We start from the raw sequence: 53,638 nt of genomic DNA on the forward strand, positions 1-53,638 counted from the left end.
CGGAATATATCATCGAAAACCGGAATATATCATCGAAAATTGGAATATATCATCGAAAACCGGAATATATCATCGAAAACCGGAATATATCATCGAAAACTGGAATATATCATCGAAAACCGGAATATATCATCGAAAACCGGAATATATCATCGAAAATCGAAACTTACCAATCGTAATGACTCATAAGACTAAAGGCAGGATAAAATATATTTGACAAATCAGTGACTTGTAACTTATATTATTACATGTAAGTAATTCAGTTACAATTGAGAATTCAATTAAGGGTTCAAAAACGATATAGGAGGAATTTGAAAATGAAAATAGGTATTATTGGTGCGAGCGGAAAAGCTGGAAGTATGATTTTAAAAGAAGCATTGACTAGGGGGCATGAAGTTACGGCTATTGTCAGGGATCAAGCCAAAGTCCAAATTCAAGGAGCATCCGTACAGGAAAAAGACCTATTCGATCTGAAAGCTGAAGATATTAAAGCATTTGATGTGGTAGTGAATGCCTTTGGTGCTGCACCAGGGAAAGAACATCTGCATGTCGATGCAGGAAAAATCTTAATTGATGCCATGAAAGGGGCTCCTCAAACTAAACTGATCGTTGTTGGCGGAGCTGGAAGCCTTTTCGTTGACGAGGCGAAAACGATACGTGTACTGGAAACACCTGAATTCCCGAAAGAATACTTTGCAACAGCATCTAATCAATCCAAGAACCTTGAGGATTTAAATAATGCCACTGGAATCCAATGGACGTTCATCAGTCCTTCAGCCTTCTTTGATCCGCAAGGAAATAGAACAGGTGAGTATAAACTGGGGAAAGACAACCTTCTTGTAAACTCAAAAGGTGAAAGTTATGTAAGCTATGCCGATTTTGCCCTTGCAGTACTTGATGAAATAGAAAACCCGCAACACATCAATCAACGCTTTACGGTTGTTGCCGAAGCTGAATAATTTATTTGTAAGGTGATCCATTATAGTGGACATCAGCTCCTGTCTTAAGGGTAAGGAGGGGCTGATGTCCAAGATTACCGAATCCATCGCCATCCCCTGATTATTGCCTCCATTCAAATTCAATTGATTATCCATCCCTAACAAACCTTTTTATGTTGAAAATATTGACTGATATCCATTTATTGCTGATAATATAGCGAAGAAAGTCCTATGAATGGCTTTTTTTTTATTTCAGTGATAACTGTTAGTATTTAGCAGAACATCTAGATTTCCCAACAGGGAACCAGAAAGAAAGAAAGAAAGAAAGAAGGACAATGTGAAAATGGATTATAAATGTTCTTACCACTCATGGGTGAATTTCGAAGCCCTTGATGAGGAAATGAAGTCATTACTTAACAAGATGCAAGATGATGAAAAAAATATTGAAGATGCGTTTTATAAGAACTTGGAATTTGGCACAGGCGGTATGCGCGGGGAAATTGGGGCAGGTACCAATCGAATGAATCTTTATACAGTCCGCAAAGCAACATTGGGATTAGCCCATTATCTGCAATCGATGGGTGATGAAGCAAAGCGCAGAGGTGTCGCGATTGCCTACGATTCACGTTTTAAATCACCTGAATTTGCCTTGGAAGCAGCCAAGACCTTGGCTACTGAAGGGATCAAGGCTTATCTATTCGATGAGTTAAGACCAACGCCGGAGTTATCCTTTGCCGTTCGAGAACTGAATGCCTATGCTGGGATCGTTATCACTGCAAGTCATAATCCCCCTGAGTATAATGGCTATAAAGTGTACGGACCAGATGGTGCCCAGCTTCCTCCGGCTACTGCTGATAAGGTGATTGAATTCGTGAATGCGATTGAAAATGAACTTGCCATTTCGGTAAAAGATGAAGTGGCATTGAAAGCACAGGGCCTCATTGAGATTGTCGGAGAGGAAATCGATGCCGCTTATAATGAAAAGTTGCTTACTGTGCCCGAAAACAGAAATCTAAGCGAAGAAGTTGATGTGACAGTAGTATTCACACCACTTCATGGCACAGCAAATAAGTCGGTTAGGCGGGCTTTAAAAGATCTGGGATACGATAAGGTACATGTTGTTAAAGAGCAGGAATTGCCTGATCCCAATTTTTCGACAGTCAAATCACCGAACCCTGAAGAACATGCAGCATTTAAAATGGCCATTGAATTAGGAAATGAGGTATCGGCGGACCTGTTGATCGCAACAGATCCGGATGCAGATCGGCTCGGTATCGCCGTTAAAAATAAGAATGGCGAATATGTAGTGCTTACAGGTAACCAAACTGGTGCACTAATATTGGATTATCTTTTAAAAGAAAAGAAATCGAAACGCACTTTACCTCCCAATGGAGTTGTCTTAAAAACGATAGTGACTTCTGAAATAGGCCGCAGGATCGCAAATGAATATGGCTTAGGGACCATTGATGTATTAACGGGTTTTAAATTCATCGCTGAAAAGATCAACGAATATGAGAAAAGCGGTAAGCACACATTCTTATTCGGGTATGAAGAAAGTTATGGCTATCTAATCAAGGATTTTGCCCGTGATAAAGATGCGATCCAAGCTGCCGTTCTTGCGGTGGAAGTGTGTGCCTACTATAAAAAGCAGGGCATGGACCTATATGAAGGTTTGCTAAATATATTTGAAAAGTACGGATATTACCTGGAGGGACTCCAGTCATTGACCTTAAAGGGGATCGAAGGCGCTGGGCAGATTCAAGGGATACTGAATCAATTCCGTGAGGATCCTCCAAAGCAAATAGCCGGAAAAGCTGTAACTGTGCAGGAGGATTATCAAAGCGGCATGAAGCTGACGGTGGGCACCGATAAGGAAGAAGTCATTGATTTACCTAAATCAAATGTAATTAAGTACTTCCTTGAGGATGGCACATGGGTATGCTTACGGCCATCTGGGACAGAACCTAAAATCAAATTCTATTTCGGAATCCAAGGTGAAACGATGGAAGAAGCCGAGCTGAAGTTGAACCTAGTCATGAATGCTTTCATGGAAAAAATTAATGGGATGATCAATAGTACTAAATAAGTCAGTCTTTGGACCTGACAGCCGTATAATCAAGAAAATAAGGCCTTTTCCTGATATTCGTTCGGGAAAGGGCCATGTTTACTTTATCAGACGTTCCGTTCCAAGCTGGAGACGGTGAATAGTGTCAATTAGATGAAATATTTACCCAATAAGTTTTAAATTATGAAGAAATTGGTATATAATAAATAGGATATAAAAAGTATTGAATATACAAACATTTTAACAAAAAACCAGACTATGTTACTATTAATATGGTGATTAAGAAAAAACTGTAAATTATATGGATTTAATTTTTAAAGTTGATATGGAGGAGTAACAAGAGTATGAAAAAAGTAAAAAAGGCTATAATTCCTGCAGCTGGATTGGGAACTAGATTTTTGCCTGCTACGAAGGCAATGCCAAAAGAAATGCTGCCAATAGTGGACAAACCAACTATTCAATATATTATAGAAGAAGCCGTGAAAGCGGGAATCGAAGATATTATCATTGTCACTGGAAAGAATAAACGTGCGATAGAAGATCATTTTGATAATGCATACGAACTAGAGAATAACTTGAGGGAAAAAGGGAAATTCGATTTATTGGAGAAGGTACAGTACCCATCGAATTTAGCTAATATCCACTACATTAGGCAAAAAGAACCGAGAGGCCTTGGACATGCTGTTTGGTGTGCACGTAACTTTATTGGTGATGAGCCATTTGCAGTCCTTTTAGGCGATGACATCGTTCAAAGCGATGTGCCATCATTACGTCAATTAATCAACGAATATGATGCGACAGGTTCGTCCATCATTGGAGTGCAGCCAGTAAATGAGAATGAAACACATAGATACGGCATCATTGACCCGCTTACTCAAGAAGGCAGAAGATACGAAGTGAACCGATTCGTTGAAAAACCAGAACAAGGAACGGCACCATCCAATTTAGCCATCATGGGAAGATACATACTAACACCGGAAATATTTGATTTCTTAGCTAAGCAGGAAACAGGAGCTGGCGGTGAAATCCAGTTAACGGATGCTATCCAAAAACTGAATGAAATCCAAAAAGTCTTCGCTTACGATTTTGAAGGAAAACGTTATGATGTAGGAGTTGTTGATGGCTTTGTGAAAACGACAATTGAATTTGCCCTTCAACGTCCTGATTTAAGAGACGACATTATAAAAGAAATGGAAAATATCCTCAAGATGCATAAAGCAGGAATCAGATAGACCATTTTAAATAGAGAAAACACCTATGTGATACTATCCCCTTTAGGTAGAGAGTGTACTAAGACCAGTAACAATTTTGGATTGTACACGACTGCCTGGAGGGGATTATTATGGCTAAAAGGGCTAAAGTGTGCGATCCAGGGACGCCCAATTCTTAAGACGCGTGAGGTTTGTTGGGAGAACTTATAACGTAAAGAAGTCAGTTTAAAAAGAAAGGGTAAATATTATATGATTTTGGTCGTTGGCGGTGCAGGATATATTGGAAGTCATCTTGTAAAAGAGTTAGTGAATACAGAAGAGGTTGTCATTCTGGATAATCTCTCAACCGGTTTTCCTTCGCTGGTCGATTCGAAGGCCATCTTGGTAGAAGGTAATTTAGGGGACGAAGCGGTCTTGAATGAAATATTCCTTAAATATCCCATTAAAGCTGTAATGCACTTTGCTGCTAATAGCTTGGTTGGTGAGTCTGTCCAAGACCCTTATAAATACTATGATAATAATGTTGGTGCAACTCTTACATTAGTGAATACCATGCTCAAGCATGATGTTAGGAATTTCATTTTTTCATCAACGGCAGCTACTTACGGTATACCAAATGTGGATATAATTGATGAAGATCAGCCAACTGATCCGATTAATCCATATGGCCGCTCGAAATTGATGGTGGAGCAAATCTTAAGCGACTTTGCAAATGCATATGGACTCCACTATGTCGTTTTACGCTACTTTAATGCGGCTGGAGCACATGTGTCGGCAGAAATCGGTGAAAGTCATGATCCGGAAACACATCTGATTCCTATTATTTTACAGCATTTATTAGGTCAACGAGAGAAGATTTCCGTATTTGGTACAGACTATGACACGAAAGATGGCACCTGCATTCGTGATTATATTCATGTAACGGATTTAGCCAAAGCTCATATAATTGCGCTTCAAGCCCTATTGTCCGGGAAGAAGGATACGGCCATCTACAATCTTGGGAATGGAAAAGGATTTTCGGTTAAAGATGTAATCGACACTTGTGAAAAGGTCACAGGGGTGAAGCCGACCATAGAGTATGCAGACCGTCGCCCTGGAGATCCAGCCCGTCTGGTTGCTTCAGCTAATAAGATATATGAAGAACTTGGATGGAAAGCATCAATAGATTTGGAAGAGATTATTGAAAGTGCATGGAAATGGCATAAATCACAGATAGTTTAACAATTAAAAGTCGTTTCAGTCTGTAGACAAACTCGAAGAAAAGCGAGTTTGCCTGCAGTTTTTTTAGTTAAAAAACGTTCCATTTGATCTCGGCCGCCGACTGTATGCCAAGCCTCATCAAAGCACGCGTCTGTGGGATCTCGGCTAGCCAGTTATTCGACCTAACTCAAATTTTATTCGTCCGTTAACGAATTTTTGCGACAATCTGAAACGACTTAATTAGAGGTCTTTCTTTGTTATTCTAAGCTTGAAGAGCTTTCTGTATTGACTTTTTCATCGCTTTTACAAAGTTCTGACGGGTTTCATCAGTTAATTCCAGCAAGGAAAGATAGGGATTTAAATCTTCCAGTTCAACCAATAAAAGTTCACCTTGCTCATTCCGGCATGCATCAACTCGTTGAATCCCCCAATCAAGATTATTCCATTCAATAAATTGCTGAGCAAAGGCTAAATCTTTTTCTGTAGGTGTGTATTCCTTTAATTCCCATCTTTTCTCTTTGTCTGGTGCATAAAGAGCATACTGAAATTCCTTATCGATAAAATAAAATGAAACCTCATACTCAAAGTTGATAAAAGGTTGTACCAATAGGTTCTTTGATTCTGAATCGATTTTATCCCCCAATTCATCTTTCGTGACAAATTCCAAACCGATGGAATCTGCACCATCTTTCGGCTTCACTATGTACAATGCTACATTAGGAAGTTTATTTAAAGAATCAAGGGTATCGATAGTTGGAATGACAGGAAATTGGGCATTCGTCAGTTCAATTAAGTATTCTTTCCCGTTCATATCAGCCTTTCCAATAAATGAATTGTAAGTTTTCAAACCAGTAGCCGCTCTATTGCGGAATGCTTGATACTTATCTTTAAAATTTGCTACTGGACCAGCATTTCGAAATACAATTAGGTCAAAGTCCTTTTCAAATGTTTCAGTGTCTTCAGGGTGACAAATGACCAATTGAAAATCTTCCCTAAGTTCCGAAGTAAGGAACAAATCCTCCTCATAATAATTTCTTCCTTTTGCTTCATAGTATAAATCTGTTACGAATAATAGTGTCTGCATTAGACCTTCACCTGCTTTGCCTTTATTTTCATTGATTTAACAGGATAAAAACAAAAAATCCCGTCTCATTAAGAGACGAGATTCAGAACTCGCGGTACCACTCTTGTTTAATGGAATGCTTAGAAAGCACATTGCTGCCCTTTACAAACATAATTGTATGTTGTCCCTTATAACGGAGGAAACCGGTAAAGCTTACTAAAGGTTCGGCTTTACTTCTCAGAGATGATCTTCGGTTATTATCTGGACACTGGCTTTCAGCAAAGCACCAGCTCTCTTTGGAACAGAAACTATAACGTACTCTTTCTCTTCATGGAATGTTAAATAGATTAATTTGAGTTATTGTATAATAGTCAGAAAATAAAATCAATGGTTTTTACCAGCAAGGAAAACGGTTATTTCTCTTAATATAGGATGATTGTTACTTCCATACTTTAAATTCATGGATTTAAATTGAAAACGTAAAAACCCTGTGCTAAGACGTGTATTGTCTTAGCACAGGGTTCTTTAATCAATCATTCCCCCATGCTCATTCCTTTTAATACGACCGCAGTCAAAAACACGGTCACGCAAATGATTGAGGTGGATACAACAATCGCAATTGGTAAAGTCATTGGAAATCCCTCCTTTAGATGATGGTCACGCTGCTAAGATCAACCTTCGCACCATTTAAAAAGTTGTAAGTAAGTTTATCCATCGAAGCTCCAGTAAAGTCGATTTTCTTTAAATCGGACATCCGGAATTGAACATTGATGAGTGTGGCATCACGAAATGACGCCTTTTTCAATGAAGAACCCTCGAAAATGGTTTGGTTGAATGTTTCCCCATCAAATGTAAGACCAGATAAATTACAGCCTTTAAAATGGGTCTTATTATAAATGCTGTTCTTGAAAGTTACACCTTTTAAATTCGCGCTTTTAAATAAGGTGCTCGTTAAATTGACGTTTTCAAAGATGCATTTATTTAAGTTACTGCTTTTAAAAGTACTGTTCGTCAGGTCGGAATGGCTGAAATCAGAGCGGCTTAAATCGCAGGAATTGAATTTCCCGTCATGCACGGAAACCGAACGAAAGTCGGAATCCAATAAGCGATGTCTGGAATAGTCCATGTTTACCGCTTGCTCAAGCTCACTATAGTGAAGATTGAGTGAGTCCATGAGTTCTGATACTTCTCCAATTGAATCCACAGTCAGCTTATATGCTTCCTGCTCACTAGAGCCATTCTTTTTATGGTCATTGTATTTTTCGAGTAAGTTTTGCAGCAGTTCTTCTTCCAATTCATTTGCTGTTTTTGCATTTTTGTACGGTGCAAAAATGCCATGAACATGTGCCTGCAGTTTTTCAATCACATTTCATCTTCCTTTCTTACAAGAGGCGTTCAAGTATTTGCTTGGCAAGTTCCCAATCATTTTTATTTTGCGTATATGTGTCTTCCCCGATGGGGGTGATTTTGTAATATTTCCTTCTTCCGCCTTGTGAAGCATCTCCCCAATAAGAGATGATGCATCCGTCCTTTTCTAGACGTTTTAAACTGGAATACATGGTCGCTTCCTTTAATTCATATTGCTCATTTGAACTCATATATATCAGTTTGCTGATTTCATAACCGTATTTATCGCCACTTTGCAGGAGTTTTAGAATCATCGTATCTACATGTCCGCGAAGCAGGTCAGAGGATAGCTGTCGTTGAACCAAATCCTCACCTCCTGTGGTATATCTTATAATGTATTACTATGACAGTCAAGGTAATTTATTAAAATGGTTGCAGGTGTAAGGTCTGTGTTTAAAAAGGTATGGCCTTTAGATTTGGAGGGTTGTTCTTTATGGAAAGAAATACAGGGAAACCTAATGTCGGACACGGCAGGAGCAAACTTATGATGATTTAAGGAAGAAAACCAATAGTGGGAACAGTTTTTTAGAGATATGGCATACCTGACCGTTATCGTGGAAGGAAACATCGCATTCTGAATGAACTTTACATATCCGCTTGGAAGGGATTTCATATGCTTTATAGAAGAAGTATGTAAGAGGCCGGGGAGGTATGGATGTTGAATAATTGGTGGAATAAAGTAATTTATAAGGTTTGGTCTCCAATATATGACAAAACCTTCAGTGCCCTCTTTTTAAAAGCCAGGAAAAGTATATTTGAAGAGATATCATTTCATGACAATGCAAAGGTTCTGTTTGTGGGCGTAGGAACGGGTGCCGATTTAGAGTTGATCAAGCACCTTGACCTTGAGATAACGGCGATAGACCTTTCGGCTGATATGCTAAAAAAGGCGATGGTTAAAAATGGGGATAGATCGATCACTTTCCTGGAGATGGATGCACAGCATATGGAATTCGATAATGAATCGTTTGACTATATAGTTGGAAGTTTGGTCCTTTCCGTCGTACCTGATGCAAATGAATGTCTTCAGGAAATGATCAGGGTTTTAAAAGGCGAGGGTAAAATAATCATATTCGATAAGTTTATCTCTAAAGATGAACGGCTTTCATTACCCAAAAAGCTTCTGAGACCCATCATTAGATTTTTAGGTACAGATATTGGCTTGAGGTTTGAAGACTTGTTCAGTAGACATGAAAAAAATATGAAAATGGAAGAAGATCGATCGATCATGCTAAATGGAATGTATAGAAAGATAATTATCAGTAAACGGATAGAACGAGTAAAGACCTAAAAGGTGTGAAAATCATTCTGAAAAATGGAAGGGCTCAACGAAGTTTATTTTCTTCATCATGGTTTATAACCTTATATTTTTATAATGTTAATGAACTTACAGTACTCATATAGATTTGGTAATCTGAATGATTATTAATCATCGTTCATATACTCATCAATCATACCTTTTGTTTGTTTTGCCTTAGGTTGGCTTATTTTAAATAGATGTATAGAACGGAAAATTCCAATTAAGTCTTCCTTGGTTTTTCTAATCATCGTTATTACATCCTTTATGAGTATGCAAATGATTGGCCATGATTATATCTTTTCAATGCTTACTGCCATCAGTATTATTTTTAACCCTATTATTATTTTCTTGGAGATACGGAAGCTCTGTTATAGAGAGGTAGTTGTGGATTCTCTTAATCGGGTGGGATATTTTTTTCATCTAAGGGGGATTTATTTGTTTGTCAGTCTTGCCATTTTGATTGTTATAGTTATGGCTGCCAAAGTGATGGTAAAGAACAATAATATTGAGGAAGCTGGTGGAGGCATGTTTCAGAAGTGGATTGGGAGTCAATTGAAAAATCCGAAAGGACCTCTCTCCAAATGGGTGGGCAGGTATATGGAGAGAGGGAACCATACTATAAATGATTGGACAATTGGCTTATTGAATAGTAATGGAAACGAAAAAATTCTGGAAGTCGGAATGGGAAATGGCTCCACATTAACTAGATTGGCTCAAGTGAATATTCTTGGCAGAAATTATGGTGTCGATATTTCCAAAAAGATGGTCAAAGAAGCAATGAGGAGGAATAGGAAGTATCTGTACGATGGGGTGGTGGATATACAGGTAGCCAATATTGAAAGCTTACCTTTTAGAAATGACTTTTTTGATAAAGTATTCACCGTCCATACCATTTATTTTTGGGATGATATTGATCAAGGCATATGTGAAGCATACCGAGTGTTAAAACCGCATGGAATGTTATTTTTATCAATTATGGATAAAACTAATATGGAAATGATGGAGCAAACGAAGGACTTTAAACTGTATTCAATCCAGGAGATAGAAAGTAGCTTGGTACAATGCGGATTCAAGGACATCAGGATACATAATAGAGATGAGTTTTATTGTTTGGTAGCTAAAAAATAGGAACCTGTCCGTAATGTTGATAATGGGTTGTTTCTATCAAGGAGCGTAAGTATGGGAGCACCGTTGTCTATCATTTCTCGCCTTTCTAATGGATATTGAGCTGATCAACGGTTATTAAGTAATGTTGTATTATCAATCAGAAGGCAGTTTGAGTGCGACTTTGTTAGCTTTACGTCATATGTAACGATGCAGCTGTTACATGGCCGCCGGGCGAAATCGGTATAATTAAATTGTGGGATATAATGGGAAGAGGTGATGGTTTTGTCGGAGACGATTACAACCTATGAAGATCTATTGAACATGCTTGATTCGTTATTGCGTGAGCCAACTGCATTCTGGAATGGTTTTTATGAAGACCGGGAAAAGGGGGTTCCCTTTTTCGGAAATCTCCCTGATGAGAATTTGGTTCAATACTTTGATAGTGAGCTGCTTGGGTCTGGAAAGGTTCTTGAGCTTGGGTGCGGTCCTGGAAGAAATGCTATTTACCTAGCTCAAAAGGGCTGTTCTGTTGATGCGGTTGATCTTTCAAAGGAAGCCCTGGAATGGGGAAAAGAACGAGCGGCAGAAAAGAAAGTCCAAGTGAACTTCATTCAAAGGAATATATTTGAATTGGAAATTGAGGAAGGGCAATATGACTTCGTATATGATTCAGGTTGTTTTCATCATATCGCACCACATCGAAGGATCAATTATTTGGAGATGGTGAAAAAGGCGTTAAGGCCTAAGGGATTGTATTCGATTACTTGTTTTGTAGAAGGCGGCATATTAGGTGGTGCCGACATCTCGGATTGGGAGGTATATAGGCAAAGAAGTCTTAAAGGCGGATTAGGTTTTACTGAAGAAAAACTTAGAATGATTTTCAAGGAATTTGAAGTGGTGGAAATACGTAAAATGAGGAAAAAGGAAGAATCTGATGAAACCTTTGGGGTGCAAGGTTTATGGACGGCTTTATTTATGAAAAAGTAATGATCATTAGATGGGCGAAATGGTGATCGGATGGTTTAAAGGTTATGGATAGTGCGGCTCAATGCCACTAAACGGAGGAACTGGGAGCAGGTCCTTTTTTCACGTGAAAAGAAAATGGTTTGGATGAAGGTTAAATTGTTAACAAAAAATAAAAATGGCAAACTATAACAATAAAATGACCAGAATAATAGATGGATGTTTTTAAGAATCCTTTTTTAAAAAATCGGCAGTTGTATGGTTTCAAAAATAGCTGGGAAGGTAAATGGAAAGAGGGGACCATTGGGGGGATCTTCGATGCTTCCTTTGTTGATTGAATCGTTAACTTTCAATACCCTTACAATGCTGATTTCAGTCTTCCAGTAGCGATGATTTATCGATTGCTGAGACCAATTGGGATGATAAAAAAATAAATAGGTGGGGAATTTATGCACAGAAATAAAGAACTATATTCATTTTTATTAGGTGTTGCAGCACAATTGACTGAGGATTGGTACGCAACATTGAATAAAAATGATAAGGCGGGGGTTTATAGCTCACCTGATCCCGAAGTAATTAAAAAGCTTAAGCAACAAAATAATGAATTCCATTTACGTTTCTTTCAGGTCTTTGATACAGAGGAAAGGGAATACTTTGAGCATCTTGGTGAGTGGATTGAAGATATCGGTCAGGATGAGCAGCATTTAAACACACCCATCTATTTTATATTGAGGGAGTTCTTTCGAACGCAAGAGCAATACTTGGGTTATATTGATCAATTCGTGGCATTGCATGGAGATCAACATACACAGGAGGAAATAAACTCCTGGTACCGGATAGTGGTCAAGGTGCTCAGTGAAGTGATGGAGCGGTTTACGGAAGCGAATCATAGATATGCCAATAAAATTATGAAAGCCCAGCAGGCAACGATCGATGAATTGAGCTCGCCTATCATTTCCCTTAAAGATAACACGGCGTTGCTTCCCCTGATCGGTGATATTGACACGGCGAGAGGCATGTCCTTGCTTGAAAACACATTACAAAAATGCGCTGAAAAAAATGTCACCAGGCTTTTCATTGACCTATCGGGAGTCCATGCAATAGATAGTGTATCCGCCCACCAACTGTCACAATTGATTGAATCCTTAACTTTGATCGGAATCCGGACAACCCTTTCAGGACTTCGGCCGGAAATAGCCAAGACTGCTGTTAAGCTTCAACTGCCTTTTGATAAAGTGATGATAAAATCCACTCTTGCCCAAGCCATCAATACCATTAAATAATACATACGTATTCATGGCAGGGGAATGTTCGTTTTAGTGAAAAAAGTATAAAATCCATTCAAGAAGACCGCCATAAAGCGGCCTTCTTGAATGGGTAAACATAAAAATGAAACCGCTACAGAAAAGGGAGGTGGAACTATGGAAAGGCATATGACATTTGATGATGATGCGGGTATGGGCTATATCTATTTAGCCGAACCATTGAAGCACACCATTACAAAAACGGACGAGCTCCCGCTTAACGAGGATATCATTCTGGATTTCGGCAAAGGCATTCCAATCATAGGAATTGAATTGGAAGGTAAAACAGCCTTGAAAATTAAAGGTCTGGCTGATGAGATGCCTACATTCACAATAGGAATTACAGCTGATGGTGAAAGCTATTATTCCTTAAGATTGAATGATGTACTTGTAAAACGGTCAGTTACTCATCCTGATGCCAAGAAAATAGTGTTTCTCTTTTCAGATCCTGACTGCAGGGAATTTATAGGAATCGATATATATGACACGAAGTCCTATGATGAATCATTCTTAATCGGCTGATTTTAGTTCATCTTCATACAGCCAGAACCGGAAACGAGAAGGGGATCCATTATTCAATATTTGCAAAGACGGCTAGATCTTCTTTATTGCCAACTACTAAAAGCATATCTTTTTCATGGATATCCTGATCGGGTGATGGTGCTATGATAATTTCCCCATTACTCACGATGGCAATGACGCTGATATTATATTTTGCGCGTAAATCCAGCTCCCTGAGGCTTTTTCCCTTCATGCTCATGGGGACTATGATTTCCTCGATATTGTATTCTTTAGAGAGTTCAATATAGTTCAGCATGTTAGGGGACAGAAGCTGGTTCGCGACCCGTTCCCCCATATCCCTCTCAGGATAGATGACCCAGTCGGCACCAACTTTTTTGAGCACCTGACCGTGATTTTTATTAAGGGCCTTGGCAATCACCTTTTTGACCCCAAGCTCTTTTAAAAGCAAGGTAGTTAAAATGCTTGATTGCATATCAATTCCGATGGCTACGATGACACAATCGAAGTTGCGGATTCCAATGGATTTCAATGTCTCTTCTTCAGTCGTATCCGCAATGACTGCATGGGTAACGCTCAGTTCCGCATTCTCGACTCTTTCCCCGCTGATATCAATACCCAATACCTCTTGGCCAGCCGAATATAATCTATGGGCCACACTGGTTCCGAATCTGCCTAAACCAATCACGGCATATTGTCTTTTTCCCATCTTTTACACTCCTTCATTTATGTTTAACCAATCATGATTTTCCCTTTTGGACGTCGGAACGGATCTGGTTTGCGCCTCATAGCGATGGCAAAGGCCAAAGTCAAAGGACCCACACGGCCTGCAAACATTGTGAAAATGATGAGCATCCGGCCAACCGGTGATAATTCGGGGGTCAAACCCATTGAAAGTCCCACGGTGGCAAATGCTGAAGTGGCTTCAAATAAAATCATCAAGAAGTCACTTCCGCTTTCAGTGATGGTCAGCAGAATGGAGATGATTGAAACCATGAATACGCCAATGAATGTAACGGATAATGCTTTAAAGATCGTTTCACTCACAATGCGGTGCCGGAATAATACCACATCACCCTTTCCTTTAATCTGTGACCAGACCGTTCCGATAAGCGTCGCAAATGTGGTTGTTTTAATCCCGCCGCCAGTCGATCCGGGTGAAGCCCCAACGAACATCAAGAAAATGATGAGCAGTATTGTGGGTTGAGTCAAATCAGGGATATTCAGCGTATTGGAGCCGGCCGTCCTTGGTGAAACCGATTGAAATAGAGACGATAACGTTTTACCCATGAAAGATAAAGGCTGCAATGTCTTGGCATTACCGAACTCGAATAAAAAGATTAAAATTGCGCCGGCGATTGTAAGTGTCAGGCTAGTCATCAGAACAACCTTCGTATGTAAAGATAAACGATGGGTATCACGATATTCGTATAGTTCATTCATCACGATAAAACCTATTCCGCCAAACGTGATCAGGAAGGCGACCGTAAGGGTTACGAATGGATCCGATACATAAGGGGTCAAACTCTTGAATTCTCCCATTAAATCAAAACCGGCATTATTGAAATTCGATATGGAATGAAAAACCCCGTAATAGATCGCTTTGCCGATTGGCATGTCAAAAGAAAAGCGAATCGATAAGATAAGGGCACCCAAGCCTTCAATGATGGCCGTGAAAATTAAAAGCCGTTTTACTAACTTGACTATACCTGCCATGGAAAGATTATTTAAGGACTCCTGCAAGAGTAACCTGCCTTTTAAAGAAATCCTTTTGCCTAAAAGGAAAAAGAAAAACGTCGCAAATGACATGAATCCTAAGCCGCCTATCTGAATCAGTGTTAAGATGACCAATTCACCAAAAGTGGTGAAGGTCGTTCCCGTATCCACTACGACTAGTCCTGTTACACATGTAGCGGAGGTTGAGGTGAATAAAGCATCCAGAAAAGCAAGGCCGTTCCCATTTTCAGTGGAAATCGGCAGGGTCAGCAAATAGGCCCCAATAAGTATCAGGGTGGCAAAGCCGAGTACAAGGATTTTTGGCGGATCCAATAAATTTTTTGCTTTTATCAATTGATCATCCCTACCTAAAAATGACATGTGTAAAACTGTATGAATATCTTAACCATCAATCCTTTTATCAAATCCTTTTTTAGCATAATAAAAAGACCTGCGTAATCATCGAACAGCTATTTTGTCACAAAAAGCGTGCAAAAAAAAGCTCCCGAAATAGGCGGTCTTATGACCTCCTTCGCTTTAGCCGACGAAGTTAGCTGGCGGGTAGGATGGCGAAAGAGCTGATCTCATCCCTTCTGCATGGCAGAATTAACCCCAAATGATTGGGTCCTCCGTACTCAATTCCTTTGAGTTTTGGCCGAAATGTATTAAATTGATAAACGTATTCTACTCCCAACATTTAGCAGTTGTAAACCCCTAAATTGTAAAAAAATATTTCTTTAATAAAACTGAAAATTTACGTTTTATTTACATTGATAAAACGTATTGACAAATATTAGTTAGCACATTATGATAGGTTCGATTAATCCGATTATGATAACAGTTTCGGTGTACTTGATTCAACACTTTCTAGCTGAACAGGTCATTGCCAATCAATGTTATTAATATATATAAATTATTTTTCTTTTGAAAAGCATAAAGAAAAAGTCATTGCATTCGTATTTAAAGGTTTCAGACATTTTATAAAAAAGGCGGGCAATTATGGAGAAGACGTTCAATAGATATGTTATTAACGCTACAGGCAAGGGTGGCCAGACATATTTAACACAATGCCAGGATAAAGATGCACTAAGGAAATGGATAGCCGATCATGAGGACCAAATCATAATGAATGAGTTAAGGATAACGGATAAGAAAAAGAATCCGTTTTTAAAATTGTTTTCCCTAAAGTAAATCAACTGAATCCAAACATTCATTTAACGGTATTCAATTATGTCATTCCTGTGTCTTATTCGGGAACGCTGAGCGAAAAATTCCTATCTTGTTTTGCTTTCAAACTCATTTAATTTTGAATGAGTTTTTTGTTTTGAAAATTATGCTTATTTATTTCTTATTCAGCTGCATGGTGGTGATGGAAACGGCCATCGATTCCCAAGAAGCAGCGTTTGCCAAGGCCATACTCCTTTTGTCGGACAGCGATTACGGATTCCTTGTAAGCATCGCCGGAGCAGGTATCATTGCGGGTGCTATAGTCAATGCCGTATTCATCAGTAAAGTGATTGGTCTTGGATCTTTGTTTGTCTCGATAGGTTATATGGCCTATGCCTTTTCGAATTCCTTTTCAATGGCCGCCATCGGTTTTTTCATCATTGCCCTCTCATTGGCGTTTGCCAACACAGGCTTTCAAACCTTTTATCAAAATAATATTCCCGTGGAAATCATGGGCAGGGTCGGAAGTGTTTTTGGCTTGTTAGAAGCTTTATTGATCATCATCACTACCGCAATTGTTGGTGTTTCAGTTCATTTCATTTCGATTCGGTTCGTGGTGATTTCAGGTTCAATGATCATGTTTGCTATATCCATTTTATTGTCCATGCTTAGTATGAAGGCCTCGAAGAGCAGGTATTATCAGGTTGGAAGGGGAGAGGTCAAAGCGGGGGAAAAGATGTAAGTTTAAAGGGGGATTATCCCATTTTATTATCCTAAAGGCATGTAAATGGAACATGCCTTTATAAAAATTCATTGAATGAATGTCCGTAATTGGCTGATGAAGTTCAGGATTTGAAAATGAATTTTCGCCATTTCTTCCGCCGTTTGCTCTTCGCAATTCTCCAGCCACTCCTGTATAACGCCTAAAATCGCAGATGTCATGAAGGCGTGCATATACATGCGGAATGCTTCATCTTTAGCTGCTGGATGCTGGCTGATCAAACGCTCCAATAGTACTTCACCGAACACAAGCTTTATTTTTTTTGCAAAAGAAGGATCTCCCTTATCTCCAAGAATGGCCCTTAATGCGTGCGCATGTTCACTGATGAATTGAAAAATTGCTACGAAAGGCGGGTAAAGTTGTTGTTGATGGAGGGCCAAAAAAGCCTCTTTCGGCAAAATGGCAGTAATTCGAGTTTGAAGTTCATTTAACAATTCCTGCTGTAAGTGATCCATCAATTCATATTTATCTGTGTAATGCAAATAGAATGTGCCCCGATTAATGTTGGCGCGCTCTGCAATTTTCTTCACTGAGACATGTGGGAACCCCTCTGTTTCAACGAGTGCAATAAAATGATGTTGTATCTGCTTTTTCTTCTTCTGTACCATATCCTCATGAAATTCCGCCATTGAATGTCTCCTCACTAAACATTTTTCGAAATGTGTTGATTGTATTAGACTAAAAGCTACCTTAGAATGATGATACACTCAACACCGTGTTAATTAAAGAGGGAGGATGTGTGTACAATGAAAAATGCGATTTCTATTGAAGGAATTGCTAAGGGTTTTCATCATAAAAAGGTCATTCAGCCATTGAACCTGAATATTGAAAAAAGTGGAATTTTTGGCTTGTTAGGTCCATCCGGATGCGGAAAGACGACCTTGATTAAAATGATTGTCGGATTGATTAAGCCCGATGCTGGTAAAGTCACGGTTCTGGATCATGAAGTGCCAAATGAAGCACTGTTAATGGATGTCGGCTATATGGCACAATCCGATGCTTTATATACAGATCTGACGGGGGCTGAAAACCTCGAGTTTTTTGCGAAGCTATACCGTTTTTCGAAAAAGGAACGAAGGGAACGGATTCAATATGCAGCTGAAATCGTACAGTTGACGAGTGACTTGAACGTTCGGGTTGCGTATTATTCCGGGGGGATGAAACGCCGTCTGTCACTGGCGGTTGCACTCATCCAAAATCCGGAGATTCTCATTTTGGATGAACCGACAGTGGGAATGGACCCTTTGCTGAAACGATCCATTTGGCGAGAACTTGAGCGTTTAAGAAATGAAGATCATAAGACGATCATCATCACGACGCATGTGATGGATGAGGCGGAACGATGCGATAAACTGGCGATGCTGCGTGAGGGTGAAATCATCGCATCAGGAACCCCGGCGGCTTTAAAAACACAATATGCAGCGGAAACGCTTGATGATGTTTTTTTAAGGATTGGAGGTGGCCTAAAATGAGAATTGCCTCTCTTGTTACGCGGATTACACAGCAGATGCGCCGGGATCGAAGGACGCTCGCTTTATTTTTCTTCGCTCCATTGCTCATTTTAACGCTCATGTATTTTATTTTCGATACAGAAGCGAGTGATTTGAAAATCGTTGTTACAGGCAGTAATGGAGCTATAGTTAAAGCATTGAAACAAGCGGATTTTCAAGTAACGGCTGCTGAGGAATTTTCACAGGGGAAAATGATTGAAAATGATACAGATGGCTGGCTGCAGGTTGAAAATGGCAAGATAAAACTGACACTATTGAACGACGAACCGAACCGTGCAAAGGCCGTTCAAATGCAAATGATGCAAGGGCTGCAAGGGAATGGAAAAAATACACCCTCAATTGAGAAGCAATATGTATACGGGGATGCCAAAACAAAGGGTTTTGATACGTTCAGTCCAATGCTCGTCAGCTTTTTCGTGTTCTTCTTTGTATTTTTAATAGCAGGGATTGCACTTTTGAAGGAGCGAACAAGTGGTACGTTGGAACGGTTGCTTGCTACACCGATTAAACGATACGAAATCGTAGCGGGGTATGTAATCGGATATGGCATATTTGCGCTTGTTCAAACCTTAATTGTCGTACTATATGCTGTAAATGTGTTGGATATCGTCCTTGTTGGCTCCATTTGGCTCGTTTTATTAACGAATATACTCGTCGCGCTTGTTGCATTATCGCTTGGTACATTACTATCGAGTTTCGCAACATCTGAATTCCAAATGGTACAATTCATTCCGTTGGTCATCGTGCCGCAAGTCTTCTTCACAGGGATTTTCCCATTGGATGGCATGGCAGACTGGCTGCAAAAAATCGGCAAGGTCATGCCGCTCTATTACGCATCGGATGCCATGAACGGGATTATGTACAAAGGTTTCACTTTCAATGAGGTTTTAATGGATTTACTCATACTCCTGGCATTTTCCGTCGTTTTTATAACCATCAATATTATAAGTTTAAAAAAATACCGTGCACTATAAAATGAACATCAATAAACAAAAAAGCCGGATTCCTGGAAAGTGAGGAACCGGCTTTTTTTGTTCTGCCGGATGAAGGTCGAATTATCAAACACAACGGACGAATTATCCGGATGAAGGACGAATTATCCTTCGTTTCGGTTGATTTATTCGAAAGAACTTCCCCTTGACGAACATACCGGCAGTTTTCAAAATGACAGGTGTATGTAGTTTGTTGACGGCCTGTTAAAGATGTCCTAGGATATAATGATATGCATTGATTTGGAGAGAAATAGAAGGGGGAGTTACATGTCTCGAAAATCCGCCATGCTTTCCCTTTTGCTGTCGCAAGCCCTATTTTTGTGCGGTTTACCTCTTTTCCTTCAGCTTCTATTATATTTGAATCCTTTGGTGATCATGGTTGTTTGGTTTTGTATACTTCTTATCGTTTCGTTTGCGGTTCTTTATTTTCGAGGTGAAACGGTGATGATTCCGCGCCTTTTGTGGCAGGCAGCCTTGATTTGCTACAGTTTATCATTACTGGTGTTGCTGTTCTTTCGACCAGAAGGGCAGGTATATTCGTATAATTTGATTCCTTTTTCTACGATACTTTCTTATTTATCGAACGAAATGAACGGGCTTGTGTCATTTTATAACCTTAGCGCCAATGTGGGTCTGTTCATTCCATTCGGGCTGTATTTGTTGTCCAGGGATGGGAAAGAGCCATCTGCTTTAAGGAAATTTCTTTATCCATTCATAACGATCTCAGGTATTGAAATCTGTCAGCTCGTTTTTCGGCGCGGAAGTTTGGATATCGATGACCTGATACTGAATATGATGGGTGTTTATCTGGGGTACGTACTGTATCCTTTGTTCACGAGTGTGGTAGTGTTCCGTTCTGGAAAAAGTAAAAGGGTGCAGAGGCATTACAAATAAGTAAATCTCACTTCAAGGGTAAAATGCTGAACAAATTAACTTGGGGCCTGAAAGGGAATGCGGTTCCTCGCCAAGATTATAAATAACTATGATACTCAATAGATTTGGAGACATCCTATCGTTAAACGATTTGATGTCTCTTTTTTTGGTTTGAAATAAGGAACGGCTTAAGGATTGAACATGCCTGTTCCAAAAGAAACTGAGGTTTCTTTACAATCGTTATAAAATAAACTATTGTAAAGAAAACCTAACATTTAGTCTAATTTATTGTTCGAAATCATTATGTATAGAGGAAGGTATAGGGAAATATGGGTGTAAAGTATAGAATGGTCGTAGAACAAATGGAGAAAGAAATATTAGAAGGAACATGTACATTAAATACTAAGTTACCTACTGAAGAAGAGTTGATGAAGAAGTTCGATGTCAGCAGGAATACCATAAGAAAAGCAATCAATATATTGGCTGAACAGGGTTATATTTATCAAGTTCAAGGAAGCGGCATATTCCTAAGGGAATTTTCCCGACCTGGCTGTATTTCGATGAAGAATATGAATGGCTTAACGAAACAGTTTGAAAAGGATGAAATGACAAGTGAAGTGTTGAAGTTAGATTTAATAGAAGCTGATGAAAAATTGGCCGAAAAAATGAAATGTAATCTGAAAACCAAAATCTATAACCTCAAACGGGTTAGATGCTTAAATGGTGTACCCATTGTAATAGAAGAGTCCTTTTTCAATAAAGACATCATCCCCATCATAAATAAAGAAATCGCAAATGGTTCCATTTATGAATATATAGTCGAGGATTTGAAGTTAAATATTGGTTTTGCAGATAAAATCATTTCGTGTGAGAAACTAAATGATGATGATGCAAAGCTTTTGGACTTGCAACCAGGAGATCCGACTTTAGTTGTTGAAAATACGGTATTTTTAAAAGCAGGAGTCGTTTTTGATTTTTCGATTGAGAAATATAATTATACTTCCGCAAAACTATTAACATTGACGAATTAAAATGCTTTGAAAAAAGAGCGACTGCATTTAATTAGCAATCGCTCTTATTATTTATTTTACCTGGTGAAAGTATTTTTCAGCAGTATAAATGGCCAACTCCATGTTCACTCAGGTAGTCAATTTCTTGAACTTCTTTTATTTCACCTAAACTAAAAACATGAAGACCGCCCCCTATTTTTTCACCGTCGTCATCGAGTAATTCATATATCCTTGCCCCATTCGTTTGATATTATTTTTAAGTGGTCGCTGTCATTCGCATCCATTACTACGGACGAAACGTTAACCATATTTGAGATTGGTCGTTCACTAAGTATGAAAGGTTGCCCTTATGATAACGCTGTTGCGGAAGCGACATTTAAAATCATTAAGAGGGTCATGGAACGATGGTGGCGGGTATCATTCAACTTGGTGATATTTACAAAATTCCGGGTATTCCTCTTTTTATCATCAGAGAAACTGCTATTCTTATCTGTCTCTCTTCCATTTAATTTTTTTATCCGCAAAGAATTCTTGTAAAAGTTCTGCAAACTTGATATTGTGAAAGTGCCATTTATATCCAATTTGGTAAAAAAACTAGGGTAAGAGGGCAATGAATTATGAAGGTAGCCCCCTATTTTGGTGACACTTTTCGCAGATAAAGTAAAAATTAAGAACCTGCAAATTGAAATATTTATCTAGTGCTTTGTCATATATGAATTCATAGGAGGAATATTAAATGTTTCCTAATTTAGAAACAGACAGACTCATTTTGAGAGAAATAACTCATGAGGATGCAGATGCCATTTTTTCTTGTTTTTCTAACGCTAACCTCATACGTTTTTATGGTCAAGACAAATTAGAGAGCGTCGAACAAGCTAGCGGATTTGTAGATTTTTTTTCTAAAAGTTTAAAGGAAAAAAGAGGAATAAGGTGGGGGATCGAAAGAAAAGGAGAAAAAGGGTTAATAGGAACAATTGGATTTAATGCTTGGTCTCCTAAACATAAACGGGCGGAAATAGGTTACGAAATTCATCCTGACCATTGGAAAAAGGGATATATGACTGAAGCAGTCTCGAAAATTCTTTTATACGGCTCGGAAACTCTAGGATTAACGAGAATTGGTGCTGTAGTTTTTATTGAAAATGTACCGTCAAACAATTTACTTAAGAAAATGGGATTTCAACAAGAAGGAGTCCTAAAAAACTATATGTATCAAAATGGTGAAGTATATGATACAAATGTTTATTCTTTTCTTCCTAAAAAATAATGTATGTAAGAAAGACACGTAATCATCATAATAAGGTTTTATGCAGAACATGACTGAGGAGTTAAAATACCACAGTCATGTGTTTTTTTATTGTTAATGTTGAATGAACAAACAATGCAGGCTCGTTATGTAGTCGGCTTACATTGTAAGATATTTAATTATTTTGGAAGTCTACTGTCTTGCATGAGAAAAGAAAAAATTTTAGATGCATCTAAGAAACTAATAGATTCAGGAAATTTATCATGAAGGGCACAAGCTGCTAGCTTATAATTTTCTTGAAAATCAAACATTTTCACATGAAATCTGGTGTCATTCAATGTGCTTTCTTCAAAATGGATCGACGTTACTTGTTGGTTTTGACGGGCGTAAAAGCTGTTTAATGGAATACTTAAACCTTTTCCAATATTTTTTATGACACTTTCTTTTATTGTCCAGAGTTTGTAAAAATAATCCTTTTTACTAGTTGTTTCCGTCATTTCTCGACTTTCAAAAGAGTGAAAAAATGAAATTAAAGCTTCATAGTCTATATCTGTCATTAGTTCAATATCTATACCCACTCGTTTAGTATCGACAATGCAAACAACCCAACTGCCAGAGTGTGAGACGTTAAAATGGAAAGCTGCTTCGTTACAATATGGTTTGCCATATTCATTTCGCAGTATCACAAGGGGGATGGAAGCCTCTTTCTGGTTCTGGAGATAGATATAGTGAATTAATAATTCACCGACTACAGTTCTAACACTATCTTTATAGTGTTTAAAATTTTTTGCTTTCCTTATGGTTGGTTTTGATAAAATGTGATTATATGTTGTGTATTCAAAATTAAATTCATTAATACCCTCAATGTTAACTGCGTAAATTTCCATTTTGAATTTCTCCCTTTACTAACAAAACTAGATTTTTTCAGTTTCTGCATTTTCATCTAACAAAGCGATATGCAGCTTTTCCTTATTATCTATTTCTTATGTATCATAACTTCTTTTTTGGTTTACATCCTATTATTATGAATGCCTTAAGTAATAGCATGTTTCGTTTTCTTGAAAAAATTGTATAATTTCATCTTAATCTATAACTGTAAGGTTTCAAACTAAAAAAAGAGAGAAAAGTGTTAATACATAGAGTAACTTCGGCTAAGGTTGCTGACTCCAATAGGCAAACTATTCCAAATGTGATTTAATATAATTATAACTAACAGTTTGCTTTTTGTGGAAATGCATGACGGGCAATACTATTTAAGGAGGCATTTTTTCATGGAATTAACGATTATTAATACGTTTACAGATCAACCTTTTAAAGGGAACCCTGCTGCTGTCTGTCTTCTTAGCGGGGGAAAGGACAGTGAGTGGATGCAACGAATAGCTAAAGAGGTTAATTTACCTGTTACGGCGTTTATTCATCTTCATAATGATGAATGGCAGCTGCGTTGGTTCACACCTTCGATTGAAATCCCGATTTGTGGACATGGGACGTTGGCAAGCTCTTTCTTTTTGTGGGAGAAAGGATACGTACCAAGGAATGAAGCAATTGTCTATCAGACAAAAAGCGGGCTTCTCACTGCCAAATTCATGGATGGGATGGTTCAATTGGAATTTCCGTCATTAATGGAGCAGAAGACCGCTGCCCCGGATTTACTGATAAAGGCTTTGGGCGTTGTGCCTACGTATGTTGGTCAAAACAAATGGGATTATCTAGTCGAAGTTCAATCAGAGGAAATCGTAAGGAACTTAAAACCAGATATCGATTTGATTGCCCAATTACCGACTCGGGGTGTCATTGTAACGAGTCGATCGAATCTCAATGAATATGATTTCGTCTCTCGTTTCTTTTCCCCTGCCCAAGGCCTTGACGAAGATTATGTTACGGGCTCTGCCCATTGTTGTCTGGGGCCATATTGGGAAAGCAAGCTGGATAAAAATATCTGTATTGCCTATCAGGCATCGGAAAGAGGAGGGCTAGTCAAGGTTGAAGTAGCGGAGGACACAGTTAAACTTTCTGGCCATGCCGTGACAGTATTCGAAGGGAACTTGACTATTTAACGCTTGGTCACGGATGAAAATCATTTTAAACGTGAGGTCAAGCTCAGAGGGTCAATATTCTTTGAATCTATGAAAAATACGGACACTGCAAAATGATAAACGAGCCGGAGCAAGGATTCTGTTCCGCTCGTTTTTAAAATGGGCCATGTGTTACCTTGCGAATCGCCGGGCGGCTGCCACGCATAGTACAACGGCAATATTCACAGCTACGAGTGCCGGACTGACTTTCTCATTTAGAATCATAGCAGCAAGGAGCAGCCCAAAAAAAGGTTGAAGAAGCTGTAGCTGTCCAACCGCTGCAATACCGCCCTGGGCGAGACCGCGGTACCAGAACACGAAGCCGATGAGCATGCTGAATAAAGACACATAAGCAAGGCTGAAGAGAGCAGGATCACCGATGTTCGCCCACGAGTCCGGCGTATAATAGAACGAGAGTGGCAGCATAAGGGGAAGCGATAGAACGAGAGCCCAAGAGATCACCTGCCAATTCCCAAGCTTGCGTGAGAGCCGAGCTCCTTCTGCATAACCGAGACCACATACGATGATGGAAGCCAGCATGAATGCGTCACCGATCGGCGATGATTCCCCATTTTGGATTAGGGCAAAACCTGCGACCAGGAAGCTGCCTGCAGCTGAAAAGATCCAGAAGGAGGGTCGAGGCCGTTCACCCCCCCGAAGTACCCCAAAGATCGCCGTCGAGAGCGGAAGAAGCCCAATGAAGATAATGGCATGAGCAGACGTGACATATTGCAGGGCCAAGGCTGTCAGCAGCGGGAAACCAACAACCACGCCAAATGCTACCACCAATAAAGGAACGATATCGCTTCTGACAGGACGTTGCTGCCGGAAGATGAAAAGGAGAGCGCCAGCCAATACGCCAGCTATCGCAGCGCGGCAGACGGTGAGGAATAACGGATCGAAATCCGCTACAGCCAATCGTGTCGCAGGTAGCGAGCCGCTAAAAATCAGTACGCCAAGAAAACCATTCATCCAACCATTTGCTGCTTTGTTCATTACAATCACTCCAAATCATGTTTCTTCTTGATTAAACTACTTTAAATGACTAAATCAATTTTTTATCTAGCTCCTCTTATTAACCCTTTCATAATGGATTACAATGACTATAAACTTACATTGACCTTTAATAAACAGCCAGTTTCCTTAAATAAAACCATGCCAGTTTGGAGGAATCATATAAATGGATATCACGTTTTTTTTAAATCGAAATCTAGACATTCCACTTTATCAACAGCTCTATCAGCTCTTCAAAAAAAATATGCATGAGGGCCGTATTCAAAAAGGAATGAAACTCCCTTCAAAAAGGTTGCTCGCCACTCAGCTTTCAATTAGCCAAACGACTGTAGAACGGGCTTACGAACAGCTTGCTGCTGAAGGCTACATTTTGAGCAAGCCGAGAAGCGGCTGGTTTGCTGATTATAATGATTCTGATTTTATTCTTGTTAAAATGCCAAGCACCTCATCCATTAATCCAAAAACAGAAGAGAATGAACAATCGATTGATTTTCATTATGGCAATGTGGATTCTGCCCACTTCCCTTTTTCCGCTTGGCGAAAAAGCATGGTCAGTAGTTTAGATCAATATGGTCAACAGCTTTATCGGCCAGGGAATGTTTTAGGAGAACTTGAGCTGAGAACACTCATTGCAGAATACTTGTATCAATCGCGCGGCGTCAATTGTCAACCTGAACAGGTCATCTTAGGGGCTGGGAACCCTGTTCTGATGCAGATCTTGTGCCAAGTCTTCGGCCCGAATATTTCCATAGGGTATGAAGATCCGGGTTTTCCGAGAACGAGAAAGATTTTTGAAGTCAATCATATGAAGATTCTTCCCATACCAGTCGATGATGAAGGAATCTGTATCCAAGAAATCCGAAAAGAGAAGCCGAGCCTTGTGTATGTAACGCCATCTCATCAATTTCCACTCGGAACAATTATGACGATTAACAGAAGAATGCAGCTGCTTAAATGGGCGGCAGAAAATCAATCATTTGTCATCGAGGACGATTATGACGGCGAATTCAGATACAGCGGACAGCCGATCCCCTCCTTGCAAGGTCTTGACCAGCATGACCGTGTCATTTATATGGGCACTTTCTCTAAATCTCTTCTCCCTTCAATGCGTATCAGCTATATGATTCTTCCGTTACCTCTTTTAGAAAAAGGCAGTGAAATCACTTCCTTATATAAGCAAACGGTGTCCTCTCACAATCAACTGACGCTTGCTGAATTTATAAAAAAGGGCGAATGGCAAAAACACATCAACCGAATGAGAAAGCTGTACCAAAAAAAAAGAGCCATTTTATTAGAGACCCTACAAAGCGAATTAGGAGGACAAGTGAAGATTCGGGGAGGAAACTCGGGGCTGCATATCTTGCTTGACGTTTACTCACCATTTAGTGAAAAAGAGCTCATTGAGAAAGCAAAAGAGCATGGCGTGAAAATTTATCCTGCCTCTCTTTTTTATAAAAGACAACCTCCGACAACCACAGTCTTAATTGGATTCGCAGGTGTTTCTGAAGACAACATACAAGAGGGCATAAAAAAACTGAAAGCTGCTTGGGTAATATAAGTCAGCTTTTGGTTTTGATTATGATATCTACTTTTCCTTTAGAAAAGACGGTTTAACGATCAAATAATACTACTGCAAATAACCAGAGCTATAAAAGAACAAAGTGAAAGAAAACGGACAAAGTGATACTCTCCTTTTTTGGTCAATTGTAAATTTAGGTATAAAGACCAAAGGTGGTTTTAATAAGGAGTGATGCTATTTTACTACTGAATAATTTTATTGGTATATCATCTTTAAGGTAATGGGTATTTTGGGGTGATTATAATGATAATATTCTGTTAAAATTTCATTTTAGATTGTAAATTTGTTTTAAAATTGGATTTTTTTGTTGTAATATAGGATATACACGGATCTTTAGAGGAAAAAAGTAGGGGGATTTGTGTATAAGTAATTAAATTTATCTAGATTCAATTTTTTGAAAAGTATGTCAACTCTATGGGTATGTTAGCAATATGTTATATCAGTATAGAACATATGGGGGGCTAAACTATAATGGGGAAAAAGAAAATCGTAAAAATTGCAACAGCTACCATAATGGCTGCGACAACGATCGTAGCAGTAGCACCTGCACCATCAGATGCTGCCACTAGCCTGAATAGTAAAATCAAAACGGCAAAGGCCACTATCAAAAAACCATTCGACACCTATTTCTACTCTTCTAAACTCGCTTCCGTGTCCACTGTTGAGAGACAAATCAAGTCAGCAAAACAAGCAAAAAAAGACATCAACTCTACCATTAAAAAATCAATGTTAAGCAAAAAAGAAAAAGATGCCAAATACAAAGAAATCGAAGCTTATGATAAGTACATCACTCGTTCAGAGGGATATATAAAAGGGTATAAAGCAGCAGAAAAAGCAAAGGCTGCCAATGATAAATCGATTAACGCCCTTACCCTTTCAATCATTGCCAAGAAATCAAATGATATCAGGGATCAATACAATGCATTGGATAAAGCTGTGAAAAAGACAGACAAAGCCATTAAAGATACGGTTTACGGTGCGAAAATCGAAAAGCTTTTATACGATAAATTCACTAAATCGACCAAAACAGCTTTGAACGGTGACCTGAAAGTGCCGTACTACTATGAAAAAGTTGCTTACTGGGTGACGAAAGGTGATTTAAAAACCGCAGACAAGCGGATGAATACCGTTTCTTCGCAGTTGAAAAAGGTCAGCAAAACATCCAAACTCGGAAAAGCCATACATGCTTATGTGAAAGAAGTGAAAGGCAAGTATGATGATGCGGTATATGCAGAAAAGAAAAAAGAAGTGGCAAAACGGGTCAATGCCTATGTAGCTCTTGCCAATGGGGAACTTAAAACGAAAGAACAGATAAACGCAGCTAAAAAAGCGAAAGCTGCCATCAATTTAAATGGAATCAAGGAGTCTGACCGTAAGGATTTTCAAGCTAAAATAGCATTGGCGGATCAGAAAGTTGCCGCTGCTGAAGAAGCTTTGAAAAATCCAGCGAAGGCAATCACGCTTTCCTTGATGCATACGAATGACACGCATGCCCACTTGGACAATGTGGCCAAAAGGGTGACAGCTGTTAAAGAAGTGCGTAAGAGTAAGCCGCAAGCTCTTTTGGTTGATGCTGGTGACGTATTCTCGGGAACACTCTATTTTAATGAATTCAAAGGGCAAGCGGATCTTCGCTTCATGAATTTAATGAAATACGACGTCATGACATTCGGGAATCATGAGTTTGATTTGGGATCAAGCGCTGAGGGGCATCAAGCTTTGGCAGACTTCATTAAAGGGGCACAGTTCCCATTTGTCAGTTCGAATGTGGACTTCTCCAAAGATGATAAATTTAAGGGACTATTCTCGGACTTGATTTCAAGTAAGCCGGAGCAAGGGAAGATATACAATGGAATCGTAAAACAAGTGGATGGTCAAAAGGTAGGTTTCTTCGGGCTTACAACTGAAGAAACGAAAGATATCTCAAGTCCTGGAAGTATAGAATTTGAAAACTATCTTAAAGAAGCCGAAAAAGCGGTCAAGGCGTTCAAAGGCATGGGGGTTAATAAGATAGTTGCCGTATCCCATATTGGTTACGATGACAATCCAGCTTATGACAATGATTTAACATTAGCTGCCAAGGTCAAGGGCATCGATGTGATTGTGGGAGGACATAGCCATACGCAGTTAGACGCTCCCGTTGTTATTGACAAGGATGATAAAGGGAAAACGAAAGAGCCGACTGTCATCGTTCAAGGGTATCAATATAGCGACTATTTAGGAACGATCGATGTGAATTTCGATAAGGAAGGCAAGATTGTCGGACAAGCCGGACAGCTGATTAAGCTTTCTGAAAAACAGGATGATGCCGAAGCGGCAAAAGTTCTCGAAACATACTCCTCGAAGATTAAGGAGCTGAAGGAAACGAAGACTGGTGCATCAGCTGTGAAGGCATTGGAAACCCCGCGCGATGCAGGAGATGCAACGAAGCCGAGTGTTCGTAAAAATGAAACGGAATTGGGTAATTTAATTACGGACGGAATGCTTAGTAAAGCAAAAGAATTTAATAAGGATGCGGTCATTGCTTTCCAAAATGGCGGGGGCATCCGCGCTGGCATCGACCAAGGTGAGATCACTTTAGGGGAAATCCTGACCGTTTTACCGTTTGGGAATACGCTGGCGACGATGAAGCTTACGGGTGCAGAAATCAATGAAGCATTAGAGCATAGTGTAAGCCTTGCTCCTAAGGAAAATGGAGGCTTCCTGCATGTATCAGGGATGAAATTCAGCTACGACAGTTCGAAGGAACCAGGCAATCGTGTGACAAAGGTTGAAGTCCTGGGACAAGATGGAACATATTCCGAATTGGATGCAACGAAGGAATATGTCGTGGCGACCAATGCATTTACAGCTAAGGGCGGGGATGGATTCTCCGTTTTCAAGAAGGCTTATGAAGAAGGAAGAGTGACGGATATCGGACTCGCTGATTGGGAGAATCTACGGGATTATGTAAGCGGGCTGAAAACTGTCGATCCAAGCATTGAAGGACGCATCAAAGATGTGGCCGGAAACTCTACAGACCCGACTTTGGTATTGGCTAAAGACTTTGGCGGAACGGCTGATGCGCCAAAAAACCATGAAGGTAATGTAGTTGTGGATATCACGGATATCGCTTCATTAGAAAATGCAGTGGTTAAAGGGAATCTTACATTAACAGGAACTCCATCAGATAGCTTTACCTTTTCAAATGTTACAGTCGAAGGCAATTTGAATTTATCGGGGCTTAACGGTAAAACCGTGAGTATTAACGGTGTCACGGTGAAAGGTGAAACCATTTTTTAAGCGGTATTCAAATGATTGCTGCACCTACGTAAAAAGTTGGAGGGGTTGAGATCTTGAAGAAGAATGGGATAAGCAAGCTTTTCTTTGCCATATTGATCGTGCTATCAACGGTTTTGCCATATGCAGCCGCTGCAAAAGCGGAAGGGACAATAACGGTAACGGAAGCGATTAATAATAACAGCGGAACGGCAACGGTGAAGGGATACATCGTCGGTACAGCTAAAAGCGGTACAAGCTATCAACATACATCGCCTTTTACTGAAGGTACGAATATAGGTATTGCAGATAGTCCGGATGAAAAGGATGTAAAGAAAATCATGCCTGTTCAGCTTCCAGCCGGAAATATCCGAACGGCTTTGAATCTAGTCGAACATCCGGATTTACTTAAAGCACAGGTGACGATTACGGGGAAGCTGGAAAAATATTTTTCAGTACCAGGTCTGAAATCAGCAACGGATTACACAATCATCACTGATGGGGGAACACCTCCTGAACAGCCTGATGTGAAGGTTCTGGAATCCATCGCCGAGGCCCGCACGAATACGGAAGATGTTGTGCAGGTTGATGGGGTGGTCACCACAGGGCTTGGATATTGGGGAGGAAAAGGCTTTTATATTCAAGATGAAACGGCTGGGCTATATGTATATGGTTCTTCATGGCCTGCGGATGTAAAGCAAGGGGATAAGGTTCGTTTAATCGGACAAGTATCCGCTTATAATAAGGAATTACAAATTCAACCAACTTCCCTTAAAGTCGTTTCTTCTGGGAATGAACTTCCTGAAATCCAAAAAATTGACGCGGCTGGCGTCAATGGGGAAACACAAGGTGAGCTGGTCACCATTGAAAAAGCGACCATTACAGAATTGGCCGCATCGGGAACATATGGAACATTCGAATTCAAGGCGGCAGACACTAAAGGGAACTCTGTTATCGTTCGCCATGATAACCGGAACGGTTCGAATTATGAAGATTTCCTGAAGAGCTTTAAAGAAGGGGATGTCATTTCCGTAACCGGAATATCATCGCAATTCAATGACACGTATCAACTGAAGCCACGTGGTCTTGAAGATTATGAACTGGTGAACAAGCCAGCAGTTTACACGGATATTTTCCCTGGTATGGTAAGTGAAAATACAAAAGTATCACTTGATTCGGGTTGGGAAGAAGCGAAGATCCATTATACGCTGGATGGATCCACTCCGACGTCTTCAAGTGCATTGTATACAGAACCTATCATTTTAACGAAAGATACTGTCATCAAGGCAATCGCTGTCAACGACAAGACATCGGAAGTGTTCACTTTTGCCTATACCGTTATCAAAACCAATGATTTGAAGATTCGTGACATCCAGGGAATGAATCATTTTTCATCATATGAGAATCAGCTCGTCTCAGGTGTGGAAGGTGTCGTCACTTATGTAAAAGATGCGAATAACTTTTACATGCAAGATCTGAATCCAGATAAGGACTTAACGACTTCAGAGGGAATACTTGTGTACAACAAAGCGCATGGCCTAAAAGCGGGAGATCATGTCAAAGTGGCCGGTAAAGTCGTTGAGTGGTATGTCGAAGGATACGCTGAAATGAAAACGACGGATCTGCCAACAACTGAATTGACTAATACGACTATTGAAAAGCTTGGCACTGTAGCGATACCAGAACCGATCATCATTGGAGAAGATGTCATTCCGCCGTCTGAGAACATCGATGATGATAGATTGACAGACTTCAATCCGACTGAAGATGGCATTGATTTCTATGAGAGTTTGGAAGGAATGCTCGTGCAAGTATATAACCCGAAAGTGGTCGCTCCTCAAGACTATGGTGAATTGGTCGTGATCCCAGGGAATATGGAAACGAGCACTGCAGTTAGAGGTGTCAAAATAACGGAAACGGATTTCAATCCTGAAAGAATAACCCTCGATATGGATGATGAATCATTTGTGGCGAAAACTGGTGATTCTTTTGAAGGCTCGGTTACGGGTGTCATAAGTTATGGATATAGCAACTATAGGGTATTGACGGATAAAAATAAGCTGCCGGCGCTAAAGGATGGCGGAACGGTTCGGGAAGTGACTTCCCTAGAGAAGGATTCCGATAAACTATCGATCGCTTCCTATAATATCGAGAATTTCTCCACTCAAACCGCTAACTCGAAAGTTGAAACGATCGCAACATCCATCATTACTAATCTTAAACAACCCGATATCATCGGCGTAACGGAAATGCAAGATAATGATGGTGCAACAGATAGCGGGACAACGGATTCTGCTCAAAGTGCCAAGAAATTGACCGACAAAATAAAAGAGTTGGGCGGCCCGCAATATCAATTCATCGATATCGCTCCAGAAGATAAACGTGATGGCGGGGCACCTGGCGGGAATATCCGTGTAGGCTTTTTATACAATGTCGACCGTGTCAAATTAACGGAGGGAACGAAAGGAACGGCGACTCAATCCGTTGCCTTCAAAGATGGAAAACTTACATTGAATCCTGGACGAATCGAGCCTACAGATCCTGCCTTCACTTCGAGTCGGAAGCCTTTGGCCGCTCAATTCGAATTTAAAGGGGAAAATGTAGTGGTGGTGGCCAATCATTTTAATTCGAAGGGCGGCGATCAGCCACTATTCGGGAGAAACCAACCTCCTTTCCTTTCAAGTGAGACGCAAAGGCTTCAAATTGCCTCCATCGTCAATCGGTTCGTCAGTGATATCAAGTCACAGGATGCCAAGGCGAATATCGTCTTACTTGGAGATTTTAATGATTATGAATTTTCAGCTCCGCTTAAAACATTAAAGGGTAAAGATTTAACTAATATGATCGAGAGAGTCCCTTTTGAAAAACGTTATTCATACACATATCAAGGCAATTCACAAGTACTGGACCATATCCTGGTATCGAATAATATGGCGGCAGCCACGAAAGTCGACATTGTCCATATTAACTCATCCTTCATGGAAGTGCATGGAAGGGCAAGCGATCACGACCCTGTATTGATTCAAACCGCTTTAACTGAATCAGGGGGAGTTGAACCCGCTGCTCCGGAAAAAACGTATCACTTAACAAACGTTAAAACAAAAAGGCTTACAATTGCTTCACCTAGTGTTTTGATCGATCTTGACGAAACATCCAACATCGAAGAAGGTATCTGGTTAAAAGGTTCCTATGCTGTACTCAAAGGCCTTGGGCTGAAGAATGCAACTGTGGCTGTCAAACCGGATAAGGAAGGCGCAATCATTGATTTTGGAGGCATGGCGGTGAAGGAAGTCATCATTGATAACGCCAATGTAAAAGAAATCAGGGGCGCTGAAAATGTTCAGAAATGGTCTGTAACGGAAGGTGTAGACACTAAGAATATCAAGTTTTTCGATTCAAAAGGGGAAGCAATTGCTTCTCCTTTCGACCCTAAAGAAAATCATGCGCCAGTTGTAACGAAAAAACTGGGAAATCTTGAAGTGAAAACCGGTTCCAAGGTCACTATCGATTTGAGTGAGCACTTCTCAGATCCGGATGGAGATGAACTTACCTTTTCATCCTCGATCGGTAATGTCACCGGCCCGACATTAACCCTTCCTGCAAATGAAGCTGGAACATACCTTGTCGCAGTAAAGGCCGAGGACCAGCAATCGGAAGTGGTTGCCCGTTTCACGCTGACCGTATCGAATGATAAGCCGCTTGAAGCTTACTATGAAACGGCGGCAGGAAAAACCGGAACGGAATTGAAATCGGTTCTGCACACGATAATCAAGGGCCATACGATGTTATCTTATGATCAAGTGTGGAATGCCCTTAAAGAAACGGATGAAGATCCGGATAACAAACAGAATGTCATCTTGCTTTACTCTGGAAAATCTATTTCGAAGAACGCCAATGGAGGCAATGCCGGACAATGGAACCGTGAACATGTTTGGGCCAAGTCCCACGGTAATTTTGGAACAAGCAAAGGCCCTGGGACCGACCTTCATCACCTCCGCCCAGCTGATGTGACAGTGAATGGTAAACGGGGCCACCTTGATTTTGACGAGGGCGGTCAAACATATAGTGGCTGTGAATGTAAGTTTGATTCAGATTCATGGGAGCCGCCGGATCATGTTAAAGGCGATATAGCCCGGATGCTATTTTACATGGCCGTCCGTTATGAAGGAAACGGTGAGTTGGATCTGGAATTGTCCGATACAGTCAATACGTATCCAAAGCCGCTTCACGGAAAGCTATCGACACTTTTGAAATGGAATGATCTCGATCCAGTCGACGATTTCGAGAGCCACCGAAATGATGTAATTTATGACTGGCAGAATAACCGCAATCCATTCATCGATCATCCTGAATGGGCGTCCGAAATTTGGGGAGCCGCTGAATCCATGGATGTGAAAAAAGCGAGTTAGATCGGTTCTTATATTGAATGAAAGCTACACTACAGACTGTAGACAACCTCGATGAAAGTCGTGTTTGCCTATAGTCTTTTTTATTTCCAAATGAAGTTATTTTTCAATAAAACTTTTATAACGTTCGGTAAAAACATCGCAGCTCTCCAAATACACTCCTCTTTATCTCCATATAGATCCAGATTGGTCCCTATATCAAGGAAGGAATTTTATCAAACGCGCATTTTTAAGTGTACAAGCAAGAAAGGGAAAATGTTGCAGAAACAGCGAGTGATCTCACTAGAAAAAAGTTGGGAGTTGATTTATAGCTAGGATTAAATCAAGATGAGCTTCCCAAATACATTGAAAAACAGAGAGAAGAAAACCCAAATGAACCAGTACGTTTTCAATTTCAATATTCTTCATAAAGGGTCAAGCAGTTAAACTCATTATTAAAAGTTGATTTAATTATTTCAAAATACTGAAAAATCAAACATTACTTCCGCTCGAAAATTTAAAAATTTTGATAGGTATGCATACCGATATATGTTAATATGAGATATAAAATGAAAGGGTTTACATTTCCAGGTGGAATAAAGATATCTTAATATAATAGGAATTCATTTAATTCTATTCCTTATTTTTCTTAGGAAATTCTAATTGGAGACACAGCCAACTATGAAACGAAAACAAAGGACCGATGAGATTGTTCTTTAATCGGAAAATCGCAAATGAATTAGTAGTTCGCCTATAAATATTAAGTCAAAGTATACTAGCTATTCACTAAGAGGAGAGACGTTAATGGAAATCTTAAAAGGAACGGCCTTATTATTATTGGTACTTGGTTTATTTTCTTTATTCAGTTTTAAAGCCCCAAAAGGGATGAAAGCAATGGGTGCTCTTGCCAATGCAGCGGTTGCCGCTTTTCTCGTGGAAGCATTTCAGCGGTATGTCGGAGGGGATTTATTTAATATCAAATTCCTTGGAGAAGTAGGGGATGCGGCAGGTAGCATGGGAGGCGTTGCAGCGGCTTCACTTGTTGCATTAGCACTAGGGGTTTCCCCTGTATATGCTCTATTACTTGGTGTTTCATGTGCTGGTTTAGGTTTGCTGCCTGGATTTTTCGCAGGATATCTCGTTGCTTTCCTTGTGAAAGTGATCGAGAAAAAAGTCCCTGCTGGATTGGATTTAATCGTTACAATCATCATTGCAGCACCGCTCGTTCGGTTTATTGGTGAGAATTTAACGCCTTTGGTCAATGCAACGCTTTTGAATATCGGAGGAATCATTACGGAAACGGCAAACAGTAATCCAATCTTAATGGGAATCATTCTTGGAGGAGTCATCACCGTCGTCGCCACTGCACCATTAAGCTCGATGGCCTTGACAGCAATGCTTGGATTGACGGGACTTCCTATGGCAATCGGGGCCCTTGCCGTATTCGGATCATCTTTCATGAACTTTGTTTTGTTCGATCGCTTGAAATTTGGAGATAGAAGTACTACAATTGCGGTTGCGATAGAACCTTTGACACAAGCGGATGTCATATCTGCAAACCCAATTCCTGTTTATGCAACCAATTTCATTGGCGGAGCGGCTGCAGGTGTGGTCGTGGCCATGTTTGGTTTAGTGAATAATGCGACAGGGACGGCAACACCAATTGCAGGGTTGGCAGTTATGTACGGTTTCAATGACCCTATAAAGGTGACGATCACAGCTGGAATATGTGCAGTTGTGGGAGCAGCGGTTGGTTTCCTTGGCTCGATCGTGTTCAAGAATTATAAGATCAGGACCGTTTCACAAATAAGGGTGAATGAAGAGCAAAAAGCGGCATAATGAATGGCCGTTAAAAAAATCTATTGCCAGAAAAGGGGCATTGAACAATGAAATACAGATCTGCATTCGATATAATCGGTCCTGTTATGATTGGACCTTCTAGTTCACATACAGCAGGAGCTGCCAGAATCGGCAGAGTAGCACGGACATTATTTGGAAAACAACCGAAGAAAGCCATCATTTCTTTGTATGGTTCTTTTGCAAAAACCTACCGGGGACATGGTACGGATGTTGCTGTCGTAGGCGGGATTTTGGATTTCGATACGGATGATGAACGAATTCCCACTTCATTGACGATAGCGGAAGAAGCGGGTATGGAAGTTACCTTTACAATCGAGGATACGGTGATGGATCATCCTAATACAGTCAAGATCAGACTGTTCGACGAGGATAAAGAAATAGAGCTTGTTGGGATCTCCATTGGCGGGGGAACAATAGAAATAACGGAGTTGAATACGTTCAAGCTTAAATTGTCAGGTGAAAACCCAGCCATTTTAGTTGTACACAACGATGTGTTTGGAATCATATCTTCGGTTTCGACAGTATTGGCGAATCATGAAATTAACATTGGGCATATGGAAGTTTCACGAAAAGAAAAAGGTCAAATGGCCCTCATGGTGATTGAAGTCGATCAGAAGATCAAGGGCGATATCATGAAAGAAATTGAGGGATTGGAAAACGTTTCGCAAGTCATAAGGATGGTTGAATGAGAATTTTTAAAAGTGTTGGTATAGATAAGGAGGTAAAAACATGTTCCGAAATGTAGCAGAGTTGGTTGAACTTGCTGAAAGTAAAAATGTAAAAATCGCGGAAATCATGATTTTACAAGAAATGGAATTCTCCGGCTTGTCGAGAGAACAGATCATTGAAAAGATGGACAGGAATTTGACAGTGATGGAACAAGCGGTGGAAAGAGGTCTGAAAGGGGTGCAATCCGTTACAGGCCTAACGGGCGGGGATGCCGTTCTTTTGCAAAATTATATCAAGACGGGCAAGGCACTCGGAGGCAATTTATTATTGGATGCCGTCAGTAAAGCGGTTGCGACGAACGAAGTGAATGCAGCAATGGGGATGATTTGTGCCACTCCGACTGCCGGTTCTGCGGGCGTGGTTCCCGGTACGTTGTTTGCCGTGAAAGAAAAACTAAACCCGACCCGGGCAGAGATGATTGAATTTCTTTTCACCTCCGCTGCCTTCGGATTCGTGGTAGCAAACAACGCTTCCATTTCTGGAGCAGCTGGTGGGTGCCAAGCAGAAGTGGGCTCGGCAAGTGGAATGGCGGCAGCTGCGATTGTAGAACTGGCCGGCGGTACACCAAGTCAAGCCGCGGAAGCAATGGCAATTACACTGAAAAATATGCTTGGATTGGTTTGTGATCCAGTGGCAGGTTTGGTTGAAGTTCCTTGTGTGAAACGCAACGCAATGGGGGCATCTAACGCGATAACGGCAGCTGATATGGCACTTGCAGGCATTACGAGCCGCATTCCATGTGACGAAGTTATCGATGCCATGTATAAAATAGGATTGACCATGCCAGTTGCACTACGTGAAACGGCAGAAGGCGGCCTTGCTGCCACTCCGACTGGGCGTAGATTGGCAAAGGAAATTTTCGGTTCATATAAATAAACATTCAGCCCCATTAACCAATTTGTTAATGGGGTTTTTGATTTTTTTAAAAAGTTTGGAGGATTTTGTAATTAAAAAAGGAAAATGAAGGAAGGTGGAGGGATATGGCGTTTACGTACACGGTGATAAGAACAGCTGTCAGGAAATCTGAACTATCAGTGAATATGGAGCTGTAGTAACTTTGTAAGTTATCATTTTCAATGATAAGATGAGTACGAAATTTACTTTGGAAAGGATTGATTCTTCATTAATTTTCTCGAATTAACGTACACGTCGGCAATGGAAAAAGCAATGTTTCAGGCTCATGGTATCGGCTATGCACTATATGCTCAAAAACTGGAGCAACGCATAATGGTTGAACAAGAACGGGAACAGGATTATCTACAAAGCAGGCGTATATCAGAGGAGATGAGATCCAATCTTTTTTTGGGGAGTTAATATCGATTTACTTGTCACAGATAACATAAAACGAAAAAATCAGATACAAACGAAAGAGCAATCTGAAGGTTGCTCTTTTTTCATTATTAACAGGGAATTTCAATGTAAAGAAGGAAGCAAACATTTTAAATAGAATGTATTTTTAAAAGAGGAGGATGATTCTGTTGGAGAGAAGAGCGTTAATTGTATCTGCATTACCGGAATATGAAGAAGAAATTGGGCGGTGGCTATGGTGTTTAGAAGATGTTCGCCGTACGCTTATAACGGAATTAACTGGAATCAGCCAAAATTCACTCGATTCGAAAATGGATGAAAGGCAAACGATTGGCTCGATGTTATATCACATAGCATTGGTCGAGGCAGATTGGTTATACGAGGAGGTACTTGTTACGGAATGGGATTCGGAAATCCGTGCTTTGTTTCCATTGGAATGCCGTACTGATGATGGCTCCCTAACACATATTGAAGGACAAACATTAGAAGAACATTTCTACCGCCTTAATAAAGTACGTCAAGTTTTTCTTTCAAACTTCCGTTCAATGAATCTAACGGATTGGCGTAAACCGAGGGTGCTTGACCAATATGACGTCACGCCTGAGTGGGTCGTTTACCATTTGATTGAACATGAATCACATCATAGGGGGCAAATTTTTCAATTGCTGAAGAAATTACGAACGAATAAGAAGATACAAGAAATGGGATTTTAAATCCTGCTATCCAGCTATAGCCGGAGCTGCCTTTATCGCAGTTTTTTTTTTCCAATCAATATGAGATTATAGGTGTCCGTCAAATTGATAACAAAACGGTCAAATTACATATGTCGATGAGGACAATTCGACCTACAGGAAAATAATTCGACTTACAAGAAAATAAATCGGCCTACAGGAAAGTAATTCGACAGAAAAAAAAGTCCAGGAATGATTCCTGGACCGATTTTATATCATTTAATCAATTTGATGATTATGACCCGGACGTAAGATGCTGAAGGCATACCCAATTATTCCTCCGACTATTGCAGGGATGACCCACCCTAGCCCTGTATCGTACATTGGAAGGATTTTAGTGAAGAAATCATTGATGGACGAAATGTGAATCCCTGCTCCATTTAATCCATCCATTAAACTGATGATGAATGTTAAAAATAAGCTGCCTTGATAAACTTCAGGCCTTCCTTTAAATATGGAATGGAAAAATGTTAAGAAAATCAATACAATGGCCAATGGATAAATGGCTGTCATTACAGGTACGGAAATTGCAATTAACTCGGTTAGTCCAATATTGGCAATTATTGCACTAAATATGGATAAGCTTATTGCAATTGTTTTGTAAGGCAGCTTTGGAAATAATTTATGGAAGTACGTCGAGCACGATGTAATGAGTCCAACGCTCGTCGTTATACAAGCTACTGTGATCATCAATCCCAATAATAGCCCACCATATGCTCCAAAATAGTAATCCGAGACTTTTGCTAAGACATTGCCTCCATTATCCAAGTGTCCAAATTTCTCGACACTTGAAGCACCCATGTAAGAGAGAGCTGTATAAAAGGTAGCAAGGATAACGGCAGCAATTGCGGTCGCTTTTCCACAAACGATCATTATTTGTTTTTTTGTTTTAGCACCTTTTTCTTTTATGGCATTAATGATGATGATTCCAAAAACAAAAGATGCAAGAGTGTCCATTGTTAAATAGCCTTCTTTGAACCCGTTGAAAAATGGTTGAATCGTATAGCCTTTGGCAGGTGCTTGAAAATCACCAATTGGATGAACAAAAGCGACTATCACCAGGATTCCAATGAACGTTAACTTGATGGGTGTTAAAATTTTCCCCACAATTTCGACAAATTTCGCAGGATTGAGCGAAAGAAGGCACGAAATCGTAAAAAAGATGATGGTGAAAATAAGTAAAGGCAGCGGCCCGAAACCTTCCGGCAAAAATGGTTTGACACCGATCTCAAAAGATACGTTTCCTGTTCTTGGCATTGCAAATAATGGACCAATGGCTAAATAAAGAACGGTTGTGAATACAATACCAAACACGGGATGGACGCGGCTTGCTAATGATTGCAGATCATCTTTTCCCGAAAAACCCAGTGCCATTACACCAAGTAACGGTAATCCTACTCCGGTTACGAGAAAGCCTGCATTAGCTGACCAGATATTCGTTCCAGCTGACTGACCAAGCATTGGCGGGAAAATTAGATTTCCTGCCCCGAAGAATAGGGCAAATAACATTAACCCAATCACTACTATAAATGAAAATGGTACTTTATTAGACAAAATAAACCCTCCACAAAAAACCAAAATTTACTATTTTGGAAAATTATTAAATTTTCTAAAAATTATATACAAACTAATATTTAAGAACGTATCGTATTATAACTAAATAAAATTGATATTTCAATATATTTTTTGTTTTTTGTTGATTTTGTATGATAAGTAATCTGCCCTCATCTTATTTTGAACAACTAAAAGCTTCTCATACCATTAATAAAATTCATTTTGGTAATAGTTGAAATGTATAAAAATGGGGTGGCTAATATAAAAAAAATTCTTGGCTCATTGTTTTTATTTGTGCTGATTATAGGGGCAAGTGCATGTAACAAGGAAGTAGTCAAAGAAAACGGTGAGGCATCAGAGCGGAAACCTGTTAAAGAGGAAAATGTGGTCAAAGTGGAAGAGGCTGAAAAGTTATTTAAAGGCTATTATACTGCACGATATACCATCAAAGATCCAGCCAATCCGCCGACCTTTGCTGAAATTGCAGACAATGTTAAAGAATATTTATCAGAAGATGAATATAATGCCCAAATTCTTAACCGTTATTATTCAATCCCTTCATTGGTAGCCAAAGAAATTAATAAAAGCATTGTAGTGCAAGATGTGAAGCTTGAAGAACAAAGGAAAAATGAAGACGGCACAATAGATTACACATACACAACGGAATTTAAAGTTTATGACGAGAATTCATCTAAAATTTATGAGAAAGAAGGAGAGGTCACGATAACCACCATAGATCATGAATTAAAAGTCACTCGTGATTGGAGTAGAGGGATAAAGATTGATGGTTTAGACGGTGGACTTTAATTGGATTTTTTAATGAAGCGTAAGATAAAAAGGAGTGACTATATGAGTACATATTTGTTAGTTCATGGAGCATGACATGGAGAGTGTAGCTGGGAGAGGGTTGTCCCTTTGTGGCGCTTGACATCAGGTATTAACCTTGGAGTTACCCGGACATGAAAAGGATAAAACCGCATCTTCCAAAGTTACGTTGGAAGACTTTACTGACCGTCTATGAGCATTTTGGCTGTGAATCTGAACAGGTTATTTTAGTGGGTCAGAGCATGGGGGAATTGTCATAATACAGACAGCCAAATATCGTCCAATTCAATTGAACGTATATTTATGTGCCTTTCTTCCTGCAAATGGGCAAACTTTACTTCAAATACTCGAAAATGACAAAAAGATTCGCAGTAGGGTGACTAAAGAGCATTAATGGAACTGCAAGGGTAAATGTATATTGTGGAGGTTTAAAATGAAATTCTTCAGAAGTATGTCTAAAAAAGAGTCAATTAATTGGAGAAAAGGGGCAATACTTGGTTTTTACACCTATATGTTGCTATTATTTATAAATTATATTTACTTTCTAATATATGGAACTGAGCCTTTTACTTCCGTTGTAATTTTTTGGACTGGATTGTTAGTAGCTTTCGGGTACGAGTTTATCTTAAATTTAAAGTCTAAAATGAAATTAAATAAATGAACTAATAGTAATACATAACAGGATATACCCTAATTCTTTATTGAAGTATCGCCTTATTCTTAATGAACTCCCTGAAAATTAAAAAAACAAAAAATCTAGAAAAAACCACAACAATAGACCTGGTAAAACGCTTTTTATAAAAAGGATGAGCCTTGGCTGTAACAGAAGGCGTTGTTTCTTACCATCTGTTCGAGAACAAAGTGCCAACATGCATTTAGTGGATTCCTGCGTAACACTGATATGCTTAGACGGTAGTTCTGCTGACAAATGGTAGTTTGTTATAGGATAATGGTCATATATTTGATGGGTAAAATATTAGGTGAAAAACTCCAAAAAGAAGGAAGTGCTAAACGATGAATTTAGAAATGGTTATGCAGGAGCTTGAAGCCCTTGGCAAGGAACGAACTAAAAAAATATACATATCCAATGGTGCGCATGAGCCGCTTTTTGGCGTGGCTACAGGAGCTATGAAACCAATTGCAAAGAAAATAAAAATAAGTCAAAGTTTAGCTGAAGAGCTTTATTCCACGGGGAACTACGATGCAATGTACTTTGCAGGCATTATTGCAGACCCAAAAGCCATGACTGAGTCGGATTATGATCGTTGGATGGATGCTGCGTATTTTTATATGCTGTCCGATTTTGTAGTGGCTGTAACTTTATCAGAGTCAGATATTGCACAAGAAGTTGCAGATAAATGGATCGCAAGCGGTGAAGAGCTGAGAATGTCAGCGGGCTGGAGTTGCTACTGCTGGCTTTTAGGGAATCGACTAGACGTTGAATTTTCAGAAAGCAAGATTTCCAATATGCTTGACATTGTGAAAAATACGATTCACGATTCGCCAGAACGAACGAAATCCGCTATGAATAATTTTCTATACACCGTGGCGATTTCATATGTGCCACTCCATGAAAAGGCAGTCGAGACCGCAAAGGCAATAGGAATATTAGAAGTCAAACGGGACAAGAAAAAAAGCAGTATTCTAAATGCTTACGAAAGTATTCAAAAAGCAGTTGATAAAGGAAGGCTTGGTTTTAAACGCAAACATGTAAGATGTTAAAATTAGCCGTATTAATGTAGCTCTTTTGTGATTTTTGAGCAAAACAGGCGCTTAATTGAATAAGTATTACAGAAATCCTTTTTTATAAAGTTACAATTGTTAAGAAAAGAACCATGAATAAATAATTGATTATTTTGAAAATTCGTGATAATATTTATGCATAAAAGAATCAATCGGCAATGGCGCCTGTTTCAATAGCTAATAACGAGCTATTGGGCAGGCGTCTTTTGCATTTTTTAGGGAGGGATAATATGAATAAGAGAACTAAATTAAAAGCTTTATTTGGCATGATCGTTATTTGCTTGTTTTTGTATGCTTCCTTAGGAGCGGCTGCAAGCGGAAAAGCAGTTTCAACTCCGCAAAATAGGGAGGGCCATTGTATTCAAGTGCTGGATAAAGGGAAATGGGCTCCTGACACCTATAAGTCTGTTCAAAACCTAATTGATAAGCATTGTGCTGGAAGTACAGGATACGATCCAAATCGAAAACCTTATGTTGTTTTTGATTGGGATCATACGAGCATCATGAATGATACGGAGGAGGCCCTCTTTCTTTATCAAATTGATCACTTGGCATATAACATGCAACCGGAAGAGTTTTATGAAGTGATCAAAAAGAATGTGCCGAATGGACCCTTTTCACAAGAGTTTAAAAACCTTCAAGGAAATGCGGTAACTCTTAAGGAAATCTCCGAGGATCTGAAGCGCGATTACGACTTTCTTTATTCCAACTATAATGGGATGAATGGAAAAGAGAGGTTAGAAACGCTTCATTCAACTGATCAGTTTAAAGATTTTAAAGCGAAAATGTACTTTCTGTATGAAGCCATTGGGGAAACATACGGTGTTGAAATCGGATATCCATGGGTGCTTTATTTATTTGCCAACATGTCGACCGAAGAAGTACAGCAGCTTGCAGAGGCTTCAAACGATTATAATTTAGGGGCGGAAATGGCATCGGTGACGCTTATCAGTCCTGGGTCAATGTTAGGAAAAGCCGGTACTGTTCAAGTTACCTATAAAACAGGACTGCGTCTGGCCTCGGAAATCGCAAACTTAATGCATACTTTTATGGAGAATGGGATTGACGTTTTTGTTATTTCGGCTTCGATGGAAGAGGTGGTGGAGGTATTTTCGTCAAATCCAAAATACGGCTACAACGTTCCAAAGGAAAATGTCTTTGGGATGAGATTAAAAAAGAAGGAAGGAATTACTCAAGCAGAATATGAAGACAATTGGCCGATCACTGCTCGAGAAGGTAAGGTGGAAGTGATCGAACACGCCATCTCCAAAACGCGGGGCGGATACGGTCCGATATTCGTAGCGGGAGACAGCAGCACAGATTATGAAATGCTGACAATAAAGAGTTTGAAACTCGGTTTAATTATCAACCGCCTCAAAACAGGTGATATCGGCAAGCTTGCGAAAACAGCTGCAGAACGGATGGGCAAAAACAACCCGAAATATGTTCTCCAAGGAAGAAATGAGAATACAGGCTTATGGATACCGACTGAATACACGATCAAGCTTGGGTCAAATGAAGAAAAACTGTTGACGAATCCATAAAAAGATTCGTCCAATATTCCAGGATTAATTCTAACTTCTCTTTTCGCTATATTAGTTTTATTTTTACTAAAAAAACTAGTTCAATCTATTAGACGGTAAAACCGTCTTTTTTTTTATGTCACAGTATATGTTACCTCTACAATAAGTCTTATTGAACTATCGGGGCAGGATAGTTCTATAAGAAACCCAATGAATTCCATGGTATAATATGTAACTAAAGCACATGAGAGCCTAACAAGGGGGAGTTATTAATGTTTCAGTTTTTTCTTATTGTTGGGATAGTAAGTATTGTTATTTCAGGTGTTTTTATCGGAGCATGGACAGGTGGACAACAACAAAGAGCAAATTTTCATTCAGAAACAACAAAAAATCGAAGCTTTAGAACGAAAATAGCATTATTCTCAGGTCTCATAGCTGTAATCTGTTTGGGGATTTCTGGATTAATATACTTTGTATAATACTACTTTGCTCTTCAACTAATGGATCTTTACTTCAATAAGGAAGGTTGCTGAGGCAACCTTTTTCTTATGGCACTAACGGGGAAGGATAGTTATGTTGTAATTATATACACATCAACTAGGACAACACTTAGCAATAGAAAGTTCGATGATTAACGTCTCTTTATTTAACCAGTTTGAAAGGGTGAAAGACATTGAAACTAATAAATTGTTATACATTTTATCTTAGAATATTAGCCCGTACATGGGTTGTTCCTATATTATTCTTAGGTATTCTTATTTACGGATCATTTTTATTTTTCGTTTATAGCTCATTAAATGATCCTCAGTCAGTAGTATTTGCTAATCCTGTAGTTTTAGCTCTCATGGTTTGCTATTTATTCATTGGCATATATTTAGCTAAAATTGATGAAAAAGAAGAAATTCATGAAACTTTTAGCATTATAAAGAATGCAGTCTTATATAAGACACTTGCAAAATGGTTACTCATTCTTAGTTCAGTAGTGTTAATTACGGTATTGTTCTTTGTTGTTTATCTGTACTTATTTTTCACAAAAGATTTTAACAATAAAACGTATTTCTTATCGGTGTTAAAATATATTTGGTTATATTGGGGATTGTCCTCTTTCATAATGTTCTTGTTAGGAAATTTATTATCTCTTTGGATAAGAGGAAAGTTCGTTTATTTAATAGCACTTACTATCTACGTTTTCACGATGCCTTTGAATTACGTTGTGTTTAATACAGAAGGAGAGGTCCCTTCCAAATTTAGAATTGATAAAATTCTAAACTTAGGAGAACCTAACATAACCAGAGGATATAACAGTTTATACGGTTTCTCATTAGATCCTATTCATTGGGATAAGAAGCTGTTAATCATTTCATTGTTAACCGTTCTATTCTTATTAACATGGAAGAATAGAATGATAATATCTAAATCACAATTGAAATATTCTATAATACCTATGGTAGTTATCTTAGTAGGTTCCGTTGCGTATGTACTACAACCCCTTCAGGTTCTTTCCGATGATGACGATGCAACAAATCGATATTATAGAGAACATAAGATATCAGTAAATGATTCATTTGGGAATCCTATTAGTTTAAAAAAATACGATATTGAGTTAAGTACTAAAGCTAATCTCAATGTTTCAGTTAAAATACAAGCAATTAGCACAGCTACCAAAGAATTTAATCAAATTAAACTTGGCTTATTCCATGAGTTACATATTCATCAAGTAAAGATGGATGGGAAAGAGATTAAATTTAAACAAAAAAATGACTCGGTCACTTTATATTTTGAAGACAATATTTGGAAACCCAATGACAATAGAAGACTAGAATTTAACTATGAAGGATTACAATCTAATCTCTATTTTGGAAATTCTCAAGCTGTTTATCTACCAAATTATATGCCTTGGTTACCAAGCGAAAATTCCCTTCCAGCTTTTGATATTGTAACGAAATACCATTTCATACACCGAGTACCTCATCAACCTAATGACAAGAAAGAGTATCATCTTAAGGTAAAAGGTGCAAATGAATTATATACAAATTTAACAAAAACAGGAGAAGGAACTTGGGAAGGAACTTCCATCGATGGTATCTCTTTATTATCTGGGCAATTATCATCTAAGATTGATAATAATGTGACATATGTCTTCCCTAATACTTGGGAATCACAATTTGAGCATACAGATAGCATTTACAACTATTTAAACGATGTTACAAAGGTGATGAAAACTACATTAAAGGATGATCAACTCACTGTTCCTCGTACCATTTATTTTGTTCCAAATCAAAACATAAGTGATGGTTTGCCAGGAGAAGGAACATGGTGGAATAATGAATATTTAATTTGGGGATTCAATCATATAGATTATCCTTCTACTCCATTCTTTACAGTTGATCGTCTAGGAGACTTTACTCCTCAGTTAGTATTTGCGAAAACTAAAGTATCATCTTATAAAGAAGATTTTGAATTTAATATTTTATTCTCAAATGTATTTGGGAGAGCTCTAAATAATACCCTTCAACTTCCTAATGAGGGCGTAGAGTCTTCTTCTTTAGATTATCTCATTAGATATGCAATAGGAGAAAATCAAGCTAAACAAAAAGTAAAAGAACAAGTCAACGTATGGCTAAAAAACAAGGATTCATTGAATCCTGAAAGCTCAGTATATAAAGAATGGTATTCTTTAATTCAACATCCAACTTCCCAAAAATGGAATAAATTATATGACATTCTAAAAGAAGAAAATTCAAAATGAGGAGAACATTATGGAATGCATTTGCTTAAAAGAGGTCAATAAATCTTATCAAAATAAACAAATTTTAAAAAACCTAACATTTGATATCCAAGGTTCTTTCGGACTACTAGGACCAAATGGTGCCGGCAAAACTACATTGATGAGAATTTTAACAACTTTAGTGCCAGCTGATAGTGGAGAAATTAAAATGAATGACGATCTTTCGTGGAATGATCAAAATGTAGTTCGTTCTTATATCGGTTATTTACCTCAACATTTCTCTTTATATAAAAATGTAACAGTAGTGGAGTGTTTACTCCACTTAGCTGTCCTAAAGGGGATCGAAAAATCAAAAGCAAAAAAAGAGATTGATTTACTCCTTCAAGAAGTGAATCTACAAGAGCATAAGAAAAAGAAAATTAAGCAACTCTCCGGAGGAATGCTTAGACGTGTCGGAATTACTCAAGCTTTACTCGGAAACCCTCGCTTATTAATTGTTGATGAGCCTACTGTAGGACTAGACATCGAAGAACGTGTACGTTTTCGAAATTTATTAAGAAAATTAGGGAGAAATCGAACTATATTAATCTCTACTCATATAGTTGAAGATGTAGAAATGACATGTGACTATATCGGAATCTTAAAACAGGGAGAAATCATCTTTACAGGAAAAAAAGAAGACTTAAAGGCAATAGTTAAAGGGAAAATTAAGGAAGAGCTTCTAACTATGGAAGAGGCAGATTCTATTCAGAATCAAGTAATTTCTTTTAAGCAACAAGAGGATAAGTGCCTTGTACGCTACTTTATAGAAGAACAGGAGGAACAAACGGAAGTTTCCCCTACTATTGAAGATGCTTACTTGTATCTCACTAGGAGAGGGGAATAACAGTGAACTCTGCTAAAAAGTTAGATTTGCAGTTTGAAATTAAATCTATGGGTGTATCTTTTTATGCACCTTTATTTGTTATCTTATTGGGGATTATCTACGTTAACTTCTCTTCAAGTGTAGATGTGATTAGACACACGTCAAATATAATTGAATTTGTTATTTGTCCCTTTGCAGCATGGTGGTCTATGTATTTATTCTTCGATTATTATGAAGATCGAGCATCTGAGGTGCTCTTTAGCTATCCACTTTCATCGTTCTTTCACGGAATCATAAGAGTAACAAGCTTTTTTATTTTCTTTCTAATAGGGTTCTTTATACTTCTCGTTACTATTACATTAAAGCATCCAGATATTTCTATAATGGATATATCCATTATATATATACCTCAAACTATATTATATAGTTACTTAGGTTTCACTCTTATGGTGTTGTCTAGAAATATTATTTTTCCCTTACTTTTGATAGTAGGGTATATAACAATGAAGTATTGGACAATGGGAAGTAATCTATTCCCATTATATAATGTCATGTCTTTCTCCTTTGATATGAAAGTATCTTCAAAAATAACTAGCTTGTCTATACAAAATATTGTAATAGGTATCATTCTAGCTATGTTAGGACATGTTATTCTGTCTAAACGTAAAATATAAGTTCTCACCTTAAATCATAATGACACAAACTGCACGGTGAAAAGGTGGGCGGTGTGAATTTGTTAACTACTATAAATATTCCAGGATTAATTCTATCTTCTCTTTTCGCAATATTAGTTTTGTTTTTACTAAGAAAACTAGTGCAATCTATTAGACGGTGAAACCGTCTATTTTATTCACAGTATATGTTACCTCTACAATAAGTCTTATGGAACTCCCATGAAAATTAAAAAAGCTCAGAATCCAGAAAAAACCACAACAAAATAGACCCAGTAAAAACGCTTTTTAAAAAAAGGCTGAGCCTTATGAGTGATCTGATTGAGTTTGGTAAATCGTTAAACAAAAACCTCCAATTATAGCAAATTAAGTAGAGGCTAGCGCGACGACCAAAAAAGGATTAATCTCCCATGAGTGCTACCCATAAAGGGCGCGACAGTCGGTGGTACACCGTGGTTGTCGGAGTCAGACTAACGGATGGGCTCAAAGGCACCATAGTTCAACGACCTTCTTCGCCAGCCATTAAAACATTATCGACATAGAGACCAATTTTCATTCTCTGTGGTGAAGCGCTGATTTTTGCGCTTCATGTATGGCTAACGGGGCAGGTTGGATTGTGAAGGTTTGTACTTAAACTCCCATGAAAATTAAAAAAGCACAAAATCTAGAAAAAACCACAATAAAATAGACCCAGTAAAAACGCTTTTTAAAAAAAGGCTGAGCCTTATGAGTGATCTGATTGAGTTTGGTAAATCGTTAAACAAAAACCTCCAATTATAGCAAATTAAGTAGAGGCTAGCGCGACGACCAAAAAAGGATTAATCTCCCATGAGTGCTACCCATAAAGGGCGCGACAGTCGGTGGTACACCGTGGTCATCGGAGTCAGACTAACGGATGGGCTCAAAGGCACCATAGTTCAAAGACCTTCTTCGCCAGCCATTAAAACATTATCGACATAGAGACCAATTTTCATTCTCTGTGGTGAAGCGCTGATTTTTGCGCTTCATGAATGGCTAACGGGTGCGTTAGCTGAAAATCAAAGCTGTCTTTAAGGCAGCTTTTTGTTATGCAACTATCGGGGCAGGTTAGTGGAAGAAGGATAAACTATCAGACACTCCAATTATCAGAGAGGATTATGTTGTTTGGTAATGCCAATTTCATTGTAGTTAAGAGCGACATCACAAACCCACCTCACTATGAAAGTAGCAGGAAGAGGTAGCTGACCATTTGGCGTGTACTAGGTAAAGCTAAATAATTCTTTGTATTGAGTATAAGAAGACATTTAATCTAATTCTCTTATTTTCGAAACTTGTGTTTTTTTATCAGCGAATTGATCCATACAAAAAAGCTGTATCACGAATATATTAAATTTAGGAAAAAAATTTTTATTGATTGAAAGGAAGAATTTATTTGAATAACAACTTTGAAGAAAATTTCTTAGAAGAAAGTTCATCAGTAGAGAGTGGTAAAATGGTAGAGGCAATTACAACTGGTGTATTTCATGTGCCCGTTGATAACCAAGCGCCAGATAGCAATGATATGATCAACATCTATTTCAAAAATCCGAGTTCAAAACCGCTTACTGCGAATTTCCTAGTGGAATTTTCCTCTCCTGGGGTAGCTCCTGGCGTTCAAAACCCGGAAATTTCGTCTCCACCAAATGGTAACTGGACAGTAACAGTTCTCCCTCACCATACCCTCCTCATCGTAGTCACCGGTCCCGCTTCTCCCCCGGCTTTCGGAACATGGCGTTTTTCATTTTGGGGCGATATTGACCGCAACGAAAAGAAAAACAAACTTAGCGTAGAAGTAATTGCTGGAAGAATATTTGGTTCTGGGCCGGATTTGGCTTTTGACGATGCAGGGGCAACTTTCCCTCATGCGTTGTTTGTTGATGCAGACATTGAAGTAACCGGTCCATCAGTCCCAGTCCCAACAGGCGGTATCATTTCGGTCTAACAAACGAAACAGCTTGCAGAATGGAAGGCGATTGCTTGATGCACTCGTCCTTTCTTTTTCCTGCATGGGGTTATCCCAATGTAACAAAATAAATTGAAGATATAAAAGGCATTAAGCTAAAACAACTGAAGGTTTGTGAAATAATACACTTAAACAAACGTTTGCTTTAGCTGAAGATCGGAGCTGTCTTTAAGGCAGCTTTTCTTTATGGAACTATCGGGGCAGGATAGTTCAATAAGACGACTGAGAAATGAAGTATAATTTAAATAGTCAAATTAAGAAATGAGTGATAATGAAGTGGATTTTAATGAATTGATGCAAGAGAAAGGATATATCTATTTGGAAAAAATAATAGCACCCAAAGAAAATTCATTACGATTGCTTATTAATAGAAGCAAGTTCAACATCGATTTACCTATGGTCCAATTATAATTTGAATCATATATTTCATATTCTGTTATCGATGAATGTTTTTCATATTCTATAGATAATTCTGAAATATCAAAGGGAGAGCTATTTCGGAATATATACCAAGTCAAGGTATTTGGATTTTATAAAAATAGCCACGAATGAACGAGAAGATGTATGTCCCTATGAAAATTACATACATTATCAGTTTCCCTGCTTAAATCACACGATTGATGTTATTTCTTGTGAAGAACCAAAAGTAACTGTGGTAACAGGTTAAACTAACCTAGTTGAATCCTTTTCTTGTTGAACTAACGGGTGCGTTAGCTGAAGATCGGAGCTGTCTTTAAGGCAGCTTTTTGTTATGCAACTATCGGGGCAGGTTAGTGTAGGAAGGCTACTAATTTTGGTGTCTTTTGAATGTATGATCATTGGACAAATTAGACATATAAATAAGGTATCCAAATTTTTGATAAATGATTGTTTAAAAAATGAACCTTATAACTCTTCAATGGTAATAAGTAGGTGAGAGGGGGGACATTAAAGGTGAATGAAATGTCGTTAATTCATAAAGCAATACAAGGAGATGATAATTCTTTCAACTTCTTGATGAAACCATATATGAGACAAGCTCAACAAACTGCTTATTTGTTATTGTACGATTATGCTCTAGCAGAAGATGCAGTTCAGGAAGCTCTTATTCAAGCTCACTCATCAATAAAAAGGTTTGATAATAAAAGAGCATCATTTAAAACCTGGTTTAATCGTATTGTTATTAATTGTTCACTAAAATTAAAGAGAAAACAACGATTCACTATTCAATTACAGGATAAACACGAAAACAATGATAATCCCGAAAAAGAATACGAATTAAAAGAAGAGGACCAGTTTCTAATTGATATGGTCAAAACCTTAAAGGGAAAATATCAGGCTGTAATTGTGTTGCATTATTTTCAAGAACTCACTATTTCAGAAATTGCATTAACACTAAATATCCGTGAAGGCACAGTAAAGTCAAGGCTTTATAATGCTAGGAAAAAACTAAAAAAAGTTATTCTCTCAAATAACTCATTATTATGGTTAAAGGGGGATTATTTATGGAAAGAAAATTGAAAGAAACCTTACAAAGAGCTGCTAATCAGTATAAGTTCACTGAAAATGTGAATATAAAATCAGTATTAAATCAAAAGGGTAAAAAGCAATTAAAAAATGTATTTAAGTGGAATTATGCTGTTGCTTCATTGTTGATAATGACAGTTCTGAGTGTAGGAATGTGGAATATTCCTACCGTAAAGGCAGCAATAAGCCAAACAATTGAAAAAGCTATAAATTTGGTTATTTCGGATAACTTTTCTGATATACAAGATAATCTTAATAAAATGCCTCCAACCTTAGCATTTATGGGTGTTGAAATATCCTCTGATGGGAGAAAACTTACAACTTATTTATCAGGAGAAAAGGAATTTAAAAAATTCGAAAACGGAGACTACACCGTTTCAGATGGTAAATTAGTAGGGCAATATGATAAAGTGAAAAACACATTTACCATTTGGAAAAATAAACGTTCATCGCAATCATTTGAAGAGGAACTTTTTAAAGAAATGGATAAATCAAAGGTGCAAAAACTTGGATTTGATTCGTTTTTAGGTAGAACAGTTGATAAATACCTAATTGAAGGGAACACAGAACTCTGGTTTGATCAAGAAACCAAGTTTATCTTAAGAGAAATTAATGTAAATGGTGATCAGCGAGTTGAGGATTCGAAAGTAATTGATTTTAAGGTTAATGTAGAAGTTAATGCCAATTTCTTTGAAGTCAAACCACCAAAAGGTGCCAAAGTAATACAAATGAACGATTTTTATTAACTAATGTGATGTTAGTGCTGAAGAAAGCCACCAAATTGGTGGCCTTTTGTTTGTGCGATAATTTGCAAAATCATACATTCAAATTAAAATAAAAAAATACCCTTAATCAACTCCCTCAGTATGATAGCTATAGCTCTCGAATGCTCACTTATTCGCAGGATTTCATAACCCTTGAAAATATATT

Annotated in this window: 46 protein-coding genes, 1 riboswitch and 1 other annotated feature; of the genes, 36 read left to right on the forward strand and 10 right to left on the reverse strand. The window is 38.7% G+C overall.

Features of this window, described 5'->3' with window-relative positions:
- The first annotated feature begins 317 nt into the window (after nucleotides 1-317).
- The 4 genes from ACFX4X_RS16835 (at nucleotide 318) to galE (ending at nucleotide 5,435) form a co-directional block, all read left to right on the forward strand.
- A complete protein-coding gene (locus ACFX4X_RS16835) occupies nucleotides 318-959 on the forward strand; it encodes an NAD(P)-dependent oxidoreductase (protein ID WP_284469501.1) in 642 nt (213 codons plus the stop codon).
- Nucleotides 960-1,281: 322 nt separating this feature from the next.
- Nucleotides 1,282-3,024, forward strand: a complete 1,743-nt coding sequence (locus ACFX4X_RS16840; RefSeq protein WP_377384867.1) for a phospho-sugar mutase — start codon at nucleotides 1,282-1,284, stop codon at nucleotides 3,022-3,024.
- 323 nt (nucleotides 3,025-3,347) lie between these two features.
- Nucleotides 3,348-4,235, forward strand: coding sequence for a UTP--glucose-1-phosphate uridylyltransferase GalU (gene galU / locus ACFX4X_RS16845; protein WP_089362753.1), 888 nt, complete (start codon nucleotides 3,348-3,350; stop codon nucleotides 4,233-4,235).
- Between the two features lie 228 nt (nucleotides 4,236-4,463).
- Nucleotides 4,464-5,435, forward strand: coding sequence for a UDP-glucose 4-epimerase GalE (gene galE, locus ACFX4X_RS16850; protein WP_377384869.1), 972 nt, complete (start codon nucleotides 4,464-4,466; stop codon nucleotides 5,433-5,435).
- 241 nt (nucleotides 5,436-5,676) lie between these two features.
- Here the strand turns inward: galE and ACFX4X_RS16855 are convergent, their stop codons facing one another.
- The 3 genes from ACFX4X_RS16855 to ACFX4X_RS16865 form a co-directional block, all read right to left on the reverse strand.
- Complete coding sequence (locus ACFX4X_RS16855) at nucleotides 5,677-6,498, reverse strand: ATP-grasp domain-containing protein (protein WP_377384871.1); 822 nt, start codon at nucleotides 6,496-6,498, stop codon at nucleotides 5,677-5,679.
- Nucleotides 6,499-6,566: 68 nt separating this feature from the next.
- Nucleotides 6,567-6,818, reverse strand: a binding site (T-box leader).
- 305 nt (nucleotides 6,819-7,123) lie between these two features.
- Nucleotides 7,124-7,843 carry a pentapeptide repeat-containing protein gene (locus tag ACFX4X_RS16860; protein WP_318686743.1) on the reverse strand — a complete coding sequence of 240 codons (720 nt, stop codon included), beginning with the start codon at nucleotides 7,841-7,843 and terminating at the stop codon, nucleotides 7,124-7,126.
- A 16-nt stretch (nucleotides 7,844-7,859) separates the two neighbouring features.
- Nucleotides 7,860-8,138 carry a PadR family transcriptional regulator gene (locus ACFX4X_RS16865; RefSeq protein ID WP_375166274.1) on the reverse strand — a complete coding sequence of 93 codons (279 nt, stop codon included), beginning with the start codon at nucleotides 8,136-8,138 and terminating at the stop codon, nucleotides 7,860-7,862.
- A 404-nt stretch (nucleotides 8,139-8,542) separates the two neighbouring features.
- Between ACFX4X_RS16865 and ACFX4X_RS16870 the strand changes: the two genes are divergently transcribed.
- The gene (locus tag ACFX4X_RS16870; RefSeq protein WP_377384873.1) at nucleotides 8,543-9,175 is read left to right on the forward strand and encodes a class I SAM-dependent methyltransferase; all 633 of its coding nucleotides are present in this window, start codon (nucleotides 8,543-8,545) and stop codon (nucleotides 9,173-9,175) included.
- A gap of 134 nt (nucleotides 9,176-9,309) precedes the next feature.
- Here the strand turns inward: ACFX4X_RS16870 and ACFX4X_RS16875 are convergent, their stop codons facing one another.
- Nucleotides 9,310-9,432 carry a hypothetical protein gene (locus ACFX4X_RS16875; RefSeq protein WP_377384875.1) on the reverse strand — a complete coding sequence of 41 codons (123 nt, stop codon included), beginning with the start codon at nucleotides 9,430-9,432 and terminating at the stop codon, nucleotides 9,310-9,312.
- Between the two features lie 187 nt (nucleotides 9,433-9,619).
- On the opposite strand from ACFX4X_RS16875, the gene ACFX4X_RS16880 reads away from it, so the two are divergent.
- The 4 genes from ACFX4X_RS16880 (at nucleotide 9,620) to ACFX4X_RS16895 (ending at nucleotide 13,080) form a co-directional block, all read left to right on the forward strand.
- Nucleotides 9,620-10,312 carry a class I SAM-dependent methyltransferase gene (locus ACFX4X_RS16880; protein WP_377384877.1) on the forward strand — a complete coding sequence of 231 codons (693 nt, stop codon included), beginning with the start codon at nucleotides 9,620-9,622 and terminating at the stop codon, nucleotides 10,310-10,312.
- Nucleotides 10,313-10,573: 261 nt separating this feature from the next.
- Nucleotides 10,574-11,278, forward strand: coding sequence for a class I SAM-dependent methyltransferase (locus ACFX4X_RS16885; protein WP_377384879.1), 705 nt, complete (start codon nucleotides 10,574-10,576; stop codon nucleotides 11,276-11,278).
- A 425-nt stretch (nucleotides 11,279-11,703) separates the two neighbouring features.
- Nucleotides 11,704-12,537: an STAS domain-containing protein gene (locus ACFX4X_RS16890; protein ID WP_284469509.1), complete on the forward strand. Its 834-nt coding sequence runs from the start codon at nucleotides 11,704-11,706 to the stop codon at nucleotides 12,535-12,537.
- Between the two features lie 138 nt (nucleotides 12,538-12,675).
- Nucleotides 12,676-13,080, forward strand: a complete 405-nt coding sequence (locus ACFX4X_RS16895) for a DUF2283 domain-containing protein (protein ID WP_284469510.1) — start codon at nucleotides 12,676-12,678, stop codon at nucleotides 13,078-13,080.
- A 49-nt stretch (nucleotides 13,081-13,129) separates the two neighbouring features.
- Here the strand turns inward: ACFX4X_RS16895 and ACFX4X_RS16900 are convergent, their stop codons facing one another.
- Nucleotides 13,130-13,786, reverse strand: a complete 657-nt coding sequence (locus ACFX4X_RS16900) for a potassium channel family protein (protein ID WP_125161204.1) — start codon at nucleotides 13,784-13,786, stop codon at nucleotides 13,130-13,132.
- A gap of 23 nt (nucleotides 13,787-13,809) precedes the next feature.
- Nucleotides 13,810-15,147 carry a TrkH family potassium uptake protein gene (locus tag ACFX4X_RS16905; protein WP_377384882.1) on the reverse strand — a complete coding sequence of 446 codons (1,338 nt, stop codon included), beginning with the start codon at nucleotides 15,145-15,147 and terminating at the stop codon, nucleotides 13,810-13,812.
- A gap of 170 nt (nucleotides 15,148-15,317) precedes the next feature.
- Nucleotides 15,318-15,460, reverse strand: a riboswitch (cyclic di-AMP (ydaO/yuaA leader).
- Nucleotides 15,461-15,792: 332 nt separating this feature from the next.
- On the opposite strand from ACFX4X_RS16905, the gene ACFX4X_RS16910 reads away from it, so the two are divergent.
- Nucleotides 15,793-15,984: a hypothetical protein gene (locus ACFX4X_RS16910; protein ID WP_061465172.1), complete on the forward strand. Its 192-nt coding sequence runs from the start codon at nucleotides 15,793-15,795 to the stop codon at nucleotides 15,982-15,984.
- A gap of 133 nt (nucleotides 15,985-16,117) precedes the next feature.
- The gene (locus ACFX4X_RS16915; RefSeq protein WP_377384884.1) at nucleotides 16,118-16,702 is read left to right on the forward strand and encodes an MFS transporter; all 585 of its coding nucleotides are present in this window, start codon (nucleotides 16,118-16,120) and stop codon (nucleotides 16,700-16,702) included.
- 68 nt (nucleotides 16,703-16,770) lie between these two features.
- Here ACFX4X_RS16915 and ACFX4X_RS16920 read toward each other — a convergent pair whose 3' ends face one another.
- Complete coding sequence (locus tag ACFX4X_RS16920) at nucleotides 16,771-17,370, reverse strand: TetR/AcrR family transcriptional regulator (protein WP_377384886.1); 600 nt, start codon at nucleotides 17,368-17,370, stop codon at nucleotides 16,771-16,773.
- Between the two features lie 117 nt (nucleotides 17,371-17,487).
- On the opposite strand from ACFX4X_RS16920, the gene ACFX4X_RS16925 reads away from it, so the two are divergent.
- The 5 genes from ACFX4X_RS16925 (at nucleotide 17,488) to ACFX4X_RS16945 (ending at nucleotide 22,394) form a co-directional block, all read left to right on the forward strand.
- Nucleotides 17,488-18,213, forward strand: coding sequence for an ABC transporter ATP-binding protein (locus tag ACFX4X_RS16925; RefSeq protein ID WP_377384888.1), 726 nt, complete (start codon nucleotides 17,488-17,490; stop codon nucleotides 18,211-18,213).
- Complete coding sequence (locus ACFX4X_RS16930) at nucleotides 18,210-19,226, forward strand: ABC transporter permease (protein WP_377384890.1); 1,017 nt, start codon at nucleotides 18,210-18,212, stop codon at nucleotides 19,224-19,226. The genes ACFX4X_RS16925 and ACFX4X_RS16930 overlap by 4 nt, the downstream gene beginning before the upstream one ends.
- A gap of 285 nt (nucleotides 19,227-19,511) precedes the next feature.
- Nucleotides 19,512-20,138, forward strand: coding sequence for a VanZ family protein (locus tag ACFX4X_RS16935; RefSeq protein WP_377384892.1), 627 nt, complete (start codon nucleotides 19,512-19,514; stop codon nucleotides 20,136-20,138).
- A gap of 308 nt (nucleotides 20,139-20,446) precedes the next feature.
- Nucleotides 20,447-21,148, forward strand: a complete 702-nt coding sequence (locus tag ACFX4X_RS16940) for a GntR family transcriptional regulator (RefSeq protein WP_377384894.1) — start codon at nucleotides 20,447-20,449, stop codon at nucleotides 21,146-21,148.
- Nucleotides 21,149-21,863: 715 nt separating this feature from the next.
- Nucleotides 21,864-22,394, forward strand: a complete 531-nt coding sequence (locus ACFX4X_RS16945; RefSeq protein WP_377384896.1) for a GNAT family N-acetyltransferase — start codon at nucleotides 21,864-21,866, stop codon at nucleotides 22,392-22,394.
- 158 nt (nucleotides 22,395-22,552) lie between these two features.
- Here the strand turns inward: ACFX4X_RS16945 and ACFX4X_RS16950 are convergent, their stop codons facing one another.
- Nucleotides 22,553-23,260 (reverse strand): 4'-phosphopantetheinyl transferase family protein, encoded by a 708-nt coding sequence (locus ACFX4X_RS16950; protein WP_377384898.1) that lies wholly within the window; start codon nucleotides 23,258-23,260, stop codon nucleotides 22,553-22,555.
- A gap of 384 nt (nucleotides 23,261-23,644) precedes the next feature.
- On the opposite strand from ACFX4X_RS16950, the gene ACFX4X_RS16955 reads away from it, so the two are divergent.
- Nucleotides 23,645-24,430: a PhzF family phenazine biosynthesis protein gene (locus ACFX4X_RS16955; RefSeq protein ID WP_284469520.1), complete on the forward strand. Its 786-nt coding sequence runs from the start codon at nucleotides 23,645-23,647 to the stop codon at nucleotides 24,428-24,430.
- Between the two features lie 150 nt (nucleotides 24,431-24,580).
- On the opposite strand, the gene ACFX4X_RS16960 is transcribed toward ACFX4X_RS16955, so the two are convergent.
- Complete coding sequence (locus ACFX4X_RS16960) at nucleotides 24,581-25,444, reverse strand: DMT family transporter (protein WP_377384900.1); 864 nt, start codon at nucleotides 25,442-25,444, stop codon at nucleotides 24,581-24,583.
- A gap of 184 nt (nucleotides 25,445-25,628) precedes the next feature.
- Here ACFX4X_RS16960 and pdxR point away from each other — a divergent pair, with 184 nt between their 5' ends.
- The 8 genes from pdxR to ACFX4X_RS16995 all read left to right on the forward strand — a co-directional run bounded on the left by pdxR (nucleotide 25,629) and on the right by ACFX4X_RS16995 (nucleotide 39,294).
- Nucleotides 25,629-27,020 (forward strand): MocR-like pyridoxine biosynthesis transcription factor PdxR, encoded by a 1,392-nt coding sequence (gene pdxR / locus ACFX4X_RS16965; RefSeq protein WP_377384902.1) that lies wholly within the window; start codon nucleotides 25,629-25,631, stop codon nucleotides 27,018-27,020.
- Between the two features lie 492 nt (nucleotides 27,021-27,512).
- Nucleotides 27,513-30,323, forward strand: a complete 2,811-nt coding sequence (locus tag ACFX4X_RS16970) for a bifunctional metallophosphatase/5'-nucleotidase (protein WP_377384904.1) — start codon at nucleotides 27,513-27,515, stop codon at nucleotides 30,321-30,323.
- A 53-nt stretch (nucleotides 30,324-30,376) separates the two neighbouring features.
- On the forward strand, nucleotides 30,377-34,708 hold the full coding sequence (locus tag ACFX4X_RS16975; protein WP_377384906.1) for an endonuclease: 4,332 nt from the start codon (nucleotides 30,377-30,379) through the stop codon (nucleotides 34,706-34,708).
- Nucleotides 34,709-35,488: 780 nt separating this feature from the next.
- The gene (locus tag ACFX4X_RS16980; protein WP_061465147.1) at nucleotides 35,489-36,523 is read left to right on the forward strand and encodes a PTS sugar transporter subunit IIC; all 1,035 of its coding nucleotides are present in this window, start codon (nucleotides 35,489-35,491) and stop codon (nucleotides 36,521-36,523) included.
- Between the two features lie 47 nt (nucleotides 36,524-36,570).
- Complete coding sequence (sdaAB, locus tag ACFX4X_RS16985) at nucleotides 36,571-37,233, forward strand: L-serine ammonia-lyase, iron-sulfur-dependent subunit beta (protein ID WP_061465145.1); 663 nt, start codon at nucleotides 36,571-36,573, stop codon at nucleotides 37,231-37,233.
- Nucleotides 37,234-37,273: 40 nt separating this feature from the next.
- Nucleotides 37,274-38,149, forward strand: coding sequence for an L-serine ammonia-lyase, iron-sulfur-dependent, subunit alpha (gene sdaAA, locus ACFX4X_RS16990; RefSeq protein ID WP_089362772.1), 876 nt, complete (start codon nucleotides 37,274-37,276; stop codon nucleotides 38,147-38,149).
- A gap of 291 nt (nucleotides 38,150-38,440) precedes the next feature.
- On the forward strand, nucleotides 38,441-38,587 hold the full coding sequence (locus tag ACFX4X_RS25540) for a YuzK family famiily protein (RefSeq protein WP_475726846.1): 147 nt from the start codon (nucleotides 38,441-38,443) through the stop codon (nucleotides 38,585-38,587).
- A 164-nt stretch (nucleotides 38,588-38,751) separates the two neighbouring features.
- Complete coding sequence (locus tag ACFX4X_RS16995; RefSeq protein WP_377384909.1) at nucleotides 38,752-39,294, forward strand: DinB family protein; 543 nt, start codon at nucleotides 38,752-38,754, stop codon at nucleotides 39,292-39,294.
- Between the two features lie 237 nt (nucleotides 39,295-39,531).
- On the opposite strand, the gene brnQ is transcribed toward ACFX4X_RS16995, so the two are convergent.
- On the reverse strand, nucleotides 39,532-40,866 hold the full coding sequence (brnQ, locus tag ACFX4X_RS17000; RefSeq protein WP_377384911.1) for a branched-chain amino acid transport system II carrier protein: 1,335 nt from the start codon (nucleotides 40,864-40,866) through the stop codon (nucleotides 39,532-39,534).
- A 237-nt stretch (nucleotides 40,867-41,103) separates the two neighbouring features.
- On the opposite strand from brnQ, the gene ACFX4X_RS17005 reads away from it, so the two are divergent.
- From ACFX4X_RS17005 to ACFX4X_RS17055, 11 genes are all read left to right on the forward strand, one after another.
- Nucleotides 41,104-41,673 carry a hypothetical protein gene (locus tag ACFX4X_RS17005; RefSeq protein WP_377384913.1) on the forward strand — a complete coding sequence of 190 codons (570 nt, stop codon included), beginning with the start codon at nucleotides 41,104-41,106 and terminating at the stop codon, nucleotides 41,671-41,673.
- Between the two features lie 152 nt (nucleotides 41,674-41,825).
- A complete protein-coding gene (locus tag ACFX4X_RS17010) occupies nucleotides 41,826-41,951 on the forward strand; it encodes a hypothetical protein (protein ID WP_377384915.1) in 126 nt (41 codons plus the stop codon).
- A gap of 754 nt (nucleotides 41,952-42,705) precedes the next feature.
- Nucleotides 42,706-43,413 carry a DNA alkylation repair protein gene (locus ACFX4X_RS17015; protein WP_289319548.1) on the forward strand — a complete coding sequence of 236 codons (708 nt, stop codon included), beginning with the start codon at nucleotides 42,706-42,708 and terminating at the stop codon, nucleotides 43,411-43,413.
- Nucleotides 43,414-43,664: 251 nt separating this feature from the next.
- Nucleotides 43,665-44,978: an HAD family hydrolase gene (locus tag ACFX4X_RS17020; RefSeq protein WP_377384917.1), complete on the forward strand. Its 1,314-nt coding sequence runs from the start codon at nucleotides 43,665-43,667 to the stop codon at nucleotides 44,976-44,978.
- A 251-nt stretch (nucleotides 44,979-45,229) separates the two neighbouring features.
- Entirely contained in the window at nucleotides 45,230-45,436 is a 207-nt protein-coding gene (locus ACFX4X_RS17025) for a DUF5316 family protein (protein ID WP_377384919.1), read from the forward strand.
- Nucleotides 45,437-45,630: 194 nt separating this feature from the next.
- Nucleotides 45,631-47,706 (forward strand): hypothetical protein, encoded by a 2,076-nt coding sequence (locus tag ACFX4X_RS17030; RefSeq protein ID WP_377384921.1) that lies wholly within the window; start codon nucleotides 45,631-45,633, stop codon nucleotides 47,704-47,706.
- A gap of 10 nt (nucleotides 47,707-47,716) precedes the next feature.
- Complete coding sequence (locus tag ACFX4X_RS17035; protein WP_377384923.1) at nucleotides 47,717-48,571, forward strand: ABC transporter ATP-binding protein; 855 nt, start codon at nucleotides 47,717-47,719, stop codon at nucleotides 48,569-48,571.
- Between the two features lie 2 nt (nucleotides 48,572-48,573).
- Complete coding sequence (locus ACFX4X_RS17040; RefSeq protein WP_377384925.1) at nucleotides 48,574-49,224, forward strand: hypothetical protein; 651 nt, start codon at nucleotides 48,574-48,576, stop codon at nucleotides 49,222-49,224.
- Nucleotides 49,225-50,632: 1,408 nt separating this feature from the next.
- Nucleotides 50,633-51,181 (forward strand): hypothetical protein, encoded by a 549-nt coding sequence (locus tag ACFX4X_RS17045; protein ID WP_377384926.1) that lies wholly within the window; start codon nucleotides 50,633-50,635, stop codon nucleotides 51,179-51,181.
- A gap of 963 nt (nucleotides 51,182-52,144) precedes the next feature.
- Nucleotides 52,145-52,702 (forward strand): RNA polymerase sigma factor, encoded by a 558-nt coding sequence (locus tag ACFX4X_RS17050; protein WP_377384930.1) that lies wholly within the window; start codon nucleotides 52,145-52,147, stop codon nucleotides 52,700-52,702.
- Entirely contained in the window at nucleotides 52,687-53,454 is a 768-nt protein-coding gene (locus ACFX4X_RS17055) for a LolA family protein (RefSeq protein ID WP_377384928.1), read from the forward strand. The genes ACFX4X_RS17050 and ACFX4X_RS17055 overlap by 16 nt, the downstream gene beginning before the upstream one ends.
- Nucleotides 53,455-53,638: the final 184 nt, after the last annotated feature.

It is taken from the genome of Peribacillus sp. YIM B13481 (genome assembly GCF_042787985.1).
Lineage (GTDB): Bacteria > Bacillota > Bacilli > Bacillales > DSM-1321 > Peribacillus > Peribacillus simplex_A.

Excerpts from the sequence above, each read along its gene's own strand:
- ACFX4X_RS16925 (WP_377384888.1), top strand. The coding sequence starts at position 17,488 with ATGAAAAATGCGATTTCTATTGAAGGAATTGCTAAGGGTTTTCATCAT.
- galU (WP_089362753.1), top strand. The coding sequence starts at position 3,348 with ATGAAAAAAGTAAAAAAGGCTATAATTCCTGCAGCTGGATTGGGAACT.
- ACFX4X_RS16970 (WP_377384904.1), top strand. The coding sequence starts at position 27,513 with ATGGGGAAAAAGAAAATCGTAAAAATTGCAACAGCTACCATAATGGCT.
- ACFX4X_RS16920 (WP_377384886.1), bottom strand. The coding sequence starts at position 17,370 with ATGGCGGAATTTCATGAGGATATGGTACAGAAGAAGAAAAAGCAGATA.
- sdaAA (WP_089362772.1), top strand. The coding sequence starts at position 37,274 with ATGTTCCGAAATGTAGCAGAGTTGGTTGAACTTGCTGAAAGTAAAAAT.
- ACFX4X_RS16930 (WP_377384890.1), top strand. The coding sequence starts at position 18,210 with ATGAGAATTGCCTCTCTTGTTACGCGGATTACACAGCAGATGCGCCGG.
- ACFX4X_RS17055 (WP_377384928.1), top strand. The coding sequence starts at position 52,687 with ATGGAAAGAAAATTGAAAGAAACCTTACAAAGAGCTGCTAATCAGTAT.
- ACFX4X_RS16865 (WP_375166274.1), bottom strand. The coding sequence starts at position 8,138 with ATGATTCTAAAACTCCTGCAAAGTGGCGATAAATACGGTTATGAAATC.
- ACFX4X_RS16875 (WP_377384875.1), bottom strand. The coding sequence starts at position 9,432 with ATGATTAGAAAAACCAAGGAAGACTTAATTGGAATTTTCCGTTCTATA.
- ACFX4X_RS16950 (WP_377384898.1), bottom strand. The coding sequence starts at position 23,260 with ATGGAAATTTACGCAGTTAACATTGAGGGTATTAATGAATTTAATTTT.
- ACFX4X_RS17035 (WP_377384923.1), top strand. The coding sequence starts at position 47,717 with ATGGAATGCATTTGCTTAAAAGAGGTCAATAAATCTTATCAAAATAAA.
- ACFX4X_RS17005 (WP_377384913.1), top strand. The coding sequence starts at position 41,104 with ATGTATAAAAATGGGGTGGCTAATATAAAAAAAATTCTTGGCTCATTG.
- ACFX4X_RS17050 (WP_377384930.1), top strand. The coding sequence starts at position 52,145 with ATGTCGTTAATTCATAAAGCAATACAAGGAGATGATAATTCTTTCAAC.
- ACFX4X_RS16910 (WP_061465172.1), top strand. The coding sequence starts at position 15,793 with ATGGAGAAGACGTTCAATAGATATGTTATTAACGCTACAGGCAAGGGT.
- sdaAB (WP_061465145.1), top strand. The coding sequence starts at position 36,571 with ATGAAATACAGATCTGCATTCGATATAATCGGTCCTGTTATGATTGGA.
- ACFX4X_RS16895 (WP_284469510.1), top strand. The coding sequence starts at position 12,676 with ATGGAAAGGCATATGACATTTGATGATGATGCGGGTATGGGCTATATC.
- ACFX4X_RS17015 (WP_289319548.1), top strand. The coding sequence starts at position 42,706 with ATGAATTTAGAAATGGTTATGCAGGAGCTTGAAGCCCTTGGCAAGGAA.
- ACFX4X_RS16855 (WP_377384871.1), bottom strand. The coding sequence starts at position 6,498 with ATGCAGACACTATTATTCGTAACAGATTTATACTATGAAGCAAAAGGA.
- ACFX4X_RS17020 (WP_377384917.1), top strand. The coding sequence starts at position 43,665 with ATGAATAAGAGAACTAAATTAAAAGCTTTATTTGGCATGATCGTTATT.
- ACFX4X_RS16955 (WP_284469520.1), top strand. The coding sequence starts at position 23,645 with ATGGAATTAACGATTATTAATACGTTTACAGATCAACCTTTTAAAGGG.
- ACFX4X_RS16960 (WP_377384900.1), bottom strand. The coding sequence starts at position 25,444 with ATGAACAAAGCAGCAAATGGTTGGATGAATGGTTTTCTTGGCGTACTG.
- ACFX4X_RS16900 (WP_125161204.1), bottom strand. The coding sequence starts at position 13,786 with ATGGGAAAAAGACAATATGCCGTGATTGGTTTAGGCAGATTCGGAACC.
- ACFX4X_RS17025 (WP_377384919.1), top strand. The coding sequence starts at position 45,230 with ATGTTTCAGTTTTTTCTTATTGTTGGGATAGTAAGTATTGTTATTTCA.
- galE (WP_377384869.1), top strand. The coding sequence starts at position 4,464 with ATGATTTTGGTCGTTGGCGGTGCAGGATATATTGGAAGTCATCTTGTA.
- ACFX4X_RS16935 (WP_377384892.1), top strand. The coding sequence starts at position 19,512 with ATGTCTCGAAAATCCGCCATGCTTTCCCTTTTGCTGTCGCAAGCCCTA.
- ACFX4X_RS16980 (WP_061465147.1), top strand. The coding sequence starts at position 35,489 with ATGGAAATCTTAAAAGGAACGGCCTTATTATTATTGGTACTTGGTTTA.
- ACFX4X_RS16945 (WP_377384896.1), top strand. The coding sequence starts at position 21,864 with ATGTTTCCTAATTTAGAAACAGACAGACTCATTTTGAGAGAAATAACT.
- ACFX4X_RS25540 (WP_475726846.1), top strand. The coding sequence starts at position 38,441 with ATGTTTCAGGCTCATGGTATCGGCTATGCACTATATGCTCAAAAACTG.
- ACFX4X_RS17010 (WP_377384915.1), top strand. The coding sequence starts at position 41,826 with ATGAAAAGGATAAAACCGCATCTTCCAAAGTTACGTTGGAAGACTTTA.
- ACFX4X_RS16835 (WP_284469501.1), top strand. The coding sequence starts at position 318 with ATGAAAATAGGTATTATTGGTGCGAGCGGAAAAGCTGGAAGTATGATT.
- ACFX4X_RS16840 (WP_377384867.1), top strand. The coding sequence starts at position 1,282 with ATGGATTATAAATGTTCTTACCACTCATGGGTGAATTTCGAAGCCCTT.
- ACFX4X_RS16940 (WP_377384894.1), top strand. The coding sequence starts at position 20,447 with ATGGGTGTAAAGTATAGAATGGTCGTAGAACAAATGGAGAAAGAAATA.
- pdxR (WP_377384902.1), top strand. The coding sequence starts at position 25,629 with ATGGATATCACGTTTTTTTTAAATCGAAATCTAGACATTCCACTTTAT.
- ACFX4X_RS16890 (WP_284469509.1), top strand. The coding sequence starts at position 11,704 with ATGCACAGAAATAAAGAACTATATTCATTTTTATTAGGTGTTGCAGCA.